The sequence below is a fragment of the Rhizobacter sp. genome, assembly GCF_032229685.1.
Classification (GTDB): Bacteria; Pseudomonadota; Gammaproteobacteria; order Burkholderiales; family Burkholderiaceae_C; genus LMDS01.
The window spans coordinates 1-54,957 of record NZ_JAVTWP010000011.1 but is presented as its reverse complement, the minus strand read 5'-3'; the positions used below and the strand labels follow the sequence as shown (position 1 = coordinate 54,957).

Annotated in this window: 58 protein-coding genes (1 of these 58 only partly in view); 33 read left to right on the top strand and 25 right to left on the bottom strand. The window is 68.1% G+C overall.

The window, feature by feature from the left end; translation table 11 throughout:
- Positions 1-107, top strand: partial view of a PAS domain-containing protein gene (locus AC30PD_RS05510; RefSeq protein WP_489534647.1) — the 3' end only. It extends 2,995 nt beyond the left edge of the window; 107 of the gene's 3,102 nt are visible here — the last part of the coding sequence; its start codon lies off the left edge, out of view; the stop codon is at positions 105-107.
- Here AC30PD_RS05510 and AC30PD_RS05505 read toward each other — a convergent pair.
- From AC30PD_RS05505 to AC30PD_RS05490, 4 genes are all read right to left on the bottom strand, one after another.
- Positions 73-2,136, bottom strand: coding sequence for a M3 family metallopeptidase (locus AC30PD_RS05505; protein WP_489534646.1), 2,064 nt, complete (start codon positions 2,134-2,136; stop codon positions 73-75). The two genes, AC30PD_RS05510 and AC30PD_RS05505, sit on opposite strands and share 35 nt — an antisense overlap.
- A gap of 65 nt (positions 2,137-2,201) precedes the next feature.
- A complete protein-coding gene (locus tag AC30PD_RS05500; RefSeq protein WP_489534645.1) occupies positions 2,202-2,681 on the bottom strand; it encodes a hypothetical protein in 480 nt (159 codons plus the stop codon).
- 32 nt (positions 2,682-2,713) lie between these two features.
- Complete coding sequence (gene gorA / locus AC30PD_RS05495; RefSeq protein ID WP_489534644.1) at positions 2,714-4,069, bottom strand: glutathione-disulfide reductase; 1,356 nt, start codon at positions 4,067-4,069, stop codon at positions 2,714-2,716.
- Between the two features lie 11 nt (positions 4,070-4,080).
- Positions 4,081-4,353 carry a hypothetical protein gene (locus AC30PD_RS05490; protein ID WP_489534643.1) on the bottom strand — a complete coding sequence of 91 codons (273 nt, stop codon included), beginning with the start codon at positions 4,351-4,353 and terminating at the stop codon, positions 4,081-4,083.
- A gap of 107 nt (positions 4,354-4,460) precedes the next feature.
- Here AC30PD_RS05490 and AC30PD_RS05485 point away from each other — a divergent pair, with 107 nt between their 5' ends.
- From AC30PD_RS05485 to AC30PD_RS05460, 6 genes are all read left to right on the top strand, one after another.
- Complete coding sequence (locus AC30PD_RS05485; RefSeq protein ID WP_489534642.1) at positions 4,461-5,015, top strand: YaeQ family protein; 555 nt, start codon at positions 4,461-4,463, stop codon at positions 5,013-5,015.
- Positions 5,016-5,081: 66 nt separating this feature from the next.
- On the top strand, positions 5,082-5,357 hold the full coding sequence (locus tag AC30PD_RS05480; RefSeq protein ID WP_489534641.1) for a GNAT family N-acetyltransferase: 276 nt from the start codon (positions 5,082-5,084) through the stop codon (positions 5,355-5,357).
- Complete coding sequence (locus tag AC30PD_RS05475) at positions 5,354-7,444, top strand: prolyl oligopeptidase family serine peptidase (RefSeq protein WP_489534640.1); 2,091 nt, start codon at positions 5,354-5,356, stop codon at positions 7,442-7,444. Before AC30PD_RS05480 ends, AC30PD_RS05475 begins: the two co-directional genes overlap by 4 nt.
- A 20-nt stretch (positions 7,445-7,464) precedes the next feature.
- On the top strand, positions 7,465-8,451 hold the full coding sequence (locus AC30PD_RS05470; RefSeq protein ID WP_489534639.1) for a Bug family tripartite tricarboxylate transporter substrate binding protein: 987 nt from the start codon (positions 7,465-7,467) through the stop codon (positions 8,449-8,451).
- The gene (locus AC30PD_RS05465) at positions 8,444-9,037 is read left to right on the top strand and encodes a DUF924 family protein (protein ID WP_489534638.1); all 594 of its coding nucleotides are present in this window, start codon (positions 8,444-8,446) and stop codon (positions 9,035-9,037) included. Before AC30PD_RS05470 ends, AC30PD_RS05465 begins: the two co-directional genes overlap by 8 nt.
- 11 nt (positions 9,038-9,048) lie before the next feature.
- Positions 9,049-9,540: a DUF6265 family protein gene (locus AC30PD_RS05460; RefSeq protein ID WP_489534637.1), complete on the top strand. Its 492-nt coding sequence runs from the start codon at positions 9,049-9,051 to the stop codon at positions 9,538-9,540.
- 3 nt (positions 9,541-9,543) lie between these two features.
- Here AC30PD_RS05460 and AC30PD_RS05455 read toward each other — a convergent pair whose 3' ends face one another.
- Together AC30PD_RS05455 and AC30PD_RS05450 are read right to left on the bottom strand one after the other, a co-directional pair.
- Positions 9,544-10,236: an ABC transporter ATP-binding protein gene (locus AC30PD_RS05455; RefSeq protein ID WP_489534636.1), complete on the bottom strand. Its 693-nt coding sequence runs from the start codon at positions 10,234-10,236 to the stop codon at positions 9,544-9,546.
- Positions 10,229-11,485: a lipoprotein-releasing ABC transporter permease subunit gene (locus AC30PD_RS05450; protein ID WP_489534635.1), complete on the bottom strand. Its 1,257-nt coding sequence runs from the start codon at positions 11,483-11,485 to the stop codon at positions 10,229-10,231. The genes AC30PD_RS05455 and AC30PD_RS05450 overlap by 8 nt, the downstream gene beginning before the upstream one ends.
- Positions 11,486-11,574: 89 nt before the next feature.
- Between AC30PD_RS05450 and AC30PD_RS05445 the strand changes: the two genes are divergently transcribed.
- Positions 11,575-12,813, top strand: a complete 1,239-nt coding sequence (locus tag AC30PD_RS05445; RefSeq protein ID WP_489534634.1) for a lanthionine synthetase C family protein — start codon at positions 11,575-11,577, stop codon at positions 12,811-12,813.
- Here AC30PD_RS05445 and AC30PD_RS05440 read toward each other — a convergent pair.
- On the bottom strand, positions 12,804-13,004 hold the full coding sequence (locus tag AC30PD_RS05440) for a putative motility protein (RefSeq protein WP_489534633.1): 201 nt from the start codon (positions 13,002-13,004) through the stop codon (positions 12,804-12,806). The two genes, AC30PD_RS05445 and AC30PD_RS05440, sit on opposite strands and share 10 nt — an antisense overlap.
- 99 nt (positions 13,005-13,103) lie before the next feature.
- Entirely contained in the window at positions 13,104-13,349 is a 246-nt protein-coding gene (locus AC30PD_RS05435; RefSeq protein ID WP_489534632.1) for a hypothetical protein, read from the bottom strand.
- Between the two features lie 171 nt (positions 13,350-13,520).
- On the opposite strand from AC30PD_RS05435, the gene AC30PD_RS05430 reads away from it, so the two are divergent.
- The 11 genes from AC30PD_RS05430 (at position 13,521) to AC30PD_RS05380 (ending at position 23,802) form a co-directional block, all read left to right on the top strand.
- Positions 13,521-14,036, top strand: a complete 516-nt coding sequence (locus AC30PD_RS05430) for a hypothetical protein (protein ID WP_489534631.1) — start codon at positions 13,521-13,523, stop codon at positions 14,034-14,036.
- Entirely contained in the window at positions 14,033-15,226 is a 1,194-nt protein-coding gene (locus AC30PD_RS05425; RefSeq protein ID WP_489534630.1) for a pyridoxal-phosphate-dependent aminotransferase family protein, read from the top strand. The genes AC30PD_RS05430 and AC30PD_RS05425 overlap by 4 nt, the downstream gene beginning before the upstream one ends.
- Positions 15,227-15,247: 21 nt before the next feature.
- Positions 15,248-16,189 (top strand): hypothetical protein, encoded by a 942-nt coding sequence (locus tag AC30PD_RS05420; protein WP_489534629.1) that lies wholly within the window; start codon positions 15,248-15,250, stop codon positions 16,187-16,189.
- Complete coding sequence (gene recJ, locus AC30PD_RS05415; protein WP_489534628.1) at positions 16,189-17,928, top strand: single-stranded-DNA-specific exonuclease RecJ; 1,740 nt, start codon at positions 16,189-16,191, stop codon at positions 17,926-17,928. The genes AC30PD_RS05420 and recJ overlap by 1 nt, the downstream gene beginning before the upstream one ends.
- Entirely contained in the window at positions 17,925-19,508 is a 1,584-nt protein-coding gene (locus tag AC30PD_RS05410) for a hypothetical protein (protein ID WP_489534627.1), read from the top strand. The genes recJ and AC30PD_RS05410 overlap by 4 nt, the downstream gene beginning before the upstream one ends.
- A gap of 34 nt (positions 19,509-19,542) precedes the next feature.
- Positions 19,543-20,658, top strand: a complete 1,116-nt coding sequence (locus tag AC30PD_RS05405; RefSeq protein ID WP_489534626.1) for a PQQ-dependent sugar dehydrogenase — start codon at positions 19,543-19,545, stop codon at positions 20,656-20,658.
- Positions 20,659-20,704: 46 nt separating this feature from the next.
- Positions 20,705-21,577 (top strand): 3',5'-nucleoside bisphosphate phosphatase, encoded by an 873-nt coding sequence (locus AC30PD_RS05400; RefSeq protein ID WP_489534625.1) that lies wholly within the window; start codon positions 20,705-20,707, stop codon positions 21,575-21,577.
- 40 nt (positions 21,578-21,617) lie between these two features.
- Complete coding sequence (locus AC30PD_RS05395; protein WP_489534624.1) at positions 21,618-22,259, top strand: L-threonylcarbamoyladenylate synthase; 642 nt, start codon at positions 21,618-21,620, stop codon at positions 22,257-22,259.
- 251 nt (positions 22,260-22,510) lie between these two features.
- On the top strand, positions 22,511-23,401 hold the full coding sequence (locus AC30PD_RS05390) for an SPFH domain-containing protein (RefSeq protein WP_489534623.1): 891 nt from the start codon (positions 22,511-22,513) through the stop codon (positions 23,399-23,401).
- Positions 23,402-23,414: 13 nt separating this feature from the next.
- A complete protein-coding gene (locus AC30PD_RS05385; RefSeq protein ID WP_489534622.1) occupies positions 23,415-23,624 on the top strand; it encodes a hypothetical protein in 210 nt (69 codons plus the stop codon).
- Positions 23,611-23,802 carry a type II toxin-antitoxin system antitoxin gene (locus AC30PD_RS05380; RefSeq protein ID WP_489534621.1) on the top strand — a complete coding sequence of 64 codons (192 nt, stop codon included), beginning with the start codon at positions 23,611-23,613 and terminating at the stop codon, positions 23,800-23,802. Before AC30PD_RS05385 ends, AC30PD_RS05380 begins: the two co-directional genes overlap by 14 nt.
- A 159-nt stretch (positions 23,803-23,961) precedes the next feature.
- Here AC30PD_RS05380 and AC30PD_RS05375 read toward each other — a convergent pair whose 3' ends face one another.
- Entirely contained in the window at positions 23,962-24,450 is a 489-nt protein-coding gene (locus tag AC30PD_RS05375) for a hemerythrin domain-containing protein (RefSeq protein ID WP_489534620.1), read from the bottom strand.
- Positions 24,451-24,584: 134 nt separating this feature from the next.
- Positions 24,585-25,520 carry a hypothetical protein gene (locus AC30PD_RS05370; RefSeq protein ID WP_489534619.1) on the bottom strand — a complete coding sequence of 312 codons (936 nt, stop codon included), beginning with the start codon at positions 25,518-25,520 and terminating at the stop codon, positions 24,585-24,587.
- A 249-nt stretch (positions 25,521-25,769) separates the two neighbouring features.
- Between AC30PD_RS05370 and AC30PD_RS05365 the strand changes: the two genes are divergently transcribed.
- Positions 25,770-28,082 carry a catalase gene (locus AC30PD_RS05365; RefSeq protein ID WP_489534618.1) on the top strand — a complete coding sequence of 771 codons (2,313 nt, stop codon included), beginning with the start codon at positions 25,770-25,772 and terminating at the stop codon, positions 28,080-28,082.
- Between the two features lie 2 nt (positions 28,083-28,084).
- Positions 28,085-29,101: an extracellular catalytic domain type 1 short-chain-length polyhydroxyalkanoate depolymerase gene (locus tag AC30PD_RS05360; protein WP_489534617.1), complete on the top strand. Its 1,017-nt coding sequence runs from the start codon at positions 28,085-28,087 to the stop codon at positions 29,099-29,101.
- Positions 29,102-29,107: 6 nt separating this feature from the next.
- On the opposite strand, the gene AC30PD_RS05355 is transcribed toward AC30PD_RS05360, so the two are convergent.
- From AC30PD_RS05355 to xseB, 6 genes are all read right to left on the bottom strand, one after another.
- Complete coding sequence (locus AC30PD_RS05355; protein ID WP_489534616.1) at positions 29,108-29,956, bottom strand: PA4780 family RIO1-like protein kinase; 849 nt, start codon at positions 29,954-29,956, stop codon at positions 29,108-29,110.
- The gene (locus AC30PD_RS05350; RefSeq protein ID WP_489534615.1) at positions 29,953-32,217 is read right to left on the bottom strand and encodes a helicase-related protein; all 2,265 of its coding nucleotides are present in this window, start codon (positions 32,215-32,217) and stop codon (positions 29,953-29,955) included. Before AC30PD_RS05350 ends, AC30PD_RS05355 begins: the two co-directional genes overlap by 4 nt.
- Entirely contained in the window at positions 32,217-33,011 is a 795-nt protein-coding gene (gene folE2 / locus AC30PD_RS05345; protein ID WP_489534614.1) for a GTP cyclohydrolase FolE2, read from the bottom strand. The genes AC30PD_RS05350 and folE2 overlap by 1 nt, the downstream gene beginning before the upstream one ends.
- Before the next feature lie 88 nt (positions 33,012-33,099).
- Positions 33,100-35,007 carry a 1-deoxy-D-xylulose-5-phosphate synthase gene (gene dxs / locus AC30PD_RS05340; protein ID WP_489534613.1) on the bottom strand — a complete coding sequence of 636 codons (1,908 nt, stop codon included), beginning with the start codon at positions 35,005-35,007 and terminating at the stop codon, positions 33,100-33,102.
- Positions 35,008-35,019: 12 nt separating this feature from the next.
- Positions 35,020-35,937 carry a polyprenyl synthetase family protein gene (locus tag AC30PD_RS05335; protein ID WP_489534612.1) on the bottom strand — a complete coding sequence of 306 codons (918 nt, stop codon included), beginning with the start codon at positions 35,935-35,937 and terminating at the stop codon, positions 35,020-35,022.
- A complete protein-coding gene (gene xseB, locus AC30PD_RS05330; RefSeq protein ID WP_489534611.1) occupies positions 35,934-36,176 on the bottom strand; it encodes an exodeoxyribonuclease VII small subunit in 243 nt (80 codons plus the stop codon). The genes AC30PD_RS05335 and xseB overlap by 4 nt, the downstream gene beginning before the upstream one ends.
- Before the next feature lie 263 nt (positions 36,177-36,439).
- On the opposite strand from xseB, the gene AC30PD_RS05325 reads away from it, so the two are divergent.
- A complete protein-coding gene (locus AC30PD_RS05325; protein ID WP_489534610.1) occupies positions 36,440-37,558 on the top strand; it encodes an aromatic ring-hydroxylating oxygenase subunit alpha in 1,119 nt (372 codons plus the stop codon).
- Positions 37,559-37,671: 113 nt separating this feature from the next.
- Here the strand turns inward: AC30PD_RS05325 and AC30PD_RS05320 are convergent, their stop codons facing one another.
- A complete protein-coding gene (locus AC30PD_RS05320; RefSeq protein ID WP_489534609.1) occupies positions 37,672-39,408 on the bottom strand; it encodes an IlvD/Edd family dehydratase in 1,737 nt (578 codons plus the stop codon).
- Between the two features lie 98 nt (positions 39,409-39,506).
- On the opposite strand from AC30PD_RS05320, the gene AC30PD_RS05315 reads away from it, so the two are divergent.
- From AC30PD_RS05315 to AC30PD_RS05270, 10 genes are all read left to right on the top strand, one after another.
- Positions 39,507-40,454, top strand: coding sequence for a 2-hydroxyacid dehydrogenase (locus AC30PD_RS05315; protein ID WP_489534608.1), 948 nt, complete (start codon positions 39,507-39,509; stop codon positions 40,452-40,454).
- Between the two features lie 79 nt (positions 40,455-40,533).
- Positions 40,534-41,613 carry a malate/lactate/ureidoglycolate dehydrogenase gene (locus tag AC30PD_RS05310; protein WP_489534607.1) on the top strand — a complete coding sequence of 360 codons (1,080 nt, stop codon included), beginning with the start codon at positions 40,534-40,536 and terminating at the stop codon, positions 41,611-41,613.
- Positions 41,614-41,715: 102 nt separating this feature from the next.
- Positions 41,716-43,092 carry an ABC transporter substrate-binding protein gene (locus tag AC30PD_RS05305; protein ID WP_489534606.1) on the top strand — a complete coding sequence of 459 codons (1,377 nt, stop codon included), beginning with the start codon at positions 41,716-41,718 and terminating at the stop codon, positions 43,090-43,092.
- A 32-nt stretch (positions 43,093-43,124) separates the two neighbouring features.
- On the top strand, positions 43,125-43,988 hold the full coding sequence (locus tag AC30PD_RS05300) for a carbohydrate ABC transporter permease (protein WP_489534605.1): 864 nt from the start codon (positions 43,125-43,127) through the stop codon (positions 43,986-43,988).
- Between the two features lie 7 nt (positions 43,989-43,995).
- Positions 43,996-44,850 (top strand): carbohydrate ABC transporter permease, encoded by an 855-nt coding sequence (locus AC30PD_RS05295; protein WP_489534604.1) that lies wholly within the window; start codon positions 43,996-43,998, stop codon positions 44,848-44,850.
- Between the two features lie 23 nt (positions 44,851-44,873).
- Positions 44,874-45,944 (top strand): ABC transporter ATP-binding protein, encoded by a 1,071-nt coding sequence (locus tag AC30PD_RS05290; protein ID WP_489534603.1) that lies wholly within the window; start codon positions 44,874-44,876, stop codon positions 45,942-45,944.
- 1 nt (position 45,945) lies between these two features.
- The gene (locus AC30PD_RS05285; RefSeq protein ID WP_489534602.1) at positions 45,946-46,485 is read left to right on the top strand and encodes a gluconokinase; all 540 of its coding nucleotides are present in this window, start codon (positions 45,946-45,948) and stop codon (positions 46,483-46,485) included.
- Entirely contained in the window at positions 46,482-47,252 is a 771-nt protein-coding gene (locus AC30PD_RS05280; protein WP_489534601.1) for a glucose 1-dehydrogenase, read from the top strand. The genes AC30PD_RS05285 and AC30PD_RS05280 overlap by 4 nt, the downstream gene beginning before the upstream one ends.
- Positions 47,253-47,268: 16 nt before the next feature.
- Positions 47,269-47,661: a cupin domain-containing protein gene (locus AC30PD_RS05275; RefSeq protein ID WP_489534600.1), complete on the top strand. Its 393-nt coding sequence runs from the start codon at positions 47,269-47,271 to the stop codon at positions 47,659-47,661.
- A 21-nt stretch (positions 47,662-47,682) separates the two neighbouring features.
- Entirely contained in the window at positions 47,683-48,444 is a 762-nt protein-coding gene (locus AC30PD_RS05270; RefSeq protein WP_489534599.1) for a FadR/GntR family transcriptional regulator, read from the top strand.
- Between the two features lie 17 nt (positions 48,445-48,461).
- On the opposite strand, the gene AC30PD_RS05265 is transcribed toward AC30PD_RS05270, so the two are convergent.
- The 7 genes from AC30PD_RS05265 to AC30PD_RS05235 form a co-directional block, all read right to left on the bottom strand.
- Entirely contained in the window at positions 48,462-48,656 is a 195-nt protein-coding gene (locus tag AC30PD_RS05265; RefSeq protein WP_489534598.1) for an SDR family oxidoreductase, read from the bottom strand.
- A gap of 177 nt (positions 48,657-48,833) precedes the next feature.
- Positions 48,834-49,835 carry an NADP-dependent oxidoreductase gene (locus tag AC30PD_RS05260; RefSeq protein WP_489534597.1) on the bottom strand — a complete coding sequence of 334 codons (1,002 nt, stop codon included), beginning with the start codon at positions 49,833-49,835 and terminating at the stop codon, positions 48,834-48,836.
- Positions 49,836-49,925: 90 nt separating this feature from the next.
- Positions 49,926-50,531, bottom strand: coding sequence for a TetR/AcrR family transcriptional regulator (locus AC30PD_RS05255; protein ID WP_489534596.1), 606 nt, complete (start codon positions 50,529-50,531; stop codon positions 49,926-49,928).
- Positions 50,532-50,761: 230 nt separating this feature from the next.
- Positions 50,762-51,190, bottom strand: a complete 429-nt coding sequence (locus AC30PD_RS05250; RefSeq protein WP_489534595.1) for a thrombospondin type 3 repeat-containing protein — start codon at positions 51,188-51,190, stop codon at positions 50,762-50,764.
- Positions 51,191-51,269: 79 nt separating this feature from the next.
- Positions 51,270-52,601, bottom strand: a complete 1,332-nt coding sequence (locus AC30PD_RS05245) for an ATP-binding protein (RefSeq protein WP_489534594.1) — start codon at positions 52,599-52,601, stop codon at positions 51,270-51,272.
- The gene (locus AC30PD_RS05240) at positions 52,598-53,269 is read right to left on the bottom strand and encodes a response regulator transcription factor (protein ID WP_489534593.1); all 672 of its coding nucleotides are present in this window, start codon (positions 53,267-53,269) and stop codon (positions 52,598-52,600) included. The genes AC30PD_RS05245 and AC30PD_RS05240 overlap by 4 nt, the downstream gene beginning before the upstream one ends.
- A gap of 15 nt (positions 53,270-53,284) precedes the next feature.
- Entirely contained in the window at positions 53,285-53,524 is a 240-nt protein-coding gene (locus AC30PD_RS05235) for a PepSY domain-containing protein (protein WP_489534592.1), read from the bottom strand.
- Positions 53,525-53,687: 163 nt separating this feature from the next.
- Here AC30PD_RS05235 and AC30PD_RS05230 point away from each other — a divergent pair, with 163 nt between their 5' ends.
- On the top strand, positions 53,688-53,990 hold the full coding sequence (locus AC30PD_RS05230; RefSeq protein WP_489534591.1) for a DUF3253 domain-containing protein: 303 nt from the start codon (positions 53,688-53,690) through the stop codon (positions 53,988-53,990).
- Here AC30PD_RS05230 and AC30PD_RS05225 read toward each other — a convergent pair.
- The gene (locus AC30PD_RS05225) at positions 53,946-54,764 is read right to left on the bottom strand and encodes a molybdate ABC transporter substrate-binding protein (RefSeq protein WP_489534590.1); all 819 of its coding nucleotides are present in this window, start codon (positions 54,762-54,764) and stop codon (positions 53,946-53,948) included. The two genes, AC30PD_RS05230 and AC30PD_RS05225, sit on opposite strands and share 45 nt — an antisense overlap.
- Positions 54,765-54,957 lie beyond the last annotated feature (193 nt).

The window sequence follows — 54,957 nt, the reverse complement described above, 5'->3', positions numbered from 1 at the left end:
CCAAGCCGATCCGGTTCAAGCCCTTTCTCGACGCGCTGGAGCGTTTGTTCCCGGGCGCCACGCCCGGGCCGCTCAAAGCCCCTGCGGCACCAGGCCCCGCTGCTTGAGCATCGGCAGGGCGATCGGCGCGCGGCCGCGGAAGGCCTGGTAGGCCGCGCCCGGTTCGAGCGAGTTGCCCGACGAATAGATGAACCGCCGCAGCCGCTCGGCCACCGCGGGGTCGAAAGCATTGCCGGCTTCGACGAAAGCGTCGTAGCCGTCGGCTTCCAGCACCTCGGCCCACAGGTAGACGTAGTACTGCGCCGCGTAGCCCGAACCGGCGAACAGGTGCTGGAAATGCACCAGGCGGTGGTTCATGCCCACCACCGCCGGCGCACCGATGCGGGCCAGTTCGGCGCGCTCGAACTCGACCACGTCGGGGGCTTGCTCCGGCGTGAGCGCGTGGGCCGCCAGGTCGACCAGCGCCGAGGCGGTGTAGCGCACCGTCTCGAAACCCTGGTTGAACAGGCGCGCGTCGAGCAGCCTGGCGATCAGCGCATCGGGAATGGGCTCACCGGTCTGGAAGTGACGCGCGTGGCGCTTCAGCACTTCGGGTTCGCTCAACCAGTGTTCGAAGAGCTGCGAGGGCAGCTCCACGAAGTCACGCAGGACCGAAGTGCACGACAGCCGCTCGTAGGTCACGCTCGAGAGCAGCCCGTGCAGGCCGTGGCCGAACTCGTGGAACAGCGTCGTCGCGTCGTCGAAGCTCAGCAGCGTGGGCTCGCCGGGCGCGCCCTTGGCGAAGTTGTTGTTGTTGACGACGACCGGCGTCACCGCCTCGCCGCCGTTGCGCGACTGGCGTCGGAAGGTGCTCATCCAGGCCCCACTGCGCTTGCTGGCGCGCGCGAAGTTGTCGTGCAGGAACACGCCCACCTGGTGACCCGCGGCGTCACGCACCTCGTAGACCTTCACGTCGGGGTGGTAGGCCTTCACACCGGCTTGTTCGACGAAACGCAGGCCGAACAGGCGCTCGGCGCAGTCGAACGCGGCTTCCACCATGCGGTCGAGCGGGAAGTAGGGCTTGACGGTCGCTTCGTCGATGTCGAAGCGCACCTGCCGCACCTTTTCGCTGTAGTAACGCCAGTCCCAGGGTTCGAGCGTGAGCTGTTCGCCTCGCGACAAGGCCATCGCTTCGAGCGCTTCGCGTTCTTCGGCAGCACGGGCCTTGGCCGGTTCCCACACCTGCGTGAGCAAGGCGGCCACCGCCGCCTGGCGGCCGGCCATGGTGTCGGCCAGGGCGTAGTCGGCGTAACTCGCGAAGCCCTGCAGCCGGGCCTGCTCGTTGCGCAGCGCGAGGATCTGGCGCGCCACCGGGCGGTTGTCGTATGCACCGTCGTGCTCGCCGCGCGCTGTCCAGGCACGCCAGGCTTGCTCGCGCAGGTCGCGGCGCTCCGAGAAGGTGAGGAAGGGCACGATGTGCGAGCGCGACAGCGTGATCACCAGCGCGTCGGTGATGCCGCGTTCGGCCGCGGCCTGGCGTGCGGCGGCGAGCACGAACTCGGGCAGGCCGGCGCAGTCGGCCGGCGTGCGCAGCACGAGCTGGTAGGCCGACTCGTCGGCCAGCACGTTCTGGCCGAAGCGGGTGGTCAGCTCGGCCAGGCTGGCCATGACCTCGGCATAGCGCTTCTGCTGCGCCGGCGCCAGACGCGCGCCGTCGCGTACGAAGTCGGCGTGAAAGCGTTCGAGCAGACGCCGCTGTTCCGCCGTGAGCCCGAGCGTCGCGCGCTCTTCGTGCAAGGCGTCGATGCGCTCGAACAGCGCAGCGTGCATCGAGATCGCGCTCGAATGCGCGGCGAGCACCGGCGCCATGCGCATCTGCACCGCCTGCAGCGCGGGCGAGGTCTCGCTCGAAGTGAGGTTGTAGAACAGGCTCTCGATGCGGTCGAGCAAGCGGCCGCTGCGGTCGAACGCGGCGATGGTGTTCTCGAAGTTCGGCGCCTGCGGGTTGCAGCCGATCGCGTCGACCTCGGCGCGGTGCTCTTCGATGGCGGCCGCGAAGGCCGGCTCGAACAGCTCGGGCTTCACCTCGGCAAAAGGCGGCAGCCCGTAGGACTTGTTCCAGGGCTGCAGCAGGGGGTTGCTTGTGGCAATCGGCATGGTGGTTCTCGGGGTCGGAGAGGCCGCCATGTTAGGGCTTGTGCCGGAGCGCGCCGGCAGAACCCTCACTTGCCCTTCTGGATCGCGATCTCGTCGATCTCGTTGTAGGTGCGGCCCTCGCACGCCTTGGCAAAGGCCTCTCGCTGCACGCCGGCGGCACCGGCACGCTCGTTGAACTGCGCGCCACGCGCCTGCAGTTCGTCGATCGCCTTGTCGCGTGCCAGCACCTGTTCGTTGTAGGCGGTGACGAGTTCCGGCTTGCTGCGGTCGAGCGCGGCGCCTTGCTCGCCCAACACCTCGCCGGATCGAACGATCGCTGCCTTGTCGGCGTTCAGGCCGTTCTGCAGCTTCACGAGCTCGGCCTCTTCGTTCTTCACTTGCGCCTGCTGGGTGAGGCACTGGCGCAGTTGATCGCGCGTGAGCACCGGGCCGCTCGCCTTGCCCTTGCCGAAGGTGACCTCTTTCGGCTTGTCGGCCGAATGAGCGGCGCCAGCAACGAGCAGCGTGCAGGCCAGCAGAAGGGGTTTGAGGGTCGCGTTGAACATGGTGGGCAACAGGGGGTTCGGGCAGCCGCGAATCATGCCACCGCGTCGCGCATGGTCACGAATTCTTCGGCCGCCGTGGGGTGAATGCCGATCGTCGCATCGAACACGGCCTTGGTCGCGCCGGCTTTCATCGCCACGGCAAAACCCTGGACGATCTCGCCCGCGTCGGCGCCGACCATGTGCAAGCCGACCACGCGGTCGCTGGCGTCGTCGACCACCAGTTTCATCAGCGTGCGTTCGCTGCTGCCCGACAGGGTGTGCTTCAGTGCCTTGAAGTCGCTGCGGTAGATGCGGACCTTGGCGTACCGCGCCCGCGCTTCGTGCTCGGGCAGGCCGACGGTGCCGATGCTCGGGTGCGTGAACACCGCGGTGGGGATCAGTTCGTAGTCGACCGAACGCCGCCCGCTGCCGAACAGCCGGTCGACCAGCGCCATCGCTTCGGCCAGCGCCACCGGCGTGAGCTGGACGCGGTCGGTCACGTCGCCGAGCGCGTGAATGCCCGGCACGTTGGTGGCGTAGTGTTCGTCGACGAGCACCGCGCCTTCGGGGCTCAAGGCCACGCCGAGTTCGGCCAGGCCCAGGCCGGCGGTGTTGGGCTTGCGGCCGGTGGCGTAGAGCACGCTGTCGGCTTCGATCACCGCACCGTCGCGCAAGTGGACTCGCAAGGCGACGGCGCCGCGCTCGATGCGCGCCACGTCGGCGCCGGTGCGCATGTCCACCCCTTTCTTGCGCATCTCGGCCGCCACGAACTGGCGCACGTCGGCATCGAACCCGCGCAGCACCTGCTCGCCGCGGTAGAGCTGCGTCACCTGCGCGCCCAGGCCGCAGAAGATCGACGCGAACTCGCACGCGATGTAACCCCCGCCCACCACCACCAGCCGGTTCGGGAACTCGGGCAGGTCGAAGATCTCGTTCGACGTGATCGCGAATTCGGCGCCGGGAATCGCGGGAACGACCGGCCGGCCGCCGGTGGCGACGAGAACGTTCTTGGCCGTGTGGACCTGGCCGTCGACGGCGACCGCGTTCGCGCCCACCACGTGCGCACGGGCCGCGATGAGTGTGGCCCCGGCGTCTTTCAGCAGCTTGCCGTAGATGCCGTTCAAGCGGCTGATCTCACGCGCCCGGTTGGCCTTGAGCACAGCCCAGTCGAAACTCGGCGCCGCGTCGCTCGACCAGCCGAAGCCGTGCGATTCTTCGAAGGCTTCGGCGTAGTGTGCGGCGTAGCTGTAGAGCTTTTTCGGAATGCAGCCCAGGTTCACGCAGGTGCCGCCGAGCGGTGCGTCTTCGGCCACCGCCACGCGGGCACCACGCTGCGCCGCCATGCGCGCGGCGCGCACACCGCCGCTGCCGGCGCCAATGACGAAAAGGTCGAAGTCGGTCGCGGCCATGTTCGCTCCTGTCAGCCCAACGACTTCTGCAGCGCTTCGGCGACGAGCGCGTTCACGCCACCTTCGTGCGTTGCCGCACGCTCGTTCAGGCGCTTGACCAGTTCTGCTGGCAGCTTGCAGGCAAAAGGCACCAGCCCGGCGGCCGCATCGATGCGGCGCTGCTCGCGCCTGTCGGCCACGCTGGCCGAGCCCTGCGCGAAGCGGCCCGGCACGCCGGCGCCCTTCATCTGGCCTTCGAGGCGGGCGGCGAGGTTTCTGACGAGATCGGTCTTTTTCATGCTCATGGAGCGGGCCTTCGGGCAACGTCGATCCGCCGATTGTCTCGCGGGTGGCAAGGCAGGGTGTGGCCTCTGGTCTAATCGCCGCTTTCCGCCGCACGCGAGCTGCTCCCATGGCACTGAAGGCCACCATCTACAAAGCCAACCTGCAGATCGCCGACATGGACCGCAGCGTCTACGTCGACCACGCGGTCACGATCGCGCGCCACCCGTCGGAGACCGACGAACGAATGATGATCCGCCTGCTCGCGCTGGCGCTTCAATTGCCTGCCGACGACCTGAACGGCACGCTCGAGCTCGCCAAGGACCTGTGGGACAACGACGAGCCGGCCCTGCTGCACAAGGACCTTACCGGCCAGATCCTGCACTGGGTCGAGGTCGGCCAGCCCGACGACAAACGCCTGCTCCGCGCCAGCGGCCGCGCCGAGCGCGTGAGCGTGTACAGCTTCAGCCACAGCACGCCGATCTGGTGGGCCGGCATCGCCGGCAAGGTGAGCCGCGCCGGCAACATCGAAGCCTGGCAGATCGAAGCGCCGCACAGCCAGGCGCTCGCCGGGCTGGCGCAGCGCGGCATGCAGTTGCAGGTGAGCGTGCAGGACGGCACGGCCTGGATCGGCGACGGCCAGCAGAGCATCGAGATCGCGCCCGTTCGCCTGAACCCGGTTTGAACCCTGCCTGAAGCGCGGCGCAGGTCGGTAACCGACAATCGGGGCCCGCCCACTCCAGCCAGCGCGATGAACCTTCAGATCGAACACCAGCCCGAACACGGCCGCTTCCAGACCGTGGTCGACGGCCATGCTTCCGTGGCCGAGTACCGCCTGCAAGACGGCGTGCTCGCCATCACCCACACCGAAGTGGCGCCCGAGCTCGGCGGCCGGGGCATCGCCGGCGCGCTGATGCAGGCGGTGCTGGCCCACGCGAGCGCCAACGGCCTGAAGGTGCGCCCGCTGTGCTCTTACGCACGCAGCTACATGCAGCGCCACCCGGAAACACAATCGCTGCTGGCATGAAAGCCGGCCAGGCAGGCGCGATGACCGACGACCCCTTTCTGTGGCTCGAAGACGTGCAGGGCGAGGCCGCGCTCGCCTGGGTGCGCGAACGCAACGCCGAGTCGCAGAAAGTGCTGATGGCGCGGCCCGAATACGAACCCACCCGCGCGCGCCTGCTGCAGGTGATGAACTCGAAAGAGCGCATCCCCTACGTCTCGCGCCGCGGCGCCTTTTTCTACAACTTGTGGCAGGACGGCGCCCACAAACGCGGCCTGTGGCGCCGCACCAGCCTGGCCGAGTATCAGAAGCCCGCACCCGCCTGGGAAACGGTGCTCGACCTCGACGCGCTGGCCGCCGCCGAAGGCGAGAACTGGGTCTGGGGCGGCGCCGTGGGGCTGGCGCCTTCGCACACGCGCTGCCTCGTGATGCTCTCGCGCGGTGGTGCCGACGCCGCCGTGGTGCGCGAGTTCGACACCGTGGCCAAGGCCTTCGTGAAAGACGGCTTCGTGCTGCCTGAAGCCAAGTCCGATGTCGACTGGATCGACGCCGACACGATCTTCGTCGGCACCGATTTCGGCCCGGGCTCGATGACCGACTCGGGTTACCCGCGGGTCATCAAGCGCTGGAAACGCGGCACGCCGCTGGCCGACGCACCGACGGTGTTCGAAGGCGAGAAGGCCGACGTGTCGGTGCGGGTCTCGGTCGACACCACGCCCGGCCACGAGCGCACGACCATCGTGCGCAGCCTCGACTTCTACAACGCGAAGCACCTGCTGCTGCAGGGTGATCGGCTGCTGGCGATGGACGTGCCCGACGACGCCTCGGTCGCGTTCTGGAACAGCGCCGGAGCCCCCGCCGACACGCTGCTGCTGGAGCTTCGCAGCGACCTCGCCACACCGTCACGCACGTACTCGCGCGGCTCGCTGCTCGCGATCGACGCCGCGGCCCACGCCCGCGGCGAGCGCGGCTTCGTGGTGTTGTTCGAGCCCACCGCCACCCGCTCGCTCGCGGGCTACGCACTCACACGCGAGCACGTGCTCGTGAACGTGCTCGACAACGTGGCGAGCAAGCTCGAAGAGTGGAAGCGCACGTCCGCGGGCTTCGTGCGCCGCGAGGTGGCCGCGCCCTTCCCCGGCACGCTCGGCGTGAGCGGCCTGCACGACCCGATGCTCGCCAACGATGAACTGGCCGAAGCGTATCTGCTGACCTACAGCGACTTTCTCACCCCCGACACGCTCTCGCTCTGCCACACCGGCACCGACACGCGCGCTGTGCTCAAGTCTTTGCCCGCCACCTTCGACGCCGCCGGCATGCACGCCGAACAAGCGTTCGCGACCAGCGCCGACGGCACGCGCGTGCCCTACTTCGTGGTCTGGCCACGCGGGCTGAACGCGCAGTCGCCGGCGAGCGGCAGCACGCCCACGCTGCTCTACGGCTACGGCGGCTTCGAGATCTCGATGCAGCCCTGGTACTCGGCCGCGTTCGGCAGCGCCTGGCTGGCGCGCGGCGGCGTGGTCGTGGTGGCCAACATCCGCGGCGGTGGCGAGTTCGGCCCGGCCTGGCACCAGGCGGCGGTCAAAGAAAACAAGCAGCGCAGCTACGACGACTTCATCGCCGTGGCACAAGACCTGATCGCGCGTGGCATCACCAGCCCGCAGCACCTCGGCATCGAGGGCGGCAGCAACGGCGGCCTGCTCGTCGGCGCCACCTTCACGCAGCGCCCCGACCTGTTCAACGCCGTGGTGTGCAGCGTGCCGCTGCTCGACATGCGGCGCTATCACACGCTGCTGGCCGGTGCATCGTGGATGGCCGAGTACGGCGACCCCGACCAACCCGAAGAGTGGCGCTACATCTCGAAGTACAGCCCGTACCAGAACCTGCGCCAGGACGTTCGCTACCCGCGCGTGCTGTTCACCACCTCGACCCGCGACGACCGCGTGCACCCCGGCCACGCGCGCAAGATGGCGGCGCGCATGCTCGCGCTCGGCCACGAGGTGCTGTACTTCGAGAACATCGAAGGCGGCCACGGCGGTGCGGCCGACAACGAACAGCGCGCGCACGTGCAGGCGCTGGAGATCAGCTACCTTTGGCGCCAGCTCGGCCACTAAACCCCACCCGAGAAGAGACCATGCGACTCAAACGATTCACCCGCCGATCGACACTGGGCCTCGTCGCCGCGTTGGTGGCCGCGGCGCTCGGCGCACCGGCGCTGGCGGCCTTTCCGGACCGCCCCATCAAGATCATCGTCGGCTTCCCGGCCGGCGGCCCGCTCGACACGCACGGCCGGCTGCTCGCCGACAAGCTGCAGGCCGCACTCGGCCAGCCGATCATCATCGACTACAAGGCTGGCGCCGGCGGCACGGTCGGGGCCGACTTCGTCGCCAAGTCGCCGGCCGACGGCTACACGCTGATGCTGGCCAACACCGGTGTGATGGTGATCAACCCGGCCATCTACCCGAAGCTCACCTACGCGACGCTGAAAGACTTCGTGCCCATCGCCCGCACCGCGCAGCAGCCGCTGGCGCTGATCGTTCACCCCGGCGTGCCGGCCAACAGCGTGCAGGAACTGGTGGCCATGGCGAAGAAGGCGCCGGGCAAGCTGAACTACGGCTCGGCCGGCAACGGAGGCAGCTCGCACCTCGTGCCCGAGATGTTCAAGCAGGCGACCGGCACCTTCATCGTGCACATCCCTTACCGCGGCAGCGCGCCGGCATTGACCGACCTGCTCGCAGGCCAGGTGCAGATGATGGCCGAGTCGATCCCGCTCGCTTCGCAGTACGTGAAGCAAGGCAAGCTGCGCGCACTGGCCATCACCGGCCGCGAACGCAACGCGGCGCTGCCGGGCGTGCCCACCTTCACCGAGCTCGGCATCAAGGGCATGGAAGTGGTCGGCTTCTACGGTGTGATGGCACCGGCCGGCACACCGAAAGACGTGGTGGCCCGGCTCAGCGACGCCTTCAAGCAGGTGCTCGACAACCCCGACGTGCGCAAGAGCATGGTCGCGCAAGGCGCCGACCCGGCCTACCTGAGCAGCGATCAGTTCGGCGCCTACCTCGCCGCCGAAATGCCGGTGTGGGCCAAGGCGGTGAAAGACTCGGGAGCCAAGCTTGACTGATCTCGCGAACCCGCAAGCGCGAGCCGTGCTCGACTTCTGGTTCGGCGCCGAAGGCTCGGCGGAGCACGGCACGGTGCGCGACCTGTGGTTCCGCAAGAGCGATGAGACCGACCGCCAGATCGGCGAAAGCTTCGGCCCGCTGATCGAGCAGGCGCTGCGTGGCGAGCTCGAAGCCTGGGCCGCCGAATCAAATGGCGCGCTCGCGCAGATCGTGCTGCTCGACCAGTTCACGCGCAACAGCTTTCGCGACACGCCACGCGCTTTCGCCGGCGACAAACGGGCCCTGGCCTCCGCGATGGCGATGGTCGGTTCACGCCAGGACGAAAAACTGCTGCCGGTGCAGCGGGTGTTCGTCTATCTGCCGTTCGAGCACGCCGAAGGCATCGTGATGCAGGAAGAAGCGCTGCGCCTGTTCACACGCCTGGCCGCCGATGCACCGGAACTGCAGACCATGCTCGACTACGCGCAGCGGCACCACGACGTGGTGCAACGCTTCGGGCGCTTCCCGCACCGCAACGTGATCCTCGGGCGCCAGTCGACGGCCGAAGAACTCGAGTTCCTGCAGCAGCCGGGTTCACGTTTCTGAGAGGAACGACGATGCGTGCCTTGCACCGACGCATGCTGCTGACAGCCACGCTGTTGTTAGCGGCACAGTTCGGTGCCAGCGCTCAGACCACCGGCATCCAGCGGCTGGCCTGGCTGCAGGGCTGTTGGAAGATCGACACGCCGGAGCGGGTCGTCGAAGAACAATGGAGCGCGCCGCGCGCCGGCCACATGCTCGGCGCGAGCCGCACGGTGCGCGGCGACAAGCTGGTCTCGCACGAGTTCGTGCTGCTGCGCGAACGCGGCGAGCAGCTCGCCTACGAAGTGCAGCCTTCGGGGCAGGCGCCGACCGTCTTCCTGTCGGTGAAGCTGGGCGAAACCAGCATCGTGTTCGAGAACCTGCAGCACGACTTTCCGCAGCGTGTGGCCTACGAACGCCAGGGCAACGAGTTGCGCGCGTGGATCGAAGGGCCACGGCCCGGGCAGCCGGGGCAGATGCGACGCATCGAGTACCCGTATCGGCGGGTGGCTTGCGCGGCAGACTGAAGATCAGTCGATCAAGCGCCCCGCCTTCAGCCGCAACACCCGGTCGCAACGCGCCGCCAGCGTCTCGTCGTGTGTGACCAGCACGAAAGCCATGCCCTGGCCGCGGGCCAGGTCGAGCATCAGCTGGAACACGCCGTCGGCGGTTTCGCGGTCGAGGTTGCCGGTGGGCTCGTCGGCCAGCACACAGGCCGGGCCGCCGGCGAGTGCACGCGCGATCGCCACACGCTGGCGCTCGCCGCCCGAAAGCTGCGCCGGGCGGTGCCGAGCGCGCTCGGCCAGACCCACTTGCGCGAGCACTTCTTGCGCACGCGCGCGCGCTTCGGGTTTCGCCATGCGGCGAATGCGCAGGGGCATCGCCACGTTGTCGAGTGCGGTGAACTCGGGCAGCAGGTGGTGAAACTGGTAGATGAAGCCGAGGTGCTGGTTGCGCCACTCGCCCTGCCCGGCCGCGCCCATCTCGGCGAAGTCTCGGCCCATCAACTGGACCCGCCCCTGGCTCGGCGCTTCGAGGCCGCCCATCAGGTGCAGCAGCGTGCTCTTGCCCGAACCCGAGGCGCCGACGATGGCGATGGTTTCGCCCTGGCGCACCGTGAGGTCGACACCGTGCAACACCGTCACGTCGAGGGCGTCGGCACCGCTGCCTTCCTGAAAGCGTTTGTGCAGGCCTTCGGCCCGGATGACCACAGGCTCACTCATAACGCAGCGCCTCGGCCGGCTGCACGCGGCTGGCACGCCAGCTCGGGTAGAGCGTGGCCACGAACGAGAGCACGAGCGAGATCACGACGATGGGCACGATGTCGCCACTCTGCGGCTCGCTCGGCATGCGGCTGATGAGGTAGACGCTGCTCGGCAGAAAGCTCACGCTCAGCAGCCGCTCGATCGCCGGCACGATGGTGCCGACGTTGAAGGCGATCAGCAAACCGAAGGCCACGCCCGAGAGTGTGCCGATCACGCCCGAGAGCGCGCCCTGCACCATGAAGATGCCCATCACCGAACGCGGGCTCGCGCCGAGCGTGCGCAGGATCGCGATGTCGGCGCGTTTGTCGGTCACCGTCATCACCAGGGTCGAGACCAGGTTGAAGGCCGCCACCGCGACGATCAGCGTGAGGATGATGAACATCAGCCGCTTCTCCAGCTGCACCGCCGCGAACCAGTTGCGGTTGGTGCTGGTCCAGTCGCGCACCTGCACCTGCAGGCCGAAACCTTGCGCCAGTTGCGCCGAGACCTCGCGCGCCTGGTTCAGGTCTTTCAGCTTCAACTGCACGCCGGTCGGGCCTTCGACGCGAAACAGCTTGGCGGCGTCTTCGATGTGCAGCAGCGCCAGCGTGCTGTCGTATTCGTAGTGGCCGGCGTCGAACACGCCGACAACCGTGAGCTGCTTCAGGCGTGGCACCACACCGGCCGGCGTGACCTGCCCGCCGGGCGCCATCACCGTCACCTTGTCACCCTGGCGCACGCCAAGCGTGCGCGCGAGTTCGATGCCGAGCACCACGCCCCATTCGCCGGGCACCAGGCGCGCGAGCACGGTGTCTTTGAGCTGCGCGGCGATGTCGGTCACGGTGGCTTCGTCGGGTGGCGAGATGCCACGCACGATCGCGCCGCGCAGTTCGTCGCCACGCGCGATCAGGGCTTGCGAGGCAACGAAGGGCGCGGCGCCGATCACCTGCGGGTTCCGGCGCGCCTGTTCGGCCGTGGCCTGCCAGTCGGGCAAGGCCGCGCCGTCGCTCGACAAGACCTCGACGTGCGAGATCACCGAGAGCATGCGGTCCTGCACTTCCTTGCGGAAGCCGTTCATCACCGACAGCACGATGATCAGCGCCGCCACCCCGAGGCCGATGCCGAGCATCGACACGCCGGAGATGAAAGAGATGAAGCCGTTGCGGCGCCCGGTGCGGCCGGCGCGTGTGTAGCGCCAGCCGATCTGTAGTTCATAGGGCCAGTTCATTGGGGGGCGATGCTACCCGAGCGGGTAACGCCTCTGCGGGCTCGGGGCCAAGGAGTGGCGACAATGGCCCGGCACAAGGAGGACTCCGCATGTTGTTCGACCCGGCACGCCACGAACCCTGCACAACGGCCACGTGGAGCGAAGACCGCGCCCGCGCCTGCATCGAGCGCATCGTGCGCGACACCGAGGCGCGGTTTTCGCCCGAGCGCCATTGGCCGGTCCACCCGCGCGACGCCGAGCCGGGCGACGACCTGTCGGGGGCCGGCTTCACGCCGCTCTACTTCGGCGCCTGTGGCGTCATGTGGGCGCTGCACCATCTGCAGGGCCTGGGTGCCGCGTCGCTCGATCGCTCGTACCTCCCGTTCGTCGAGCCGCTGCTGCTGCTGAACGGCGCCTGGCTGGGCGATGAATACGCGGTTCATCGCGCCTCCTACATGATGGGCGACACGCCGATCCTGATGCTGCAGCACGCGCTGGCGCCCGAAGCGCGCACCGCAGATCGGCTCGCAGCCCTGATCGAAGGCAACCTCGACAACCCCACGCGCGAGTTGATGTGGGGCTCGCCCGGAACGCTGTTGGCAGCGCTGTTCCTGCACCAGCACAGCGGCGAGGCGCGCTGGGCCGATCTGTTTCGGCGCACGGCCGCCAAGCTCTGGTCGCAGCTCTTGTGGTCTGAAGAACACCAGTGCCACTACTGGACGCAAGACATGTACGGCAAGCAGAGCGCCTACCTCGACGCGGTGCACGGTTTCGTGGCCACCGCGTCACCGCTGATCCGCGGGCGGCATTTGCTGGGCGACGAAGAGTGGGCGGCGTGGCAGGCGCGCATCGAGAACACGGTGCGCCGCACCGCCGTGGCCGAAGCGGGGCTGGTGAACTGGCCGGCCTGGCTCGACACCCTGGGCAACGGCAAGAAGGCGCTGCTGATGCAGTTCTGTCACGGCTCGCCCGGTTTCGTGATCTGCCTGGCCGGCCTGCCCGGCACCGCGCTCGACGACCTGCTGCTCGCCGCCGGCGAAGCCACCTGGCAAGCCGGCCCGCTGACCAAAGGCTCGAACCTGTGCCACGGCACGGGAGGCAACGGCTACGCCTTCCTCAAACTGTTCGTGCGCACCGGCGACCCGCTCTGGCTCGAGCGCGCCCGTGCTTTCGCGATGCACGGCATCGCGCAGACCGAGGCCGAAGCGGCGCTGCAAGGCCGCTTGCGTTATTCGTTGTGGACCGGCGACCCGGGCTTCGCGATCTACCTGTGGCACTGCATTCACGGCACGGCGGACTTCCCGACGCTGGATGTGTTCTTCAGCGCAACCTCCAAGGATCACACGTAGGTGTTGACCTGCGTTCCCAGCGACCCCGACGAGGCCAGCGCCGGCTGCGGCAAGGCCTGGATCAACTGCGCGGCGGAGCTCGCCTGCATGTTCAGCGCTTTTTTCAACACCAGCAAAGATGCGGCGCCCGCCACGCTGCCGGGGTCGGCGGCAGACGCGTTCGAAACGGTGGCACTCGAGACGGCTTCCATGGGCAGACCTTCGGTTCGAAGTGATCGATGGTCGGTTATCGGCAGATGAGCACCGGGCTTGAGCCGGCACTTGCGGCGGGCTGAAGTCGGCGGCCCTGGCTAGCGGCTTTTCAGCGGGCTGTCTTTTCGCGTCATCCAGCGTTTCAGGTCGGGGATCGGCACACGCGCGTTCAGGATCTCGCCGAACACGGCTGCGGCCTCGTCGGGCTCGAGATCGCTGGCACTCTCGAAGGCCACCTGGGCCACGTCGGCCGCTTCGTGGTCGGGCAGCGAAGGGCGCAGCTCGCGCAGGCGCAGGGCGAATCGGCCGACCCACTCGTCGCGCCCGCTGTTCGGCATGTCCATGGCGGGCCATGCTACCCGTTCCAGGGTGCCGGGCGTCGACGCCGATGCGCCCGGCCCGTTTGGTACACACTTGCGCAAGCACAGGCCTTCAGCGGAGCACCGGATGGGCGCGACAGACGCATCAGACCCGACACACACACTTCGAGCGGCCGCCGTCGGCCCCGCCGAGCCATGACGGCCGCGTTGGTCGCCGCCCTGGGTTTCACAGGCGCCCTGCTGGTCACCACCGCCTACTTCCTGATGGGTGGCACCCCGCTGCTGACACTGGCACACGACACGCCGAAAGACGCGCGTTTCGTCGGCAGCTTCTTCAACGTGTACTACCGCGCCGCGATATTCATCGCCGGCGCGACCGCGGTGAGCTACGCGCTGGCCGGCCGGCTGGCCTTCGCGGCCGGTGCAGCGGCGCTGGCGCTGCTGGCCGCGCTGCTGCGCCGCCAGGTCATCTCGAACATGGCCGCGCTGGGCGCGCGCATCGAAAGCGGCGACACGGCTGCCATCTCGTCTTTCCGCCGCCTGCACGGTGCGGCCATCCTGATCAACCTCGCGCAGCTCGTGCTCATCGTCTGGAGCCTGATCTCGGTCTCGATGGAATTCCGCCAGACGCCGGCCGTGCGGGCAGCGTGGTCGCTCGAACAAGCACAGCCCGAGCCGCGCACCCCCCTTCTTCACCGCACCGACGCATGACGCCCACCTCGCCACGCATCCCCGGCCGCCGCCTGCTGCACTCGCCCGGCCCCACGCCCTTGCCCGACGCGGTATTGCACGCGATGAGCGCGCAGCCGATGGACCTGGCCGACCCGCGCGTCGACGCCAACATCGCCGCGGTGGAAGCGGGCCTGAAGCGCCTGCTGCTGACCGAGGTTTCCGATGTGTACGTCTACGCCGCCAACGGCCACGGCGTGTGGGAAGCCGTGCTCGCCAATCTCACGGCCCCCGGCGAAGCTGTGCTCGTGCCCGGCACCGGCCACTTCAGCGAGTCGTGGGCGGTGCAGGCCGAGGCGCTCGGCCGGGTGGTGGTGCGCACACCCTGGCACGAAGGCCTGGCGATTGACGCTGCGGCCGTCGAGCAGGCGCTGCGCGACGACAAGGCTCACACGATCCAAGCCGTGTTCGCGGTGCACACCGACACCGCCAGCGGCGTCACCAGCGACATCGCCGCGCTGCGCCGCGCACTCGACGCGGCGCGCCACCCTGCCCTGCTGGTGGCCGACGTGGTGGCGTCGCTCGGTGCGGCGCCGTTCGCGATGGACGCGCTCGGGGTCGACGTGGCCGTGGGCGCTTCGCAGAAAGGCCTGATGTGCCCGCCCGGCGTGGGCTTCGTGGCCGTGAACCCTGCCGCGTTCGCGGTCGCCGAGCGCAACCCTTCACCACGTTTTTATTGGGACTGGGTGCGGCGCCAGAGCGAGCTGTCGTACCGCAAGTTCTGCGGCACGCCGCCACAGAACTTGTTGCTGGGGATGGAGGCCGCCTTGGGCCTGATCTTCAGCGAAGGCGTGGAGGCGGTGTGGCAGCGCCACGCACAACTGGCGAGCGCGGTGCACGCTGCCGTAGAGGGCTGGCGCGAAGGCGGCGCGCTCGGCTTCTTCGCGCAGGAGCCGGCAAACCGCTCGGTGTCGGTGACGACGGTCACCGTCGCCGAGGGCATCGACGTCGACGCCCTGCGCGCGGTCGCCCGCGAACGTTTTCAGGTCGCGATCGCCGGCGGACTGGGGCCGCTCACCGGCCGGGCCTTCCGCATCGGTCACCTGGGGGACTGCAACCCCGCGCTGATCCTCGGCGCGATCGCGGGCGTCGAAGCAGCGCTGGTCGCGCAAGGCGTTCCGGTCGGCGGCGGGGGCACACAACACGCGGTGAGGCACCTCGCGGGGCATTGAGCGGCACTCGATAATCGGTCGATGCACCTGTTGATTCCGTTCGCGTCGGCCTTGTCCGAAGCCGCCAGCCACGTGCTGCACGACCTGCCCTTGCCGAACCTGGCCCGCCTGCTGGCGCGGCTCACGCCGCTGGCCAACGACGCCGGCGACGAGTACACGCTCTCGCCGCCGCACGAACGGGCCCTGGCCGCTGCCTGGGGTTGGCAAGGCGGCGACGGCACGTGGCCGTTCGCGGCGCACGCAGCCGCGCTCGACGGCGTGGCCGTGGGCGAACAGGCCTGGGGCCTGGTCACGCCGGCACACTGGCATGTGGGCCGCGACCACGTGACGCTCGCCGACCCCGAAGCACTGCAACTCAGCGAAGCCGAATCGCGCGCCGGGTTCGAGGCGGTGCGTGGCCTGTTCGAGAGCGAGGGTTTCACGCTGGTCTGGGGTGCGCCGTCGCGCTGGTACGCAGCGCACGAGAGCCTGGCCGGTCTGCCGTGTGCGGCGCTCGACCGCGTGATCGGCCGCAACGTCGACCTGTGGATCCGCCACGGCGAGGCGAACCAGTCGCAAGCGCGGCTGGTGCGGCGCCTGCAGAGCGAAGTGCAGCTGCTGCTCTACCCGCACCCGATCAACGAAGAGCGCGAACAGCGCGACGCGCTGACCCTGAACTCGTTCTGGCTCAGCGGCTGCGGGCGCGCACAAGCCGTGCCGGCGAACGAGGTGGTGGTGAACGACACGCTGCGCGCGCCCTTGCTGGCGCAGGACTGGGTGGCCTGGGCCGACGCCTGGCGCGCACTCGACAGCAGCGCGCTGGCCACGCTGCTCGCCGAGTTGCAGGCTGGCCGCAGCGCGCGACTCACGCTCTGCGGCGAACGCCACGCGCAGGCCTTCGAGCGCGCGGAGCGCTCGCTCTGGCAACAGCTCGGCAGCCGCTTCAAGTCACCCGCACCGCACACCGTTCTGGAAGCCCTCTGATGGCCGCCACCCACCGGCCCACCCTGACCCAGCGCGACCCGCCGCCGCGCGCCGTGTGGGCGCTCGAACAGGCCGGCGTGCACCCCTTGCTCGCGCGCCTCTTCGCCGGGCGCGGCGTGCGCTCGCCCGACGAGCTCGACGACGGTCTCGCACGCCTGCTGCCCCCGACCGACCTGCTCGGCGTGCAGGCCGCGGCCAGGTTGCTCGCCGACGTGGTCACGAATCGGCAGCGTGTCTGCGTCGTCGCCGACTACGACTGCGACGGCGCCACCGCGTGTGCCGTGGCGCTTCGTGGCCTGCGCCTGCTCGGCGCCGCCGAAGGCACGCTGAGCTACGTGGTGCCCGACCGCGCGGTGCATGGCTACGGCCTCACGCCGGCGATCGTCGACCTGGCGCTGCAAAAACAACCCGAGCTGCTGCTGACCGTCGACAACGGCATCGCCAGCCTGGCCGGCGTGGCCCACGCGCGCGCGCGCGGCCTGGCCGTGCTCGTGACCGACCACCACCTGCCGGCGCTCGAAGGAGACGTGATCGTGCTGCCCGACGCGAGCGTGATCGTGAACCCCAACCAGCCGGGCTGCAGCTTCGGCAGCAAGAACCTCGCGGGTGTCGGCGTGATGTTCTACGTGCTGCTCGCGGTGCGCGCCGAACTGCGCGAGCGCGGCGTGTTCAGCGCACAGAACCAGCCGCGGCTCGACACGCTGCTCGACCTCGTGGCCCTGGGCACCGTGGCCGACGTGGTCAAGCTCGACGCCAACAACCGCCGCCTCGTCGCGCAAGGCCTCAAGCGCATCCGTGCAGGCCAGATGCAGCCCGGTGTCGCCGCGCTGTTCAGCGCCGCCGGCCGCGACGCGCGGCGCGCCAGCGGCTTCGACTTCGGTTTCGCGCTCGGCCCGCGCATCAACGCGGCCGGACGCTTGTCCGACATGACGCTCGGCATCGAATGCCTGATGACCGACGACGTGGGTCGTGCCGGCGAACTGGCGAAGACGCTCGACGCCATCAACCGCGAGCGGCGCGACGTGGAAGCCGGCATGCGCGAGCAGGCCGAGGCCTTGCTCGAAGGGCTGATGCAAGGAGAGCTCGCCGAACTCGCGCCGCCGGCGCTCGCGATCTACGACCCCGCGTTCCACGAAGGCGTGGTCGGCATCGTCGCGTCGCGCCTGAAAGACCGTGTGCATCGCCCGACCTTCGTGTTCGCGCGCGGGCAAGACGGTTCACTCAAGGGCTCGGGCCGTTCGATCCCGGGCTTTCACTTGCGTGACGCGCTCGACCTCGTGGCCAAGCGCCACCCCGGCGTGCTGAAACGCTTCGGCGGCCACGCCATGGCGGCCGGCTGCACGATCGCCGAAGCCGACCTCGCCACCTTCGACGCCGGCTTCCAGCAAGTCGCGCTCGAATGGCTGGACGCGGCCACGCTCGCGCGAAAGCTGCTGACCGACGGCGCGCTGCCGGCCGAGTACTTCAACGCGCCGACGGTGCGCACACTCGACGCGCAGGTCTGGGGCCAGGGTTTCGAGGCGCCGGTCTTCAGCGACGAGGTCGACGTGGTCTCGCAGCGCCTGGTCGGTGAAAAACACCTGAAGCTCAGCGTGCGTTTCGGCGGCGCGCTGGTCGACGCCATCTGGTTCGGCCACAGCGAACCGGTGGCGGCGCGGGTGCGTTTGGCCTATCGTCTGAGCGTGGACGAATACAACGGTCGCGAGCGGGTGCAGATGGTGGTGGAGGCCGCCACGTGAGCCGGTGGCCGCGGCGCGCGTGGTGGCTGGTGCTGGCCTGCGCCGCGGTGGTCTTCGCCTGTGGTGGTGGCGGGGGCAGCAGCGGCGGCGGCCCCGAGCCCGCCGAGCCGGCGCCTGCGCCCGGTGTCGACGGCCCGGCCTGGTGGGGGTTCGCGCGTGACGCGCAACACTCGGCCCTGGGGGCGGTGGCCACGCAAGACTTCGAGCGCATCCGCTGGTCGCGCCCGGTCGATCTGGCGCCGCAGTACCGGCCGAGCGGCGCCCTGCTGATCCATTACGGCTCGCCGGTCGTCACCTCGCACAACACCGTGGTCGTGCCGGTGAAGACCGGTGCGGCCGGCGGCTTTCGTTTCGAGGCGCGCTCGGGCACCAACGGCGGCCTGATCTGGTCGGCGAACAGCGACTACGTGCTGCCGGCCCACAACTGGGTGCCGAGCTACAACCTCGCGCTGAACGCAGCGAACCGGCTGCATGCGCCCGGCGCCGGCGGCAAGCTGCTGGTGCGTGACGACGCCGACGCCGCCACGGGCGCGGTCAACAAGCTCGTGTTCTATGGCGCAGCCACCTACGACGCCGCACCCGCCGCGTTCGACAGCACGGTGTTCATCAACACGCCGCTCACGATCGACGCGGCGGGCAACGTGTATTTCGGTTTCATCGTCACCGGCGCGAACCCGGCCGGGCTGGCGAGCGGCATCGCGCGCATCGGTGCCGACGGCGCTGGCAGCTGGGTCTCGGCGAGCGCCGCGGCCGGTGACGCGGCCATCAGCAAAACCGCGACCAACAGCGCACCCGCGGTCTCGCCCGACCAGGCCACGCTCTATGTGGCGGTGAACAGCGCGCCGGTGTCGGGCACGGTGCAAGGCGGTTACCTGCTCGCGCTCGACAGCCGCACGCTCGCGCTCAAGGGCAAGGTCGCGCTGCTGGACCCGCTCACCGGCGGCCGCGCACGCGTCAGCGACGACGGCACTTCGTCGCCCACGGTCGGCCCCGACGGCGCGGTGTTCTTCGGCGTGCTCGAAGCGGTGTTCGGCAGCCACAACGGCCGCGGCTGGCTGCTGCACTTCGACGCGCTGCTGACCACGAGCCGCACGCCGGGCGGTTTCGGCTGGGACGACACGGCGTCGGTGGTGCCGGCGGCCATGGTGCCCGGCTACACCGGCCCGTCGAGTTATCTGCTGATGACCAAGTACAACAACTACAGCGGCGCTGGCAGCGGCGATGGCCGCAACCGCGTCGCAGTGATCGACCCCGGCGCGACCCAGCGGGACGACGTCTCGGGCCTGCCGATCATGCTGGAGGTGCTGACGATCCTCGGCCCGACGCCCGAGCCCGGCAACTACGTGGGCGGGGTGAAAGAGTGGTGCATCAACACCGCGGCCGTCGACCCGCTGACGAAGTCGGTGCTCGTCAACAGCGAAGACGGTTACCTGTACCGATGGGACTTGACGAGCAACCGCTTCACGCAGCGCATCCGCCTGAACAGCGGCATCGCCGAGTCGTACACGCCCACGGCGATCGGCGCCGACGGGGCCGTCTACGCGGTCAACAACGCCGTGTTGTTCTCGATCGGAAAATGAGGCTCTCGCCACCATGCACGCACGAACCGGTTTCATGAACATCACGCGCCTGCTCGGCGCACTGCTCGTGGCGGGCGCTGCGCACGGCGCGGCAGCCGCCGCCACACCGCCACCGACGGTCGCCACCTTCACCAGCGGCTTGAAGCAACCCTGGGGCATGGCCTTCCTGCCCGACGGCCGCGTGCTGGTCACGCAGAAGGGCGGCGAACTCGTGATCGTGAGCGCCGACGGCAAGCGCGTCGGCGCACCGGTGGGTGGTGTGCCCGAGGTGAACAGCGCCGGCCAGGGCGGGCTGCTCGACGTGGCGATCGACCCCGACTTCGCGACCGAGCCCTGGGTCTACATCAGCTACGCCGAACCGGGCGCGGGCGGCTCGGGCACGGCGGTGGCGCGCGGCCGGCTGAGTGGCAACACGCTGCAGGACCTGAGCGTGATCTTCCGCCAGCAGCCCAAGGTTTCGGGCAACGGCCACTACGGTTCGCGCTTCGTGTTTCGCCCCGACAAGACACTCTTCATCACGCTCGGCGAGCGCCAGAAAGGCAGCCCCGCGCAAGACCTGGCGAGCCACCTCGGCAAGGTGGTGCGCATCAACCGTGACGGCAGCGTGCCGGCCGACAACCCGAAGTTCCGCACCCTCGGCCGGCCCGAGATCTGGAGCTATGGCCACCGCAACCCGCAAGGCGCCGCCCTGCACCCGAGCACCGGTGAGCTCTGGGACGTGGAACACGGCCCGCAAGGCGGTGACGAGATCAACATCGCGCGCGCCGGCGCCAACTACGGCTGGCCGGTTCGCAGCTACGGCTGCAACTACGGTGACCGTGTCGGTGACACCTGCCGCCTGGGCGGCGGCACGCACGCGCCGGAGTTCGTGGAACCGCTGACCTATTGGGTGCCCACTTCGATGGCGCCGAGTGGCCTGGCTTTCTACACCGGCGCCATGTTCCCGGAATGGAAGGGCAACCTCTTCGTCGGCTCGCTCGCCGGGCAGGCGTTGTGGCGCATCGTGCTCGACGGCGACAAGGTGGTCTCGCGCGAGCCGCTGTTCGCATCGCTGGCAGAACGCATCCGAAACGTGACGCAGGGGCCCGACGGTGCGCTGTATCTGCTGACCGACAGCGGCTCGGGGCGCATTTTGCGGGTGTCGCGTTAGGCACTTGTTCACGCCCGGTTACGGGGCGGCTCCCTACAATGCCGTTGTGAACACACCGACCGTCTGGATCAACGCCGACCTGCACTGCCACTCCGCCGTGTCTGACGGCACGCTGCAACCCGAAGCGCTCGCCGCGCGCGCCAAGGCGAACGGCGTGGAACTCTGGGCCCTGACCGACCACGACGAAGTGGGTGGCCAGCACCGGGCACGCGACGCCGCGCTGGCCATCGGCCTGCCCTACCTCACCGGCACCGAGATCTCGGTCACCTTCGCCGACGTCACCGTGCACATCGTCGGCCTCGGTTTCGACCCCGACAACGAAGCGCTGGTGGCCGGCCTGGCCGCCACGCGCGGCGGCCGCCGCGAACGCGCGCTCGAGATGGCCGACGGGCTGGCCAAGGTCGGCATCAAGGGCACGTTCGATGGCGCGCTCAAGTACGTGAAGAACCCCGAACTGATCTCGCGCACGCACTTCGCGCGCTTTCTCGTGGAAAGCAAGGTCTGCAGCGACACGCAAGAGGTGTTCCGCAAATACCTCGTGGAAGGCAAGCCTGGCTACGTGCCGCACCGCTGGGCCACGCTGCGCAACGCCGTCACCTGGATCACGCAGGCCGGCGGCATGGCGGTGATCGCGCACCCGGCCCGCTACAAGTTCACCGCGAACGAAGAGTACGCGCTGTTCTCCGAGTTCAAGGCGCTCGGCGGCGAAGGCGTTGAAGTGGTGACCGGCAGCCACAGCAGCGCCGACGCCGTGCGCTACACCGAGACCGCCCTCGAATACGGGCTGCTCGCTTCGCGCGGCAGCGACTTCCACAGCCCGGCCGAGAGCCACATCGACCTGGGCACGCTGCCGCCGCTGCCTTCGCAGCTCACGCCGGTGTGGGAAGCCCTGGCTTCGCGCGTGCACCGGCCCGCATGAAGCGTTGAGCGGTCGCCGCTGTTGAAGGCGGCGCCAGACGATGTCGCAGTACTTCGAAGTCCACCCCGAGAACCCGCAGCAGCGCTTGCTCAAGCAGGCGGTGCAGATCCTGCACGGCGGCGGCATCGCGGCGATCCCCACCGATTCGAGTTACGCGCTCGTGTGCCACCTCGACGACAAGGCGGCGGCGCAGAACCTGCGCCGCATCCGCGGCGTCGACGACAAGCACCACCTCACGCTGCTGTGCCGCGACCTGAGCGAACTCGCGAGTTACGCGCGGGTCGACAACAAGCAGTACCGCTTGCTCAAGCTCGGCACACCGGGCCCGTTCACCTTCATTCTCGAAGCGACGAAAGAAGTGCCACGCCGGGTGTCGCACCCGTCGCGCCGCACCATCGGCCTGCGCGTGCCGGAACACGCGGTCACGCAGGCGTTGCTCGAACAACTGGGCCAGCCGCTGCTGGCCACCACGCTGATCGCGCCCGGCGAGAGCGAACCGATGAACGACCCGCACCAGATCCGCGACCACTTCCAGAAGCTGATTCAGGCCGTCGTCGATGCCGGTGCCTGCCCGATGCAGCCGACCACCGTGGTCGACCTGAGTGGCGCCGCGCCGGTGCTGGTTCGGCAAGGGCGCGGCGATGCCGGGCTGCTCGGCCTGAGCCTCACGCTCGAAGCCTGACCGGGCAAAGAAAAGGCCCGCCGGTGGCGGGCCTTGGTTCACGTGCAGAGCGCGGTTCAGCGGCGCCCGCCGACGAAGTTGCCGGTGGTCGGCGTGGTGGTCGGGTCGACGTAGCTGCCACTCGCGGTGCCGGCCTGGAGTCGAAGTTCCATCAACACCCAGTAGTCGTGCGCCCTGTTGACAGGCTGATCGCCAAATACTAAAGTGATATCACTTTGCGATCATCGCAAAACACTTCAGGAGGCAGTGACATGAAGAGAACAGCGTCGCAGGAGCGTGCCGCATCGTCGGGCAACGGCTTTGTCTTTGTGGTGGCCGGCGTGGCGGCGATCGGCATCGGTGTCTACGCCCTGCTGAGCCGGCCCTCGCCGCTGATGGCCGGCTTGTTCGGTGTGTGCCTGCTGCTCGGCGTGTGGTGCCTGGCAGGGCTCTTCATGCTTCAGCCGAACCAGGCCGTGCTGCTCACCTTGTTCGGCAGCTACCGCGGCACCGCCCGCGACGAAGGGCTGCGCTGGGCCAACCCGTTCTACGCCAAGGCCAAGATGTCGGTGCGCGCGCGCAACTTCAACAGCGAGAAGCTCAAGGTCAACGACCTGCGCGGCAACCCGATCGAGATCGCCGCGGCCATCGTGTGGCGCGTCGAAGACACGGCGCAGGCGAGCTTCGACGTCGACAACTTCGAGGCCTACGTGCTCACGCAGGCCGAGTCGGCGGTGCGCCACCTGGCGCTGAGCTACGCCTACGACAACATCGACGAGCCGGCCGCCGGCGCCGCGCGCGAGGTCACGCTGCGCTCGGGCACCGAAGAAGTGGCGATGGCCTTGCGCACCGAGTTGCAGGAGCGCTTTGCGCAGGCCGGCATCATCGTCGTCGACGCCAAGCTGACCCACCTGGCCTACGCGCCCGAGATCGCCGGCACCATGCTGCGGCGCCAGCAGGCCGAAGCCATCATCTCGGCGCGCAGCAAGATCGTGCACGGTGCCGTGGGCATGGTCGAACTCGCGCTGAACGGCCTGGCCGAGCGTGGCCTGCTGCACCTCGACGACGAACGCAAGGCGGCGATGGTGAGCAACCTGCTCGTGGTGCTGTGCTCCGACCACGACGCCACGCCGGTGGTGAACACCGGCACGCTCTACAACTGAGGCGGCACGGTCGATGAACACCGTCTACTGGATGCTGCTCGGCGCCGGCCTGCTGGCACTTGCGCTGTGGGGTGTTCGCACGCTCTGGCGCTTCTACAACTCGCCCGACGCCGAACGTTACCGGCGCATGTCGATGCAAGGCCCGTTCGTGCCGTTGAGCAAAGCAGACCTCGCGGCCGACGAGGCGCGCAAGAGCGGGCGCGCGCAACATGGCGAGCCCTGACAAGAAGTCTTTCCTGCTGCGCATCGACCCGCAGCTCTGGGCCGAGATCGAACGCTTGGCCGCCGCCGAACTGCGCAGCGCGAATGCGCAGGTCGAGTACCTGTTGCGCGACGCGCTGAGAGCACGCTCGGGCAAGGCCGGCGCTGCGCCGACAGCCCAGCGCAAGCCGGTTCGCTGACGGGTCTTCAGCGCCCACGCCCCGGCGCCTGGCCGCAAAGTCGACGCCACCTTCCACGGCGACCCACTCGGCCTTCGTGATGTTGCGATGGGCCCGACGTAGAGCACCGATGGCTTCACCGCCGCACGGCGCGGCCGGCGCTCCGCGGCTCAGCCGTCTCTATGCACGCTCGGCGAGCAACACCTTCTTGCGCTCGGCGATGCGGCCGCCGAGTTCGAGCATGTCGAGCTTCGTGGCCTTCGCCTTCGGGAACATCTCGGTGTGTTCTTCCTTGACGTGGTGCTTGACGTACTCGCCGAGAACCTTGACCTTCGCGTCGAACATCTCGCCGTCGGGCTCCTTGCCTTCGACCTGCGCGATCAGGTCTTTCACGCTGGCATGCTCGACCGTGGCTTCGGGCACCAGTTCCTTGTCCTTGAGCGCCTGCTTCACGGCGGGGTAGAAGATTTCTTCTTCGACCTGGGCGTGCACGCTCAGTTCGGTGCAGATCTTCGCGACCAGCATCTTCTTCTTCGACGGCGCGCGCGCCTTTTCGTACTCGGCGAAAAGCGCATCGACGGCTTTGTGATCGGCGCGCAACAAGGCGATCGCTTCCGGTCGTTTCACAGGGGTCTTGGTCTTTGTCGCTTTGGTGGCGGCGGTGGTCATGGTGGGGTCCTTGTGCAATGGTCGGTCAGTGAACGAACAAGGCGATCAGGATGATGATCGGGATGGGAATGCCGAGAAAGAACAAGAGCAATGAGCGCATGGCGGTCTCCTTGGGGGTGGCGATCGGTTGAATGTCAGAGGTCGCGCTGACGACCACCCCAGGTGGCCGCCAGACTCGCGACAAAGGCGCCGGCGAGCAGCGAGATGAACAGCCACAAGGTGGCGTAGGCCGTGGCCTTGCGCGCCTTGTCGGCGGCGTCGCGTGCGGCCGTCTCTGCTTCCTTCAGCTTCGTCTGCATGCGCGCGTAGGTGTCGCTCACGCGCTTTTCGGCGTCTGCTTGCGACAGGCCGGTGCGCTGTGCGATCAGTTGGCCCAGATAGCGTGTGTCTTCGGCCGGCAAGGCGCCGCTGCGCAGGGTGTTGAGAAGAATGCGTGTGGCCTCGGCGGCGGGCACCGGCGTGGTGGGTTCGGTGGCCACGGTCGCCGTTGCGTCCTTGCGGAAGAGGCTGTCGACGAAGTAGTTGTTCGATGGCCCGCGCTCCGGCGCGGCCGAGCCCTGTTCGGCAGCACCGGCGACGCTCGCCACGGCCGCACCACCCGCCATGCTGGCACCGGCCTGAACCCCGCCACCCACGATCGAGGCGATGAACGAGCTCAGCAGCGCCGCCGTGGCGAGCGACGCCACGGCCCAGGCCAGGAAGCCGTGCGCGGTGTCGCGAAAGTACACCTCGTCGCTCTGCGCCGCCACCCAGCGCGAACGCAGGCGCCCCGCGAGGTAACCGCCCATGCCCGACGCCATGATCTGCGTGACCGTGACCCACACGATGGTCGACACGCCGAAGGCTGCGGCCGAAGCGCCGCGGCGTGCCCACGGCGAGATCGCCGACAAGCCGAGGCCGGCCCCGAGCACCAGCAGGATCATCGACAAGGCCGCGGCCGCCGCCGCACCCGCGAGGATCGCGCCCCACGACACGGCGCTCGCATGCGCCGGATGGTCGGCACGGTGAATCGGCGGCATCGGGCGCGCGTTGTCGAGTGAATCTGAGGTGGTGGCGTATGACGAGCTCATGCGGGCCCTTTCGGCTGCTGGCGGTGCGTTGTGGTTCGCTGAAGGTTATGGCGGCCCGAGCACGCGGGCCGTCGGCGCGCTCCACGAGCGGGCGCAGGACCTTTCCTACGCTGCATTCAACAAGCGTTGTCTGCCATGGCCTGCGTTGCGATGGCCGCATCTCCTACAGGCCCGGCACACCCTTCGCGCGAAGCTGCGCCACGTGCATGAACACGCCGAACAAGCCGCCCACTCCAGCAAGGAAAGACCGTGAAAAAACCGAACCCCGGCGCCGCCACCAAGGCACTGGCCGCCCAAGCCGCCGACACGCAGGCGCTCGTCAAGTCAATGCCCGACAACAGCAACAAGCCGAAGGAGGTCGGCCGCGCCAACGCGGTGTCGCCACCGGTGGGGCCGACGCGCAAACCCGCGTCGCGCGCGGTGGGCGCGAGCACCCTGAGCGAAGCCAATGCCTCGGCGAAGACCGGCGGTGCGAGGCCCGCTGCGGGCTCGCTGGCCCACGCGCGCAGCGACGCCGCCGATCAGGTGCTCACGACGAACCAGGGCGTGCCGATCGGCGACAACCAGAATTCGCTGAAGGCGGGTCTGCGCGGGCCGACGCTGCTCGAAGACTTCATCCTGCGCGAGAAGATCACGCACTTCGACCACGAGCGCATTCCCGAACGCATCGTGCACGCGCGTGGCTCGGCGGCGCACGGCTACTTCGAGGCCTACGACGCGCTCACCAAGTACACCCGCGCCGCGCCCTTCGCGGCCGCCGGCAAGAAGACGCCGGTGTTCGTGCGCTTTTCGACCGTGGCCGGCGAACGCGGCTCGGCCGACACGGCTCGTGACGTGCGTGGTTTCGCGGTCAAGTTCTACACCGACGAAGGAAACTGGGACCTGGTCGGCAACAACATGCCGGTGTTCTTCATCCAGGACGCGATGAAGTTCCCCGATCTCGTGCACGCCGTGAAACCCGAGCCGCACAACGGCATGCCCCAGGCCGCCTCGGCCCACGACACCTTCTGGGACTTTGCCTCGCTGATGCCCGAGTCCACGCACATGCTGATGTGGGCCATGTCCGACCGCGCCATTCCGCGCAGCCTGCGCATGATGCAGGGCTTCGGCGTGCACACCTTCCGGCTCGTCAACGCGAAGGGCGAATCGCACTTCGTGAAGTTCCACTGGCGGCCGCTGCTCGGCACCCACTCGCTGGTGTGGGACGAAGCGGTGAAGATCTCGGGCGCCGACTCCGACTTCCACCGCCGTGACTTGTGGGACGCGATCGAGGCAGGCGACTACCCCGAGTGGGAACTCGGCCTGCAGATCTTCACCGAGCAGCAGACCGAAGGCTTCAGCTTCGACGTGCTCGACGCCACCAAGCTGATCCCCGAAGAGCTGGTGCCGGTGACGCCGGTCGGCCGCATGGTGCTGAACCGCAACCCCGACAACTTCTTCGCCGAGACCGAGCAGGTGGCGTATTGCACGGCGCACGTGGTGCCGGGCATCGACTTCAGCAACGACCCGCTGCTCGCCGGTCGCCACCACTCCTACGTCGATACCCAGATCTCGCGGCTGGGTGGTGCGAACTTTCACGAGATCCCGATCAACACGCCACTCGCGCCGGTGCACAACAACCAGCGCGACGGCCTGCACCGCCAGACGATCCCGCGCGGGCGGGTCGCCTACGAGCCCAATTCGCTCGGCGGCGGCTGCCCGTTCCAGGCGGGCGTGAAAGGCTTCGTCTCCTTCCCGCAGCCGGTGCACGAAGACAAGCTGCGTGGCAAGCCCGAGAAATTCGCCGACCACTACACGCAGGCCACGCTGTTCTACGAGAGCCAGACGCCGGTGGAGAAAGCGCACATCGCCGGCGGCTTCCGCTTCGAGCTGAGCAAGCTCACGGTGCCTGCAATCCGCGAGCGCATGCTGGCGTCGCTGGTGAACGTGTCGAAAGAACTGGCGAGCACGGTCGCGGCAGGGCTGGGCATGGCGGTGCCGCCCGCCCTGCCCCGCGCGATGGCCAAACCGGCCCGGCCAGAGGTGACGCATTCACCCGCGCTCTCGCTCACCGCGCTGCCGGGCGACGGTGGCATCCGCACGCGCAAGGTCGCGATCCTGGTGGCGCCCGGCGTCGTGGGCGCGTCGATCGACGTGGTGCACGCGGCGCTGCTCAAAGCCGGCGCGGTGCCCACGGTCATCGCCAAGCGGCTGGGCGCGGTGAAGACGGCCGACGGCAAGGCGCTCGCGGCGACGGCATCGTTCGAGAACGCCGCCTCGGTGCTGTTCGACGCGGTGGTTCTGCCCGATGGCGAGTCGGGTGTCGTCGCGCTCTCCGCCGAAGGCCATGCGCTGGAGTTCGTGGCGCACCAGTATCGACACGGCAAGACCTTGCTGGCGCTCGGTGCCTCGCGCGCCTGGCTCGGCCAGCTGGGCATGTCGGCCACGCTGCCTTCGGGCGCGAAAGACGGCGGCGTGGTGCTGAGCGACGGCAAGAACCCGGCCGCTGCCGCGTCGGCTTTCATCAAGGCTGCCGGACGACACCGCCACCCCGAGCGTGAAGCCGAAACTTCGAAAGCCTGACGGTGGCCAAACGCCTGCGTGCGGCGGGGTGGACGCGGCTGTTCGCGCGCAGCCTGAAAGCGGTGAGCCGCAGCGCCGCGCGCAGCGGCGCGCGTGCACGCCGGCGCGCATCCCAGCCGGCCAAACGCCGATCTGCGCCACACACCGGCAGCTGGCTCGCCGGCATGGCACTGGGCCTTGCCGGCGCACGCCGCTACTGGCTCTATCGCCCGCCGGGTGTTTCACGCCATGAACGCCTGCCACTGATGGTGATGCTGCACGGCTGCGGCCAGGACGCGAAGGGCTTCGCCGCCAGCACGCGCATGAACAGCCTCGCGGCCCGTGAACGTTTCTGGGTGCTCTACCCCGAACAGGACCGGCTCGCCAACGCCCAGGGCTGCTGGAACTGGTTCGACACCCGTTCGGGCCGGGCGCAGGCCGAAGCCGCGCTGATCGTCGATGCGCTCGACCAGGTGTGCCTCCTGCACCCCGTGGACCGCGAGCGCGTCGCGGTGGCCGGGCTGTCGGCCGGTGCAAGCATGGCGGTGCTGCTGGCCACACGCCACCCGGATCGCTTCAACGCGGTGGTGATGCACTCCGGCGTGCCACCGGGGGCGGCCGACTCGACGGCCTCGGCACTCGGCGCGATGCAGGGCCGGCGCTCCGCCGCACCGCTGCCGGCGCGCCCCGACGCGTCGGCCAGCGCATGGCCACCGCTGCTCGTGATCCACGGCGATGCCGATCGGGTCGTGTCCCGGCACAACGCGCGCGCCGCGGCGGTGGCCTGGGCGGCGGCCGCGGGCGCCCTGCCGCAAAAGCCGCGCCGCATGCAACGGGGCAAGCGCCACGCGATGGCGGTGACCGACTTCAAACGGCGCGGGCAAACGGCCGCCACGCTGGTCGAAGTCGAGACGCTGGGGCATGCATGGAGCGGTGGCTCGGCCCAGCAAGCGTTCAGCGACGCGCAGGGGCCGGACGCGTCGCGCCTGGCCTGGGCCTTCGCAGCGAAGCAGTTCGGGCGCGTTGCCACGCCGCCCTGAAGCTGCTCAGCCGGCGGCTTGCATGCGCAACTGCCGCATCTTCTCTTCTTCGCGTGCGTCGTCGATCTCGCGCATCACGCTGGCCACGTCCACCGCGCCGGCCTTCGGCACGAACCGGCCGGTGAGCACCGAGTCGGTTCGCAGCACGCCACGTTTGTAGAGTTCCCAGATCTCGGGGCCGAACTGCGTGTCGAGCAGTTCGGGCGCGAAACGACCAAAAAAGAGGCAGAGGTTGCCCACGTCGCGCAGCAGCATGCGTTGTGCGTGGTTGTTGCCGGCCGCGTCGACCGCCTGCGGCAGATCGATGATCACCGGGCCGTCGGCCGCGAGCAGGATGTTGAATTCCGACAGGTCGCCGTGCACGACACCGGCACACAGCATGCGAACCACTTCGGTCAACAAGCTCGCGTGATGCGCGCGTGCCTGCTCGGGCGTGAACTGCACGTCGTTGAGGCGTGGCGCTGCGGCACCTTCTTCGTCGGCCACCAGTTCCATCAGCAGCACACCTTCGAAGAAGTTGTACGGCTGGGGAACACGCACACCGGCGGCGGCCAGTCGGTAGAGCGCATCGACCTCGGCGCTCTGCCAGGCTGCCTCTTGCGACTCGCGGCCGAAGCGTGTGCCCTTGGCCATGGCGCGCGCCTGGCGGGTGTTCTTGACCTTGCGGTTTTCGGTGTAGTCGACCGCCTGGCGAAAGCTGCGGTTCGTCGCTTCCTTGTAGACCTTGGCACAGCGTGTCTCGCTGCCGCACTGCACGACGAAGACCATCGCTTCCTTGCCGCTCATCAGCTGGCGCGAGACCGAATCGATCAGGCCTTCGTCGATCAGCACCTGCAGGCGCGCGGGGGCTTTCACGCGCGGGCTTTGGCGCCACGCGGGCGCTGGCCGGAACGCACCTGCGCGAGCGGCCGCTTGCCCTTGAGCTGGCGTTCGATGCCGTCGTTCAGCTGGCCGCGCAGCATCAGCACTTCGTCGAGGTGGCCGTAGACGCCGGGGAAGCGCAGGTCGAGCCACAACCACAGCGTGCAGGCGCGCAAAGCCTGTTCCATGCGTTCGAGCCGGCTGTGGCCGTCGACCGCGTCGAGGAACCAGGGCTTGCCGGCACGGCCGGTCAGCGCATGGCTGCTGCTCCAGTCGAGAAATTCCTGCAGCTGCGATTCGGTGCGCGTGTCGACCGGCGCCTGCGCGTAGATGAAGCGCTCTTTCAGCGTGAGTTTCGCGGCGCTGAGGTCGAGCTTCTCGGCGAGCTCCAGCATCTGCTCAAGCTCGGCCACGGCGAAGTGCGCGTCGTCGAGCTTGAGCTGCTCCATGAACACGCCCAGCACTTCGCGCAGCTTCGTCTTGTGCATTCGCGACGAGATCGTATCGATGTGCCAGCCGTTCGGCGCCACCGGCGCCTTGAAGTCGCGCGGCGCACGCGGTGTTTTCGGCAGCAGTTCTTTCAGCGCCCGTGCAGCCGATGGCTCGGCTTCGAACAACACGCCGACAAAGCCTTCTTCGTGGATGCCGTAGCGGCCAGCGCGCCCGGCGATCTGGTGCACTTCGGACTCGTTCAGCGGTCGGTCGTCCTGGCCGTCGAACTTCACCATGGTGCTGAAGAACACCCGCTGGATCGGCAGGTTCAGCCCCATGCCGATCGCGTCGGTGGCGACCAGGATGTGCGAGGCGCCCTGCGCAAAACGCTCGGCTTCGCGGCGCCGCACTTCGGGCGGCAGCGCCCCGTAGATCACCGAGACCGGGTGACCGCTGGCTGCTATCTGGTCGCGCAGCATCAGCACGTCGCGCCGGCTGAAGGCGACCACCGCGTCCCCGAGTTTCAGCGCCGAGATCGGCACCGGCTGCGGCAGCAACTGCACGTGCTGCTTGCGCTCGAAGTGGCGCACCTCGCAGCGCTCGCCGCACAGGCCGAGCAGGTTCTCGATGGCAGGCACGGCGTAGGCCGAGCAAATGATGATCACTTCTTTCGCCGGCACCGCCACGATCGCCTGCGTCCAGGCCCAGCCGCGCGACGGGTCGAAGATCATCTGCGCTTCGTCGATCACGGCCACGTCGATGGGCTTGTTGGTGCCGACCATCTCGATGGTGCTGGAGACGACCCGCGCGCCGTCGGCCGGCACGTTTTCTTCGCCGGTCAGCAGCGAACACGGCACGCCGCGCGCGACCAGCCGGTCGCGGCCTTCGAGTGCCAGAAGGCGCAGCGGCGCCAGGTAGGCGCCGTCGATCGCTTGCGCGAGGCGCTCGAACGCGGCGTGGGTCTTGCCGCTGTTGGGCGGGCCGACGTAGAGCTTGACGTTGCGCTGCAACCTGCGCGCCTTCTCGAAGGTGCCGGGGTAGCCCTGGAACGCGAGCTCGGTGTTCAGGCCTTCGAGCGTGTCGATCTCGGCGACGAAGTGTTCCCAACGCTCCTGGGCGCGCGCGCACGCGGCTTTCACTTCTTCGAGATCGGCCGTGGCCTGCGGCAAGGCGCATTCCGACTGCAGGCGCGGCAACAGCGACTCGAGGTGGCGCGCCTTGTGGGCGCGGCTGCGTGCGATCAGGGTCTCGAGAAAGGCCGACAACGCGGCCGCGTGCGGATAGGCGGTGGGCGCGCCCAGAGCGGCGAGCAGCGCGGCCTTGTCACCGAGCCGGTAGAAGTCCCAGATCGCGGCTTCGTCGACCGGCACGCGGAACAGCACCGGCACGCGCCAGCCCGGCTCCGAGAGCGGCAGCGCGTGGCTGATCAGCCGCGTCCATGTGCCCTGGTGGCGCGACACGCCGAGCGCGTCGAGCGCAGCGGTGCGTTCCAGCATCAGCGGCCGCACGTTCGGGCCGGTGCCGACCACGTCGAGGTGCGCGAGCGCGCTGTCCATCAGGCCTGGCGCGATCCAGCGGCTCGGGCGGGCGCCGGCCACGGCCTTCTGCAGCAGCACGAGGCCGAGCTTGTCGAGGTGATCTTCGAAACCGGCGCTGCGCTCGGCGATGAAGTCACCGGGCTTGACGACCTGCGGCAGCGTGTAGGCGGCCTGGCGCAAGCGGTTGAACTGCTCCTTGCCGATGTGCGCCGGCACACGTCTGGCGTGGCGCGGGTTCGGCAGGCTCAGGGATTCGGGAGGGCTCGTCGGAGCGGTTGCCGACACTAGCTGCGCTCGATTCGAGCGTAAGCGGAGTGCGCGTGGATCGACTCGAAGTTCTCGACATCGACGCTGTAACGCCCGATGCGCGCATCGGCGTTCAAACGCAGCGCCACGTCACGCACCATGTCTTCGACGAACTTCGGGTTTTCGTAGGCTCGCTCGGTGACCCACTTCTCGTCGGCGCGCTTGAGCATCGGCCAGATCTCGCTCGAGGCGCTGTCTTCGGCGAAGCGCACGAGTTCAGACCACGCGATCTCTTCGTTCAGCAGCTCGACGCGGATGGTCACGTGCGAGCGCTGGTTGTGCGCGCCGTAGTCGGAAATCTCCTTCGAGCACGGGCAGAGAGACTTCACCGGCACCGTCACTTCGGCCCAGATCGTGTGAACGCCGGCGTGCGCTTCGGCGATCCAGCGGCCTTGATACTCCAGCAGGCTCTGCACGCCCGACACCGGCGCGCGCTTGCGCAGGAAAAACGGAAACTGCGCGTCGATGCGGCCTTCGCTCGCGTGCAGCTTGTCGAGCATCACGGCCAGCCCGCTGCGCAGCGCGGCAGCGTCGAGCGGTGCGTCGAGCGCGTCGAGCCAGGCCACGAAGCGCGACATGTGGGTGCCCTTCTGCTCGGCCGGCAAAGCCACGTCGAGGTCCCAGAGCGCGACGGTGGGTGACACGGCGTTGCCGATGCGCAGCTGCAGCGGGTAGCGCACGCTCTTCACGCCCACACGCTGGATCGCCAGGTGGCGTTCGTCGCGCGCACTCTGCGTGTCGGGAATGTGCAGCGCGTCTTTCAGATTGCTCATGTGATTCATCGGTTGGCCCGGTGCAGAGCATGCCAGCAAAGCGCCGGCCACGCCCCACGGTGGATTTGACGTGGGCGTTCGGCCCGCTTCAATGGTTGACGGCGGCCCGCACCAGCGCCGGCCGGGTGCCGAAGCGCTTCTGGATCGATTGTTCGATGCCGGCGGCGTCGAGCCCGCACATCGCCATGAGCTTGGCCGGGTCGCCGTGTTCGACGAACACGTCGGGCAGGCCGAGCGACAGCACCGGCACCGTGATGCCGGCCGCGGCCAGCGCTTCTTGCACCGCACCGCCGGCGCCACCCATCACGCAGCCGTCTTCGACGGTCACGATCGCGTCATGGGTGCGGGCGAGTTCGCTCACCAGGGCCACGTCGAGCGGCTTCACGAAACGCATGTTGGCCACCGTGGCGTCGAGCGATTCGGCCGCCTTGAGCGCCGGGTAGAGCAGCGTGCCGAAGGCCAGGATCGCGACGCGCTGGCCGCCCTGCCCCGCCGGCCGCTGGACGGTGCGCCGCACTTCGCCCTTGCCGAACGGGATCTCGGTCATCTGCGCCTGCACCGCGGTGCCGGCGCCGCTGCCGCGCGGGTAGCGCACGGTGGTCGGGCCGTCGTGCCTGAACGCGGTGTAGAGCGCCTGACGGCATTCGTTCTCGTCGGCCGGTGTCAGCAGGGCCATGTTCGGAATGCAGCGCACGTAGGCGATGTCGTAGGCGCCCGCGTGGGTGGCGCCGTCGGCACCCACCAGCCCGGCGCGGTCGAGCGCGAACACAACCGGCAGGTTCTGGATCGCCACGTCGTGGATCAACTGGTCGTAGGCGCGCTGCAGAAAGGTCGAGTAGATCGCGACCACGGGCTTCAGGCCTTCGCAGGCCAGGCCGGCGGCAAAGGTCACGGCGTGCTGTTCGGCGATGCCGACGTCGTGGTAACGCTTCGGGAAGCGCTTCTCGAACTCGACCATGCCCGAGCCTTCGCGCATCGCCGGCGTGATGCCGACCAGGCGTTCGTCGGCCGCCGCCATGTCGCACAGCCACTGGCCGAACACCTGCGTGAAGCTGGTCTTGGGCGGCGTGGCGGGCTTGACGATGCCCACCGCCGGGTCGAACTTGCTCGGGCCGTGGTAGTTCACCGGGTCGGCTTCGGCAAGCTTGTAGCCGAAGCCCTTCTTGGTGACGACGTGCAGGAACTGCGCGCCTTTCAGGCCGCGCAGGTTCTCGAGCGTGGGGATCAGCGAGTCGAGATCGTGGCCGTCGATCGGGCCGACGTAGTTGAAGCCGAATTCCTCGAAGATGGTGCCGGGCACGACCATGCCCTTGGCGTGCTCTTCGAAGCGCCGCGCCAGCTCGAACAGCGGCGGCGCGTTCTTCAACACGTTCTTGGCGGTGTCGCGCGCGGCGGCGTAGAACTTGCCGCTCATCAGGCGCGCGAGGTAGCGGTTGAGCGCACCCACCGGCGGCGAGATCGACATGTCGTTGTCGTTCAGGATCACCAGCAGGTCGGCGTTGGCCACGCCACCGTTGTTGAGTGCTTCGAAGGCCATGCCGGCGCTCATCGCACCGTCGCCGATGATGGCCACGGCGCGGCGGTCTTCGCCCTTCTGGCGCGCGGCCACGGCCATGCCGAGCGCGGCCGAGATCGAGGTCGACGAATGGGCGGTGCCGAAAGTGTCGTACTCGCTCTCAGTGCGGCGCGGAAAGCCCGAGATGCCGTCGATCTGGCGCAGCGTGTGCATGCGCTCGCGCCGGCCGGTGAGGATCTTGTGCGGGTAGGTCTGGTGGCCCACGTCCCACACCAGCCGGTCGTGCGGGGTGTTGAACACGTGGTGCAGCGCGATCGTGAGCTCCACGGTGCCGAGGTTGCTCGACAGGTGGCCGCCGGTCTGGGCCACGCTGTGCAGCAGGAAGTCGCGCAGTTCGGTGGCGAGCTGCTGCAGTTCGGCGCGCGCGAGGCGCCGCACGTCGGCGGGGCTCTGGATTCTTTCCAGGAGCGTGTGTTTCATGTCGTTGCCATCCTAGCTCTCTCGCTCGACGACCTTGTCGGCCAGCACGCTCAGCCACGCGGCGTCGGTCAGGCCGCTGCGGGCCAGGGCCGCCTGGGCCTTGTCTCGCAACTCGTTGGCGTGGCGGCGCGCGGCGTCGAGGCCGAGCACGGTCACATACGTCGGCTTGTTGTTGTCGAGGTCTTTGCCGGCGGTCTTGCCGAGCGTGGCCGAGGCCTGGGTCACGTCGAGAATGTCGTCGACGACCTGGAAAGCCAGGCCCAGCGCGTCGCCGTAATCGGCCAGCGCCGACCACTGCACCGGCGTGCAGGAACCGCAGGCAGCGCCCATCAATACGCTGGCCTGCAACAGCGCGCCGGTCTTGCGGTGGTGCATGTCGCGAAGCGTGTGTTCGTCGAGCGGCACGCCGATGCTGGCCAGGTCGATCGCCTGCCCGCCGGCCATGCCGTCGTAGCCGGCCGAGCGCGCCAGCAGCGAACACAGGCGCGCCTGCAAGGCTGGCGGCACCTCGGTAGCCCCGTTCGGCGCAGACAGGGCGTCGCTGCACGGGGTGAGCACCTCGAAGGCCAGCGCCTGCATCGCGTCGCCGGCCAGCATGGCCTGCGCTTCGCCGAACTGCACGTGAACAGTGGGCTTGCCGCGGCGCAATACGTCGTTGTCCATGCAGGGCATGTCGTCGTGGACCAGCGAATAGGCGTGGATCAGCTCGACCGCGCAGGCCGCACGCATGGCCGCTTCGCGCAGGCCGTGCACCGCCTGCGAGGCGGCGAGCACCAGCAGCGGGCGCAGCCGCTTGCCGCCGTCGAGCACGCCGTAGCGCATGGCCAGCCCCAGGCCGGCGGGGGCGTCGGCGGGGACCCAGGCTTCGAGCGCACGCTCGACGGCGCCGGTCTCGCTGCGCGCCCAGGAATCGTAGTCGGCCTGTTTCATGCCGCCGTCCAGGGCTTGAGTTGCCCGTCTTCGAGGACCTTGACCTGCTGCTCCACCGCTTCGAGGCGCGTTCGGCAGAAGGTCAGCAGGTCGGCGCCACGCTTGTAGCTGTCGAGCAGGCGGTCGAGCGGCAGCTGGCCAGTTTCCATGGCCACGACCAGCCGGTCGAGCTCGCCCAGCGCGTCTTCAAAGCTGGCGGGCGCTGAGGGCGCCGGGGGGGTGGAAGAAGTCTTTGCCATTGCGGGAGATGAAACCGGTCGATTGTAGTCAGCCCGGAGCCGCAGTTGCGTCGATGCCACATCCCCAATTGGTGAGCATTTCCAACCGCGCCAACGGGGCGAAGACCCTTCCGGCGGCAGCGGGTAAAAACAGACCCCGCAGGTACAATCCTTCGCCCACCGCACCTCGGCACGCACCGCGCGAGCCGATCCCCCCGCCCGAACGCCAGCCATCGCCAGCAGCGGTGGCGATTCACCCTTGGTATTGGAGATTCCCCGGGATCATGTCCGACCTGAGCGTCACCCCTGAAACGCTGGCCCGCAGCCGCTCGCAGCTTTCGGTCAGCGCGTATTTCGACAACGCGCTGTTCGAGCGCGAGATGGCGCACCTGTTTCATCGGCACCCGCGTTACCTGGGCCACGAACTGGCGGTGCCGGAGGTCGGCGACTACTACGCGCTGCCCCACGAAGGTGAAGGCCGCGCGCTGCTGCGCACCGCGAAAGGCGTGGAACTGATCTCGAACGTGTGCCGCCACCGCCAGGCGCTGATGCTGCGCGGCCGCGGCAACACCGGCAGCAACATCGTCTGCCCGCTGCACCGCTGGACTTACGACCTGCAAGGGCAACTGGTCGGCGCCCCGCACTTCGCCGCCGACCCCTGCCTGAACCTGAACAACTACCCGCTGCAGAACTGGAACGGCCTGCTGTTCGAAGGCAAGGGCCGTGACGTGGCCGCCGACCTGAAGAACCTGGGCCCGCTCGCCGACCTGAACTTCGAGGGTTATGTGCTCGACCACGTGCAGCTGCACGAGTGCGACTACAACTGGAAGACCTTCATCGAGGTCTACCTCGAGGACTACCACGTCGGCCCGTTCCACCCCGGCCTGGGCCAGTTCGTCACCTGCGACGAGTTGCGCTGGGAGTTCGGCGACCACCACTCGGTGCAGACGGTCGGCACCAAGAACGAGCTCGCCCGCCCCGGCACCCCGGCCTACCGCAAGTGGCACGACGCGGTGCTGAAGTACCGCAACGGCGTGCTGCCCAAACACGGCGCGATCTGGCTCACCTACTACCCGACCGTGATGGTCGAGTGGTACCCGCACGTGCTGGTGGTGTCCACGCTGTACCCGCGGGGGCCGCAGAAAACGCTCAACGTGGTCGAGTTCTACTACCCCGAAGACATCGCGGCCTTCGAGCGCGAGTTCGTCGAAGCCGAACGTGCCGCTTACTGGGAAACCTGCGCCGAAGACGACGAGATCGCGCTGCGCATGGACGCCGGCCGGCGCGCGCTGCTGCAACGTGGCGACGACGAGACCGGCCCCTACCAGAGCCCGATGGAAGACGGCATGCAGCAGTTCCACGAGTGGTACCGCCGCGCGATGGGGGCGAAGCTGGCGGGTTGACCGCCGCCCCATCGAGCCATCCGGTCAGTGGTTGTGGTTTCGGCCGGCGCTCTGCGCCTTCACATCACTGCGTGATGTGAGCCTGCACCGCAATCATCGATGGCCTGCGGCCCTCAATGATTGTCCCGCGGCACGAACGCCCCGCGCCGGCCCACCAGAAAGTCGAGGTCGACGCCCTGGTCGGCCTGCAACACGGTGTCGACGTACAGCTTCCAGTAGCCGCTGGCCAGTGGCGGCTCGGGCTTCTTCCACGCCGCCATGCGCTTGGCCAGTTCTTCGTCGCTGATGTGCAGGTGCAGCTTGCGCTGCGGCACGTTCAGCTCGACGATGTCGCCGTTCTGCACCACGGCCAGCGGGCCGCCTGCCGCCGCTTCGGGCGCGGTGTGCAGCACGACGGTGCCGTAGGCCGTGCCGCTCATGCGGCCGTCGCTGATGCGAACCATGTCGGTGATGCCCTTGCGCAGCACCTTCGGCGGCAGCGGCATGTTGCCCACCTCGGCCATGCCGGGGTAGCCCTTGGGGCCGCAGTTCTTCAGCACCATCACGCAGGTCTCGTCGATGTCGAGGTCTTCGTCGTCGATGCGTTTGTGAAAGTCTTCGATGTCTTCGAACACCACCGCACGGCCTTTGTGCACCATCAGGCTGGGCGTGGCCGCGCTCGGCTTGATGACCGCGCCGCGCGGCGCCAGGTTGCCGCGCAGCACCGCGATGCCGGCCCTGTCCTTGAAAGGCTGGGCCAGTGACATGATCACTTCAGGATTGAAGTTCTGCGCGTCGGCGATGTTCTCGCCGATGCTGCGGCCGGTGGAGGTCATGGCGCCCAGGTGCAGGTGCGACGAAATCTCCTTCATCACCGCCGGCAGGCCGCCGGCATAGCAGAAGTCTTCCATCAGGAACTTGCCTGAAGGTTGCAGGTTCACCAGGCACGGCAGCTCGCTCGCGAGCTTGTCGAAGTCGTCGATCGAGAGTTCGACGCCGATGCGCCGCGCCATCGCCACGAGGTGGATCACCGCGTTGGTCGAGCCGCCGATCGCGGCCAGCGTCTTGATCGCGTTCTCGAAGGCTTCACGCGTGATCACCTTCGACAGCTTCAGGTCTTCGTGCACCATGTCGACGATGCGCCTGCCCGCGTTGCGCGCGAGCACGTTGCGGCGGCCATCGACCGCCGGGTAGGCGGCATTGCCCGGCAGGCCGATGCCCAGCGCCTCGACCATGCTGGCCATCGTGCTGGCCGTGCCCATCGTCATGCAGTGGCCGTGGCTGCGGTGCATGCAGCTTTCGGCCTCGAAGAAGTCGGCCAGCTTCAGGGTGCCGGCACGCACCTGCTCGCTCATGCTCCACACGCCGGTGCCCGAGCCGAGCTCCTGGCCGCGCCACTTGCCGTTGAGCATCGGCCCGCCACTCACGCCGATGGTCGGCAGGTCGACGCTGGCCGCGCCCATCACGAGCGAAGGCGTGGTCTTGTCGCAGCCCATCAGCAGCACCACGCCGTCGATCGGGTTGCCGCGGATGCTTTCTTCCACGTCCATCGACGCGAGATTGCGGTAGAGCATGGCGGTCGGCCGCAGCAGCGTTTCGCCGAGGCTCATCACCGGGAACTCGAGCGGGAAACCGCCCGCTTCATACACACCGATCTTGACCTGCTCGGCCAGCGTGCGGAAGTGCGAGTTGCAGGGCGTGAGTTCGCTGAAGGTGTTGCAGATGCCGATCACCGGCCGGCCGTCGAACTGGTCGTGCGGCACGCCCTTGCCCTTGACCCAGCTGCGGTACGCAAAACCATCGCGGTCTTGCCGGCCGAACCACTGCTGGCTGCGCAGTTCTTCGGGCTTCTTTTTCGGACCTTGTGTCATCACCACCCCGGTTAACCCGGATCGGCACCCGGGACTGTTGTGGATACTATGGTATGACGATTGTTTTCACCCTGCGGTAGAACCCTAGGAATCTTGCCATGCCCTCGCCTTCCGTCCTTTCCGTCGCCAAGCTGTCGCCACTGTTCGCTTCGCAGCTCGACGCCGCCTACAGCGTGCTCGACCGCCTGCACCAGACCGACCCGGCCGCCTTCGCCGCCGCAGCGCCAGAGATCCGCGCCATCGCGGCCAGCGGTGAATCGAAAGTCGATGCTGCCCTCATCGCCCAGTTGCCCAAGCTCGAGATCATCTCGGTGATGGGTGTCGGTTACGACGGCATCGACGTCGCCGCCGCGAAGGCAAGCGGCGCCGTCGTCACGCACACGCCGAACGTGCTCAACGACGACGTGGCCGACCTGGCCATCGGCCTGATGCTCTCGGCCGCACGCCAGCTGCCCGCCGCCGACCGCTACGTGCGCGCCGGCTCGTGGGCGAACGGCCCGATGCCGCTGGCGCGCAAGATGTCGGGCGCGCGGCTCGGCCTCGTCGGCATGGGCCGCATCGGGCAGGCGATCGCGCACCGTGCCGCGGCTTTCGGCATGAGCATCGCCTACACCGCACGCAACCCCCGGCCGGCCTTGCCGTTCAAGTACGTGGCCAGCGCCACCGCGCTGGCGGCCGAGAGCGACTACCTCGTCGTCATCACGCCTGGCGGCGCCGGCACGCGAAAGCTGATCAACGCCGACGTGCTGGCCGCGCTCGGCACGAAAGGCATTCTCGTCAACGTGGCGCGCGGTTCGGTGGTGGATGAAAGCGCGCTGATCGACGCGCTGGAGCGCGGCGTGATCGGCGGCGCCGGCCTCGACGTGTTCGAGGCCGAACCCAACGTGCCCGAGCGCCTGCGCGCCCTGCCCCACGTGGTGCTGGCGCCGCACATCGGCAGTGCCACCTCGCAGACACGCCAGGCGATGGCTGACCTCGCGTTCGGCAACCTGCAGGCGCACTTTGCGGGCAAGCCGCTGTTGTCGCCGGTGCCGGAGTGCCAATGAGCCCGAGCGCGCGGCCGCCCGGAGCCGGGCTCATCCCCTTGGGGGATCGGCTGTCGTACACGGCAGACGAGGGGCAGTCATGAGCGATACGCACGTCATCCAGCTTGATCGTCTGCAGGCGGCGATCCGCCAAGTCGTCGCCGGTTTCGGCAGCGATGCGCGCGAAATCGAAGACGTCGCCACCAACCTGATCGAAGCCAACCTCACCGGCCACGACTCGCACGGCATCGGCATGCTGCCGCGTTATGCCGACGCGTTCGCCGAAGGCGGCCTGAAGCCGAACGCCCACGTGCGCACCGTGCTCGACGCCGGCGCCATGCTGCGGCTCGACGGCGATGCAGGCTTCGGCCAGGTGATCGGCCGCGAAGCGATGGAACTCGGCATCCATCGCGCCCGCCAGAACGGCAGCTGCATCGTGGCGCTCGGCAATGCGCACCACCTCGGCCGCATCGGCGCATGGGCCGAGATGGCGGCCGCGCAAGGTCTGGTCTCGGTGCACTTCGTGAACGTGATCTCGCGCGGCATCGTGGCGCCTTTCGGCGGGGGCGACGCGCGCTTCGGCACCAACCCGTTCACGGCCGGCGTGCCGGTGCCGGGGCGCCCGCCGATGATTCTCGACTTCGCGACCAGCATGCTCGCGCAGGGCAAGACCCGCGTGGCGCACAACAAGGGCGAGCTGCTGCCGCCCGGCAACCTGATCGACAACACCGGCAAGCCCACGCGCGACCCGCGCTTTTCGGTGCTCGAGCCTTATGGCGCGATCCTCACCTTCGGCGCACACAAGGGTTACGGCCTGGCGGTGCTGTGCGAGCTGCTCGGCGGCGCGCTCGCCTCGGGTATGACGCAGCACACCGACGACGCCAGCAAGAAGCGCATCCTGAACGGCATGCTGTCGGTGCTGATCGACCCGGCCGCGCTCGGCGACAGCGCTGCGTTCGAACGCGAGACGCAGGCTTTTGCCGAGTGGGTGCTGGCCTCGCCGCCGCAAGAGGGCGTGGACCAGGTGCGGCTGGCCGGCGACCCCGAGCGCGAGTCGCGCGCGCGGCGCACCGCACAAGGCGTGCCGGTCGACGCGACGACCTGGCAGCAGATTCTTTCGGCAGCGGCCCAGCTCGGTGTCGACCCGGCGGCCGTGGCACGCGCCGCCGGAACGGCCTGAAGAACGGCTTGAAGTTCGGGTAACCCCCGTCCTGCCGATCGTTCAATCATCATACGATAAGACGTGCGCCGGTCGAGCGCAACACCCCCAGGAGACACACACATGCAATTCGGAAAATGGATCACCGGTGCGGTCGTGAGCGTCGGGCTGCTGGCCGGCAGCCCCGCTTTCGCACAGGAAAAGCTCACCGTCTGGTGGGTCAAGGGCTTCTACAAGTCGGAAGACGACGCGCTGTTCGCGGCGATCAAGAAGTTCGAGGCCAAGCACCCGAAGATCAAGATCGAACTCTCGCAGTACCCGATCCAGGACATGATCCCCAAGACCGTGTCGGCACTCGACTCGGGCAGCCCGCCCGACGTGGCCTACGCCGACGTGTACGACTTCCAGGTCACGGCCAAGTGGGCCTACGACGGCAAGCTCGAAGACATCACGAGCGTGATCGACCCGATCCGTTCGCGCTTCGCGCCCAACACCATCGAGACGGCGTTCCTCTACAACGACCAGGCCAAGAACCGCGCCTACTACGCGTTCCCGATCAAGCAGCAGACCATGCACATCGAGTACTGGCTCGACATGCTGCAAGACGCCGGCTTCAAGGAAAGCGACATCCCGACCACCTGGAAGGAGTACTGGAGCTTCTGGTGCGACAAGGTGCAGCCGGCCTACCGCGCCAAGAGCGGCAACCGCGCCTTCGGCATCGGCCAGCCGCTGGGGGTGGATTCGAGCGACTCGTTCTTCTCGTTCCTGACCTTCATGGACGCCTACAACGTGAAGCTCGTCAGCGACGCCGGCAAGCTGCTGGTCGACGACCCCGCCGTGCGCCAGGGCCTCATCAACGCGCTGAGCGACTACACCTCGGTCTACACCAAGGGCTGCTCGCCGCCGTCGAGCACGAGCTGGAAGGACCCGGACAACAACGTTGCCTTCCACAACAAGACGACGGTGATGACGCACAACGCCACGATCTCGATCGCCGCGAAGTGGCTCGACGACATGAACAACACCACGCTCACCGACGCGCAGCGTGCCACCGCGAAGAAGAACTACACCGAGCTGATCCGCACGGCCGGCTTCCCGAGCAAGCCCGACGGCAGCAAGATGGTCTACCGCGCCGCGGTGAAGACCGGCGTGATCTTCAAGGAAGCGAAGAACAAGGCCGCGGCCAAGCAGTTCGTCTCGTTCCTGCTCGAAGAAGCCAACCTCACGCCGTATGTGGAAGGTTCGCTCGGCCGCTGGTTCCCGGTGACCAAGACAGCGCAGCAAAGCCCGTTCTGGAAGGCCGACAACCACCGCCTCTCGGTCTACAACCAGTTCATGGCCGGCACGGTCACGTTCGAATTCACCAAGAACTACAAGTTCACGGTGCTGAACAACGAGAACGTGTGGGCCAAGGCCGCGAACCGCATCCTCAACGAGAAGGTGCCGGTCGACAAGGCCACCGACGAGATGATCGAGCGCATCAAGACCGTCGCGCGCTGACGCTGCGGTTCAGCTGAACACGAAGCACCGAGATGGCCGCCACCGCATCCGCCCCTGCCCTGCCCGCCCCGAAGCGCCCGCCCGACCGCTGGCAGTTCTGGGGCCGGATGCTGGTGCTGCCTTACGTGCTCGTGTTCCTCGTGTTCGTGCTCTACCCGGTGGGTTACGGCCTGTGGCTGGCGCGTCACCCGCAGAGTTACGTCAAGCTCTTCGAAGACCCGATCTTCTTCCGCACGGTCGTCAACACCATCATCTTTCTGGTGGTCGCGATCAACATCAAGATGGTGATCGCGCTCGTGCTGTCGGGCTTCTTCGTGCAGCAGCGCTGGTGGATCAAGGTGCTGTCGCTGATCTTCATCCTGCCCTGGGCGCTGCCCTCGATCCCGACCATTCTGTCGGTGCGTTTCATGCTCAACCCCGAGTGGGGCGTGATCAACACGCTGATCTTCAAGCTGACCGGCCTCGACGGCCCGAACTGGCTCAACCACCCGCCGCTCGCGCTCGGCTTCTCGATGCTGATGCACGTGTGGAAGTCGCTCCCGTTCTGGACGCTGATCCTGATCGCCGGTCGCCTGGCCATCCCCAGCGAACAGTACGAGGCCGCGTCGGTCGACGGCGCCACGAACTGGCAGAAATTCAGGTTCATCACCTGGCCCTCGATGCGCACGCTCTACGTGACCTCGCTGATCCTGTCGATGATCTGGACGCTCGGCGACTTCAACAGCGTCTACCTGCTCACCGGCGGTGGCCCGGCCGACCTCACGCACGTATTGGCCACGCTCGGCATTCGTTACCTGCGGCTCGACCAGGTCGACCTGGCCATGGCCTCGATCGTGGTGGCGCTGCCGCTGGTGCTGCCGCTCGTTTATTTCATGATGAAGCGGCTTTCCAAGTGAGCGGCAAATGAGCAAGGGCATCACCTGGAAGAAGGTCAGCACCGAAGCCAAGCTGTTGCTGATCGGCATCCCGCTGCTGATCTGGACGCTGATCCCGGTCTACCACCTCTTCCTGTTCGCGATTTCGGCGAAAGACTCGGCCACCTCGGGCAACCTGTGGCCGAAAGAGCCCACGCTGCAGAACTTTCAAACCGTGTTCGGGCAGAAACACTTCTACCTCGACCACTTCTGGGTGCAACTCGGCAACTCGGTGTTGATCGCCGTGGCCGTGGCGGCGATCACGCTGTTCGTGGCCACGGCGGCCGCGTTCGCGATCAGCCGGCTCAAGGTCCGCGGCGGCCGCACGGTGATGAACCTGGCGCTGTTCACCTACTTCATCCCGGCCGCCTTTCTCGCCGTGCCCATGTACAAGACCATGGGCAACTACGGCATTCTGAACAGCCAGTGGTCGCTGATCCTCGCCATGGTGACGATCGCCTCGCCCTACTGCATCTGGGTGCTGAAGCAGGCTTCCGACAAACTGCCCTACGAGCTCGACGAAGCCGCGCGCATGGACGGCGCTTCGCCGCTGCAGCTCTTTCGCCTTGTCTACCTGCCGCTGATGGTGCCTTCGCTGGTGGCGGTGGGCACCTACGCGCTGCTGCTGGCCTGGAACGAGTACCTCTACGCCTTTCTGCTGCTGTCGAACGACACCAGCGTGACCCTCGCCGTGGCGCTCGGCAACTTTCTCTCGGCCGACGACTCGCCCTGGGAGCTGCTGATGGCCACCGGCCTGATCTACGCGCTGCCGCCGGCGGCGATCTACTACGCATTCAAGCGCTACATGGTGGGTGGCCTGACGGCCGGCGCCGTGAAGAGCTGACGAAGAAAAGAAGCGAGGCGAACATGGCAGCAGTCGGTTTCCGGAACATCGAGAAAGCCTACGGCACCGTCAAGGTGATCCACGGCATCGGCTTCGACATTCAGGACGGCGAGTTCGTCGTGCTCGTCGGCCCGTCGGGCTGCGGCAAGAGCACGCTGCTGCGCATGCTGGCCGGCCTCGAAGAAATCACCGGCGGCGAGATCTCGATCGACGGCAAGGTGGTGAACGAGCTCGAGTCGAAGGACCGCGACATCGCGATGGTGTTTCAGAGCTACGCGCTCTACCCGCACATGACGGTGCGCGAGAACATGGCCTTCAGCCTGCGCCTGCGCAACGCCGACAAGAAGCTGACCGACCAGCGCGTCGAAGACGCGGCCCGCATCCTCAACCTCGACAAGCTGCTCGACCGGCACCCGCGAGAGCTTTCCGGCGGCCAGCGCCAGCGTGTGGCGATGGGCCGCGCGATCGTGCGCGACCCGAAGGTCTTTCTCTTCGACGAGCCGCTCTCGAACCTCGACGCCAAGCTGCGCGTGGCGATGCGGGCCGAGATCAAGGCGCTGCACCAGCGCCTGAAGACCACCACCGTCTACGTCACGCACGACCAGATCGAGGCGATGACGATGGCCGACCGCATCGTGGTCATGCACGACGGCATCATCGAACAGATCGGCACACCGCTGGAGCTCTACGACCACCCGGGCAACCTGTTCGTCGCGCAGTTCATCGGCTCGCCTGCGATGAACGTGGTGGCGGGCACGCTGCGCGGCAGCGGTGGCAGCACCGAAGTCGAAGCCGCCGGCACACGCTGGCCGGTGCCGGCCCAGGTGGGCGGCAGCCACGGCCAGGCGGTGCACTACGGCATCCGCCCCGGAGACATCCACCTCTCACCCACCGGCCACGGCATCGCCGCGAAAGTGATCGTGGTCGAACCCACGGGCGCCGAGACCGAGCTGCTGGTGCAGGTGGGTGACGCGCAGATCGTGGTCGTGATCCACGGCCGCACCGCCGCGCAGCCCGACGAGACCGTGCACCTCGTGATCGACACCGACAAGGCCCACGTGTTCGACAGCGCGAGTGGCAAACGCCTCGGCTGAGATGGCCAAGAAACCCGCCCCGCTGGTCGTGGTCATGGGTGTCAGCGGCTGCGGCAAGAGCACCGTCGGCCGTCTGATCGCGAAGCGGCTGGCCAGCGAGTTTCTCGAAGGCGATGACCTGCACCCGCCACGCAACCTGGAGCGCATGGCCGCCGGCATCGCGCTCACCGACCACGACCGGCGCGACTGGCTCAAGGCCATCGCCGAACAACTCGCCGACGCGCACGCCGCGCGTTACGGGCTCATCGTCTCGTGTTCGGCGCTCAAGCGCAGCTACCGCGATCAACTGCGCGCGGCCTCGGGCGATCTCGCCTTCGTGCACATCCACGGCAGCGACGCGGTGCTCGAAGCGCGCATGAAGTCGCGCACCGGCCACTTCATGCCCCCTTCGCTGCTCGCCAGTCAGTTGCAGACGCTGGAGCCGCCCGGCACCGACGAACGCTGCATCACGCTCGACGCCGCCTGGCCTGCCGAGCAGATCGCCGAGCGCGCCTGCGCCTGGCTCGCCCAACCTTTCAGCGCTTCGGCGCCACGTCCATGATCAACGCCCAGACGTTCCGCCTCGACGGCCGGCTCGCCCTCGTCACCGGCTCTTCCAGCGGCATCGGGCTGGCGCTCGCGCGCGGCCTGGCACAGGCCGGCGCGGCCGTGGTGCTGAATGGCCGCAACGCTGCCAAGCTGGCCGACACCGCCGCGCTGCTGAAAGGCGAAGGCCTGCAGGTTCATGCTCGCGCTTTCGACGTGACGAAGCGCGACGAGGTCGACGCCGGCATCGCCGCGATCGAAAGCACGCTCGGCCCGATCGAGGTGTTGTGCAACAACGCCGGCATGACACGCCGCGCTGCTTTCCACGAATTGTCTGAAGACGACTGGAACGACGTGATGCGCACCAACGTCGACAGCATCTTCCATGTCGGCCAGGCGGTTTCGAAATTCATGGTCACCCGCGGCCGCGGCCGGATCATCAACACCTGCTCGGTGATGAGCGAGCTCGGCCGGCCGGGCACCTCGGTCTACACCGCGTCGAAGGGGGCGGTGAAGATGCTCACCAAGGCGATGGCGATCGACCTCGGGCCGCTGGGCATCAACGTCAACGGCATCGGGCCGGGTTACTTCAAGACCGAGCTGACCGAGAAGCTCGTGAACGACCCGGCGTTCAGCACCTGGCTCGTCAACCGCACGCCCAACCGCCGCTGGGGCGACGTGGAAGACCTGGCCGGAGCGGCCGTGTTCCTGGCAAGCGACGCTTCGCGCTTCGTCAACGGCCACGTTCTCTACGTCGACGGCGGCGTCACGGCGTCGCTGTGAATTTCGAAAGAGCCCCTTGAGCACTGCCACCACCTTCACCCAGGTCACGCTGTTCACCGACACCGATGGCCGCGCGCGCTTTCGCGAGAGCGCCATCGCCTTGCCCGAAGGCACGCCGACGTCGATGCTCTCGGCGTTGATGCCCAGCGGCGGATACCAGTTGCGCCACAGCCCGGTCGGTTTTCGCAGCCAGTTCCATTGCACCGTCACGCCGCAATGGGTGTTCATCCTCGGCGGTCAGATGGAGATCGGCCTGCAGGGCGGCGCTTCGCGGGTGTTCTCGGCCGGCCAGCACTTCTATTCGGCCGACACGTTGCCCGAGGGCGCCAGCTTCGACGCCGCCGTGCACGGCCACTGGAGCCGGCAGCTCGGCAACGAACCGCTCGTCACGCTGTTTGTGCGTGGCTGACTCGCCAATGAAACGCATCCGATGATCAAGAACGTCCACGGCGGCACCGTCGACCTGCTCGGCGAAGCCATCGTCACAGGCCGATACCCGGTGGGCAGCTCGCTGCCGCCCGAACCGATCCTGTGCGAAGAGCTCGGCGTGAGCCGCACCGTGATCCGCGAAGCAGTCAAATCGCTGATCGCCAAGGGCCTGCTCGTCACCGGCCCGAAGGTCGGCACGCGCGTGCTCGCCGAAGAGCAATGGAACTGGTTCGACCCCGACGTGGTGGCCTGGCAATCACGCGCGGGGCTCTCGCGCGAGTTCCTGCGTGACCTGCAGGAACTGCGCCGCCTCGTCGAGCCGGCGGCGGTGCGCCTGGCCGCCGAGCGCGCCACGGCGGCCGACATCGCCGAGATCGAAGCCGCCTACGCCGGCATGAAGCGGTCCATCGAAGAAGGCGGCGACTACGTCAGCAGCGACCTGCGCTTTCACCAGGGCCTGCTGCGCGCCTGCCACAACCGCATGGTGGGGCAGATGAGCAAGGCGCTCGGCGCACTGCTGCGCACCAGCTTCGAGATCTCGACCTCGCGGCCCGACGGCCCGGCGCAGTCGCTGCCGCTGCACCGCGCCGTGCTCGACGCCGTGATCGCCCGTTCGCCGCTGAAGGCCGAGCGCGCGATCATCGTGCTCATCGACGGCGCCAACGGCGACATCGAGCAGGTGCTCACCACACGCCGCAAGCTGCCGTCGCTCGGCGTGCCGGCGCCGCGCCTCAAGGCCCGGGCACGCGCGCTGTTGGGCTGAGACCGGCCGCGTCCTTGTTACTGCGTGGCGGTGAGCCCACCGTCGACGTAGAGCGTCTGGCCGGTCACGAAGGCCGCGCCCGGGCCGCAGAAGAACAACACCGGTGCCACCACGTCTTCGAGCTCGGCCACACGCCCGAGCGGGATGCGCTCGAGCACCTGCTCGCGCGTGACCGGGTTCTTCAGCCAATGGCTGCCCATCTCGGTGCGCACGACCGTCGGTTGTTGGCCGGCGTGTGCGAGCGCTTCATCTTCGTGCACAAGGACGAAGGCACGAGCCGGCTGATGCAGGCGGGCGCCTGGCGGAGTTGACGCGGGACGAGAGGGTACGGCGGTACCTGGGGCGGTTGGTGCCGGGGCCTGGGGTGAGCGGCCGGCCGTCGAGATCGGTCAGACGACCTTGACAACAACCTTTCCTTTTGCGCGGCCGGCTTCCACGTACGCCAAGGCCTCGTTCGTGGACTCGAACGGGAATACCTTGTCGATCACGGGGCGGACCGCGCCCTCTTCGACGAGGCGAGTGATCTCGCGCAGCTGGGTTCCGCTCGCGGTCATGAAGAGAAACGAGTAGTCGATGCCCAGGCCTCGCGCCTTTCTACTCACGCCCGAGCTCAGCAAACGCAAGACGAGTTTGACGAACCAGGGTGCCGAGATCTGCTCGCCGAACGCCGGGTCGGGCGGCCCGGAGATGGAGACGAGGTCTCCACCACGCTTCAGCACCCGAAGAGACTTCTCGAGCGTCTTGCCGTCCTGGCTGTTCAACACCACGTCATGGTCTCGCAGCACGTCCTCGAAGTCTTGCGTCTTGTAGTCGACGACGACATCGGCGCCCAAGCTCTTCACCAGCGCGACATTTGCCGTGCTCGTCGTCGTGGCGACGGTGGCGCCAAGATGCTTGGCCAACTGGATGGCGAAAGTCCCGACACCCCCGGACCCTGCCTGGACGAAGACCTTCTGCCCCTTCTGCAAGTTCGCTCTCTCGACCAATGCCTGCCACGCAGTCAAACCCACCAGAGGAATGGAAGCCGCCTCTTCCATCGTGATGCCTTGGGGCTTCAGGGCCAGAGAAGCCTCTCGGACCGGAACGAATTCGGCGAATGTGCCGATCCGAAAATCGTCGGCCCGTGCATAGACCTCATCGCCGGCTTTGAACTGCCGTACCTGCGACCCTACCTTGACCACGACACCGGCCACGTCGTGGCCGAGGATGAGGGGCAGGCGATAGGGCAGGATCAGCTTGAACTCGCCATCTCTGACCTTGGAGTCGAGCAAGTTCAAGCCAGCGGCGTGGACCTGCACCAAGACCTCGTTGTCGCGCAGGTCCGGAACGGGCATATCCATCAACCGGAGTGCGCGCTTCTTGCCGTAACGTTCAAGAACAAATGCCTTCATGGTCTTCCCCTGTTTTCAGTTTTCGAGACGCACTTGGTCTGATGTTCGTCATGCGACTCGACGAGTAGGCGGACGCGGCTGTCGATGGCTTCAGTGCGCAGCAGGAGCCAGGTACTTGAGTGCCGACTTGCGCAAGTCGTCTGACAGAACCGGCTCGTCCACGGCACGGGCCAGCAGCAAGGCACCCACCATGGCAGAGATCGTGACGAGCGCGCGCTCGTGGGCGCCGGGCTGACCCCAGTCCGGGCATTGACGGGCGATCAGGTCGATCATTTCCTTGATGTGCCGTGTCGTCACTCGCCGCACCTCGGGTGCCTGTCGAGACGTTTCGGAACCCAGCGCGGCCAGAGGGCAGCCGATGTCGGCATGCGCCAAGTGCTCTTCAGAAAGGTAGGCGCCGAGAATCGACGCCAGCGTCAAGTTCGGGGCGGTGCTGGCAACCACGTCTGCCGCCGCGGCCGCAGACTCCTCACAAGCCCTAGCGGCAGCTTCGACCAGCATGGCTTCGCGAGAAGCGAAGTGCGCATAGAAGGCGCCATGCGTCAAACCGGCTTCTCTCATGATGTCGGCAACACCGGTGCCGGCGTAGCCACTGCGGCGGATCGCACGCGCAGCCACAGACACGATGCGCTCGTGCGTGGCTTCTTTGGCCGCGTTTCTGGCGTTGATTTTTGTACTTCGCATGATATACATCATACCGAAGTTCACGAAGGCGCGTACGGCAGCGCCTTTTCAGGGCAGGTTCGATGGCCTCGGGCTTTTCGCGTGCGGTCTGGTGCATGTCGGGCTCACGGTTCGGGGCGCTGCCGCGTGATCCCTGCTCCAAGGCTGGGCTGGCCGGGCGATGCCCGGTCAGCCTCTGCCTCGCCCCACTTCGCGCCGTCGCGACGGGGTCCACGCGCCTCCCGGCGCGTCATCCTTCGACCTCAACGCCGATACGGGTTGTCGGGTTGCCGGTCATGGCGGTTCGGCACACCGTCGCCATCGCGGTCGTGGTCATAGCGGTTGGGCACGCCGTCACGGTCCTGGTCGTGGCCGCGGCCACGGTGTTGCCACTCATGGTGGCGCCACTCCCGGCCACGATCGACCTCGTAGCGATACGCGGGCTGCCAGGGGCGCTCGTAGACCACCACCGGCGGCGCCTGGTAAACCGGGCGCGGCTGCACGTAGACCGGCTCCGTGCGGATGATCGGGCGCGGCAGCGGCGGCGGCAGCAGAACGGGCAAGGCGGGCAGACCCGGCAGGCCGATCGAGACGAACACGTCGGGCCTGGCTTGCGCGACCGTTGCGGTGCCGAGCACGGCACCGAACAGAACAGCCGAGGCGATGAACTTCTGGAAGTAGGGGCGCTTCATGGTGGCTCCTTGTGTTGCGGTGAAGTCATCTTGCGCGCCCCCTCGTGAACGCAAGCTGAACGAACGCAAGATTTATGCTTCAGCCGGCCCGCAGGACGATGTCGACCCGGGCGCCGCCGAGTTCGGATCGCGCCAGCACCAGCTCGCCGTCGTGGCTGGCGACCAGCTCGTTCACGACCGCCAGGCCCACGCCGTGGCCGGGCACCTTCTCGTCGCCCCGAACGTGCAGCTGCAGGACCGAGCGCGTGTCGTGGAAGCCCGGGCCGTCGTCGTCGACCCGCACGTGCAGCACAGGGCCGCTCAGGTGCGCGCTCACGGCGACGTGCGACTTTGCCCACTTCGCCGCGTTGTCGAGCACGTTGCCGAACATCTCGAAGGCATCGCCTTCATCCAGGCGCCAGGCCAGATCGGGCGGGATGTCGAACGTGAACGCCAGGCCCTTGTCGGCATACACCTTCATCAACGAATCGCGTATTCGACCCAACACCGGAGCAACCGGCAGCCAGGGCACGAAGCGTGAAGCGCCGCTGGCCGCCGCACGGGCCAGCTGGTGCTGCACGATGTGGTCCATGCGGGCGACCTGCTCGCTCACGGCCTCGGGCAGCCGTGCCGGCTCGCCGAGCGCGGTGCGCAGCACGGCCAGCGGCGTCTTCAGGCTGTGCGCCAGAAAGCTCAGCGCCTCCTTGTAGCGTGTCTGGCGCGCTCGCTCCTGGTGGATCAGGGTGTTGATGTTGCTGGTGAGCGCCGTGATCTCTGCCGGGTAGCGGCCTTCGATCGCGGTCTGCTCGCCTTGCTCGATGCCGCGTATCTCGTGGGCCACACGGCGCAGCGGCGCCAGGCCCCAGCCGAGCAGCAGAGTCTGCGACACGAGCAGCAACGCCGCCGCACCACCCAGCCACGTCCACAAGGTGCGCTGGAAGGCAGCCACCTCCCTGTCGAACTCGGCCTTGTCTTCCAGAACCGAAAGCACCAGGGTGGCGCTCTGCGCGCGCTCGGTCCAGTTCACGCTGTAGCCGATGGCCAGGTAGTCACGGCCGCCCGCGGCGACGACTTCCGAGCGCCATTGGCCGATCGCCACCTCGCGCAGAAAGGGCGGCTGCGCTTGCAGGCTGGAAGGAGAGCGCCAGTCTTCACCCCGCACGGGGTTGGCGATGCTGGCGTACAGGCCCGAGCCGGGCAAGGAAAGCCGGGGCTCTGGGAACGACGGTGGCAACACCAGCGCGCCCTTGTCGTCGAGTTCCACACCGGCGAGCAGCAGGTACACCGTGCCTTGCAGCTGCGCGAAGCGCGACGTGCGCACGCTCTGCTCGTGGGCGCGCTGAACCGCCCATCCCGCGCTGGCCACGAAGGCGATCAAGACCAGTGTGGCGCCGGCCATCAGGCGCGCGCGTATCGAGTCGGGCCACCTCATGCCAGCGTGAACCGGTAGCCCCGCCCACGCAAGGTTTCGATCGGCGACAAGCTGCCGTTCGGGTCGAGCTTGCGGCGCAAGCGGCCGATCAGCACCTCGACGACGTTGCTGTCGCGGTCTTCGTCGTGCGGGTACAGGTAGTCTGACAACTCCTGCTTGGTGACGATGCGCGCGCGCTCGCGCACCAGGTGCTCGAGCAGCCGGTATTCGAAGGCGGTCAGCTCCACCGCCTGGCCACCCAGGCGCGCACTCTGCGACGAGAAGTCGATCGCGAGAGGGCCGAGCGTCAGCACGTCCGACGTGGCCTGCATCGAGCGCCGCAGCAGCGCCTTGATGCGCGCCGCGAGTTCGGGGTATTCGAAGGGCTTGACCAAGTAGTCGTCGGCCCCCGCTTCGAGGCCCACGACCTTGTCTTGCCAGTTGCCGCGCGCCGTGAGAATCAGGATGGGCAGTGTGCGTCCGTCTGCTCGCAGCGCCTTGACGACTTCGAGGCCGCCGAGTTTCGGCAGGCCCAGGTCGACGATCGCCAGGTCGACCGGAAACTCGCGCGCCTGGAACAGCCCGTCTTCGCCGTCGGCGGCCTGGTCGACCCGATAGGCATCGGCTTCGAGCTGGCGCGCCAGCCCCAGGCGCAAAGGCGCTTCATCCTCGATCAGCAGCAAGCGCATCCGGGCTCCAGCGGCTCATCCGATCACCCGCCCGCTCGCGGCGTCGACCAGGATCACCCTCACTTCGCCTTTGGCCGTGAGCACCTTCACGCGCCACACCGGGCGACGATCGGCCTCGGCCTTGTCGACCGACAACACGCGGCCACTGGCGACGCGCTGCGCGGCCGCAGCGGCCTCGTCTCGCCCGATGTCGGCCCAGGCCGGGGCGGCCATCACGATCAACAGGGCGCACAGCGGTTTGATGAGGGCGTTCATGAAGAAGGAGTGCGGGTTCGGCCTCTATCGTCCCACAGGTTCACACATCACTCCACAAGTTGGCGATGTGCGGATCTTGGCTGCTGCAAGGTGAACGCAGGCTGAACAGAGTGAACGCCGAGCCCGGGGCTGCTGCAAGTCGAAAGCGTGCCACCATCAGCGCATGAGTGTGAGCGACGATCAGGTGCGAGAGGCCCTTGCCCGCCTGCTGGCGGCGCGTGTGCCACCGGCCACCCTGTGCCCGTCGGAAGTCGCCAGAGCACTGGCGCCGCACGATTGGCGGCCCTTGATGCCACAGGTGCGGGCCGTGGCGATGTCGATGGCGAACGAAGGCGCACTCGAGATTCGCCAGGCCGGTCTCAAGATCACCCCCGATGGCTCGCACCGGGGGCCGATCCGGCTGGCGCGGCCGCCCTGCCCTTCACGGTGCACTGAAACCGTGGCCCGCGAGGATCTTCTGCCCTGACGGGCCGACCACGAAGTCGGCGAACGCGAGCGCGGCCGCGCCCGCCGGCCGCACGGTGGCCATGCCGTACAGCGCCGAGACGTTGATCGCGTCGGCGATGCCCAACACCTGCAACGAGTCGGCCTGCTTCTTCGCTTCGGCCGCGTTGTTGCAGTAGGTGATGAAGACGTCGGCCGCACCCTGGTCGATCAGCATGCCGTAGAGGCTGCGGCCCGCCGGCGCTTGCGGCGACGTGGCGCCACCCGTGAGTTGAAGCGCCTTGGCCTTGAGCGCGGCCGCCGAACCGGCCGCCGCCGCGCCGCTGGATTCGATGCGCTCGAACATCTGGAAAGCGTAGTCGCCCGAAGGGTCGGCCAGCGGCGTCGAAATGCCGACGCGGACATCGGCGTCGAGCAGCCGCTGCGCGAGCGTCTTGCCCTGCAGGCCGAAGCCGCGCGAGGCCAGCGCGCACAGCGCGTTGCGCGCGAACGGCCGAACCGCCTCGGCCTTGCCCGATGCCTGCAGTGCCTGCGGGTGGTTCATGTTGGCCGAGGCGAACACCTGCACCGCCTCGCCGGCTTCGATGCGTTCCTTGAGCAGGCCCGAGGGCCCGAACACCAGCTTCACCCGCGCCGGGTGCTCGCGCTCGAAAGCGCGGGCTACGTCGGTCATGGCCGAACGCAGGCTGCCGGCGGCGAAGACCGTGAGTTCAGCGGCCGGCGTTTGTGCCTGGGCTGCGCCAGGCAGGCCGAGCAAGGTGGTCATGGCCACGAGAAAGGAGTGAAAGCGTGTCATCGGTGGAGGCGAATTCTCCGTGCGCTCGAACCTTGCCGCGATATGTCTGCGCTTTCATACGGCGGCGCACGGTCCATGCCCTGCAGGCATTTACCAGCAGGTCGATCGCCCCGCCGAACGAACTCGGTGTACAAACCATGCTTCACCTTTTTGCCTGAAGCACGAGCGACCATGACCTACCCCAACACCCAGC

Bases quoted from the DNA above. Each gene is read 5' to 3' on its own strand.
- AC30PD_RS05505 (WP_489534646.1), bottom strand. From the start codon at position 2,136: ATGCCGATTGCCACAAGCAACCCCCTGCTGCAGCCCTGGAACAAGTCC.
- AC30PD_RS05500 (WP_489534645.1), bottom strand. From the start codon at position 2,681: ATGTTCAACGCGACCCTCAAACCCCTTCTGCTGGCCTGCACGCTGCTC.
- gorA (WP_489534644.1), bottom strand. From the start codon at position 4,069: ATGGCCGCGACCGACTTCGACCTTTTCGTCATTGGCGCCGGCAGCGGC.
- AC30PD_RS05490 (WP_489534643.1), bottom strand. From the start codon at position 4,353: ATGAGCATGAAAAAGACCGATCTCGTCAGAAACCTCGCCGCCCGCCTC.
- AC30PD_RS05485 (WP_489534642.1), top strand. From the start codon at position 4,461: ATGGCACTGAAGGCCACCATCTACAAAGCCAACCTGCAGATCGCCGAC.
- AC30PD_RS05480 (WP_489534641.1), top strand. From the start codon at position 5,082: ATGAACCTTCAGATCGAACACCAGCCCGAACACGGCCGCTTCCAGACC.
- AC30PD_RS05475 (WP_489534640.1), top strand. From the start codon at position 5,354: ATGAAAGCCGGCCAGGCAGGCGCGATGACCGACGACCCCTTTCTGTGG.
- AC30PD_RS05470 (WP_489534639.1), top strand. From the start codon at position 7,465: ATGCGACTCAAACGATTCACCCGCCGATCGACACTGGGCCTCGTCGCC.
- AC30PD_RS05460 (WP_489534637.1), top strand. From the start codon at position 9,049: ATGCGTGCCTTGCACCGACGCATGCTGCTGACAGCCACGCTGTTGTTA.
- AC30PD_RS05455 (WP_489534636.1), bottom strand. From the start codon at position 10,236: ATGAGTGAGCCTGTGGTCATCCGGGCCGAAGGCCTGCACAAACGCTTT.
- AC30PD_RS05450 (WP_489534635.1), bottom strand. From the start codon at position 11,485: ATGAACTGGCCCTATGAACTACAGATCGGCTGGCGCTACACACGCGCC.
- AC30PD_RS05445 (WP_489534634.1), top strand. From the start codon at position 11,575: ATGTTGTTCGACCCGGCACGCCACGAACCCTGCACAACGGCCACGTGG.
- AC30PD_RS05440 (WP_489534633.1), bottom strand. From the start codon at position 13,004: ATGGAAGCCGTCTCGAGTGCCACCGTTTCGAACGCGTCTGCCGCCGAC.
- AC30PD_RS05435 (WP_489534632.1), bottom strand. From the start codon at position 13,349: ATGGACATGCCGAACAGCGGGCGCGACGAGTGGGTCGGCCGATTCGCC.
- AC30PD_RS05430 (WP_489534631.1), top strand. From the start codon at position 13,521: ATGACGGCCGCGTTGGTCGCCGCCCTGGGTTTCACAGGCGCCCTGCTG.
- AC30PD_RS05425 (WP_489534630.1), top strand. From the start codon at position 14,033: ATGACGCCCACCTCGCCACGCATCCCCGGCCGCCGCCTGCTGCACTCG.
- AC30PD_RS05420 (WP_489534629.1), top strand. From the start codon at position 15,248: ATGCACCTGTTGATTCCGTTCGCGTCGGCCTTGTCCGAAGCCGCCAGC.
- recJ (WP_489534628.1), top strand. From the start codon at position 16,189: ATGGCCGCCACCCACCGGCCCACCCTGACCCAGCGCGACCCGCCGCCG.
- AC30PD_RS05405 (WP_489534626.1), top strand. From the start codon at position 19,543: ATGAACATCACGCGCCTGCTCGGCGCACTGCTCGTGGCGGGCGCTGCG.
- AC30PD_RS05395 (WP_489534624.1), top strand. From the start codon at position 21,618: ATGTCGCAGTACTTCGAAGTCCACCCCGAGAACCCGCAGCAGCGCTTG.
- AC30PD_RS05390 (WP_489534623.1), top strand. From the start codon at position 22,511: ATGAAGAGAACAGCGTCGCAGGAGCGTGCCGCATCGTCGGGCAACGGC.
- AC30PD_RS05385 (WP_489534622.1), top strand. From the start codon at position 23,415: ATGAACACCGTCTACTGGATGCTGCTCGGCGCCGGCCTGCTGGCACTT.
- AC30PD_RS05380 (WP_489534621.1), top strand. From the start codon at position 23,611: ATGGCGAGCCCTGACAAGAAGTCTTTCCTGCTGCGCATCGACCCGCAG.
- AC30PD_RS05375 (WP_489534620.1), bottom strand. From the start codon at position 24,450: ATGACCACCGCCGCCACCAAAGCGACAAAGACCAAGACCCCTGTGAAA.
- AC30PD_RS05370 (WP_489534619.1), bottom strand. From the start codon at position 25,520: ATGAGCTCGTCATACGCCACCACCTCAGATTCACTCGACAACGCGCGC.
- folE2 (WP_489534614.1), bottom strand. From the start codon at position 33,011: ATGAGCAATCTGAAAGACGCGCTGCACATTCCCGACACGCAGAGTGCG.
- dxs (WP_489534613.1), bottom strand. From the start codon at position 35,007: ATGAAACACACGCTCCTGGAAAGAATCCAGAGCCCCGCCGACGTGCGG.
- AC30PD_RS05335 (WP_489534612.1), bottom strand. From the start codon at position 35,937: ATGAAACAGGCCGACTACGATTCCTGGGCGCGCAGCGAGACCGGCGCC.
- xseB (WP_489534611.1), bottom strand. From the start codon at position 36,176: ATGGCAAAGACTTCTTCCACCCCCCCGGCGCCCTCAGCGCCCGCCAGC.
- AC30PD_RS05325 (WP_489534610.1), top strand. From the start codon at position 36,440: ATGTCCGACCTGAGCGTCACCCCTGAAACGCTGGCCCGCAGCCGCTCG.
- AC30PD_RS05320 (WP_489534609.1), bottom strand. From the start codon at position 39,408: ATGACACAAGGTCCGAAAAAGAAGCCCGAAGAACTGCGCAGCCAGCAG.
- AC30PD_RS05315 (WP_489534608.1), top strand. From the start codon at position 39,507: ATGCCCTCGCCTTCCGTCCTTTCCGTCGCCAAGCTGTCGCCACTGTTC.
- AC30PD_RS05310 (WP_489534607.1), top strand. From the start codon at position 40,534: ATGAGCGATACGCACGTCATCCAGCTTGATCGTCTGCAGGCGGCGATC.
- AC30PD_RS05305 (WP_489534606.1), top strand. From the start codon at position 41,716: ATGCAATTCGGAAAATGGATCACCGGTGCGGTCGTGAGCGTCGGGCTG.
- AC30PD_RS05300 (WP_489534605.1), top strand. From the start codon at position 43,125: ATGGCCGCCACCGCATCCGCCCCTGCCCTGCCCGCCCCGAAGCGCCCG.
- AC30PD_RS05295 (WP_489534604.1), top strand. From the start codon at position 43,996: ATGAGCAAGGGCATCACCTGGAAGAAGGTCAGCACCGAAGCCAAGCTG.
- AC30PD_RS05290 (WP_489534603.1), top strand. From the start codon at position 44,874: ATGGCAGCAGTCGGTTTCCGGAACATCGAGAAAGCCTACGGCACCGTC.
- AC30PD_RS05285 (WP_489534602.1), top strand. From the start codon at position 45,946: ATGGCCAAGAAACCCGCCCCGCTGGTCGTGGTCATGGGTGTCAGCGGC.
- AC30PD_RS05280 (WP_489534601.1), top strand. From the start codon at position 46,482: ATGATCAACGCCCAGACGTTCCGCCTCGACGGCCGGCTCGCCCTCGTC.
- AC30PD_RS05270 (WP_489534599.1), top strand. From the start codon at position 47,683: ATGATCAAGAACGTCCACGGCGGCACCGTCGACCTGCTCGGCGAAGCC.
- AC30PD_RS05260 (WP_489534597.1), bottom strand. From the start codon at position 49,835: ATGAAGGCATTTGTTCTTGAACGTTACGGCAAGAAGCGCGCACTCCGG.
- AC30PD_RS05255 (WP_489534596.1), bottom strand. From the start codon at position 50,531: ATGATGTATATCATGCGAAGTACAAAAATCAACGCCAGAAACGCGGCC.
- AC30PD_RS05250 (WP_489534595.1), bottom strand. From the start codon at position 51,190: ATGAAGCGCCCCTACTTCCAGAAGTTCATCGCCTCGGCTGTTCTGTTC.
- AC30PD_RS05245 (WP_489534594.1), bottom strand. From the start codon at position 52,601: ATGAGGTGGCCCGACTCGATACGCGCGCGCCTGATGGCCGGCGCCACA.
- AC30PD_RS05240 (WP_489534593.1), bottom strand. From the start codon at position 53,269: ATGCGCTTGCTGCTGATCGAGGATGAAGCGCCTTTGCGCCTGGGGCTG.
- AC30PD_RS05235 (WP_489534592.1), bottom strand. From the start codon at position 53,524: ATGAACGCCCTCATCAAACCGCTGTGCGCCCTGTTGATCGTGATGGCC.
- AC30PD_RS05230 (WP_489534591.1), top strand. From the start codon at position 53,688: ATGAGTGTGAGCGACGATCAGGTGCGAGAGGCCCTTGCCCGCCTGCTG.
- AC30PD_RS05225 (WP_489534590.1), bottom strand. From the start codon at position 54,764: ATGACACGCTTTCACTCCTTTCTCGTGGCCATGACCACCTTGCTCGGC.